Annotated in this window: 59 protein-coding genes, 1 pseudogene and 1 riboswitch (2 of these 61 cut by a window edge); of the genes and pseudogenes, 44 read left to right on the forward strand and 16 right to left on the reverse strand. The window is 44.8% G+C overall.

From position 1 onward, the window contains the following. Positions 1 to 18 carry the 3' portion of a DUF5365 family protein gene (locus tag AZ46_RS03480; protein ID WP_234703469.1) on the forward strand. The gene continues 375 nt to the left of window position 1, outside the view, so the window shows 18 of its 393 coding nt (coding positions 376–393); its start codon lies beyond the left edge, outside the window; the stop codon is at positions 16 to 18. A gap of 48 nt (positions 19 to 66) precedes the next feature. On the opposite strand, the gene AZ46_RS03485 is transcribed toward AZ46_RS03480, so the two are convergent. Then, entirely contained in the window at positions 67 to 531 is a 465-nt protein-coding gene (locus tag AZ46_RS03485; protein ID WP_029285324.1) for a thioredoxin family protein, read from the reverse strand. Position 532: 1 nt separating this feature from the next. Further along, positions 533 to 970 (reverse strand): disulfide oxidoreductase, encoded by a 438-nt coding sequence (locus AZ46_RS03490; RefSeq protein WP_029285322.1) that lies wholly within the window; start codon positions 968 to 970, stop codon positions 533 to 535. 181 nt (positions 971 to 1151) lie between these two features. Here AZ46_RS03490 and AZ46_RS03495 point away from each other — a divergent pair, with 181 nt between their 5' ends. From AZ46_RS03495 to AZ46_RS03540, 10 genes are all read left to right on the forward strand, one after another. Next, on the forward strand, positions 1152 to 1814 hold the full coding sequence (locus AZ46_RS03495; RefSeq protein WP_029285320.1) for an HAD family hydrolase: 663 nt from the start codon (positions 1152 to 1154) through the stop codon (positions 1812 to 1814). A gap of 101 nt (positions 1815 to 1915) precedes the next feature. Next, positions 1916 to 3421 (forward strand): GNAT family N-acetyltransferase, encoded by a 1506-nt coding sequence (locus AZ46_RS03500; protein WP_406818037.1) that lies wholly within the window; start codon positions 1916 to 1918, stop codon positions 3419 to 3421. Positions 3422 to 3829: 408 nt separating this feature from the next. Next, positions 3830 to 4390, forward strand: a complete 561-nt coding sequence (locus AZ46_RS03505; protein ID WP_029285315.1) for a glycerol-3-phosphate responsive antiterminator — start codon at positions 3830 to 3832, stop codon at positions 4388 to 4390. Positions 4391 to 4553: 163 nt separating this feature from the next. Next, entirely contained in the window at positions 4554 to 5369 is an 816-nt protein-coding gene (locus AZ46_RS03510) for an MIP/aquaporin family protein (RefSeq protein WP_029285313.1), read from the forward strand. A 24-nt stretch (positions 5370 to 5393) separates the two neighbouring features. Then, complete coding sequence (glpK, locus tag AZ46_RS03515) at positions 5394 to 6884, forward strand: glycerol kinase GlpK (RefSeq protein WP_029285312.1); 1491 nt, start codon at positions 5394 to 5396, stop codon at positions 6882 to 6884. Between the two features lie 147 nt (positions 6885 to 7031). Next, positions 7032 to 8702 (forward strand): glycerol-3-phosphate dehydrogenase/oxidase, encoded by a 1671-nt coding sequence (locus AZ46_RS03520; protein ID WP_029285310.1) that lies wholly within the window; start codon positions 7032 to 7034, stop codon positions 8700 to 8702. Positions 8703 to 8933: 231 nt separating this feature from the next. Then, positions 8934 to 10664 (forward strand): phospho-sugar mutase, encoded by a 1731-nt coding sequence (locus AZ46_RS03525; protein ID WP_029285308.1) that lies wholly within the window; start codon positions 8934 to 8936, stop codon positions 10662 to 10664. Between the two features lie 689 nt (positions 10665 to 11353). Then, positions 11354 to 12475, forward strand: coding sequence for a GAF domain-containing sensor histidine kinase (locus tag AZ46_RS03530; protein ID WP_029285306.1), 1122 nt, complete (start codon positions 11354 to 11356; stop codon positions 12473 to 12475). A 13-nt stretch (positions 12476 to 12488) separates the two neighbouring features. Beyond that, complete coding sequence (locus tag AZ46_RS03535) at positions 12489 to 13130, forward strand: response regulator (RefSeq protein WP_029285304.1); 642 nt, start codon at positions 12489 to 12491, stop codon at positions 13128 to 13130. Positions 13131 to 13144: 14 nt separating this feature from the next. After that, positions 13145 to 13672: an NADPH-dependent FMN reductase gene (locus tag AZ46_RS03540; RefSeq protein ID WP_029285302.1), complete on the forward strand. Its 528-nt coding sequence runs from the start codon at positions 13145 to 13147 to the stop codon at positions 13670 to 13672. A 408-nt stretch (positions 13673 to 14080) separates the two neighbouring features. Here the strand turns inward: AZ46_RS03540 and AZ46_RS03545 are convergent, their stop codons facing one another. Beyond that, complete coding sequence (locus AZ46_RS03545; RefSeq protein WP_029285300.1) at positions 14081 to 14332, reverse strand: YhdB family protein; 252 nt, start codon at positions 14330 to 14332, stop codon at positions 14081 to 14083. 181 nt (positions 14333 to 14513) lie between these two features. Here AZ46_RS03545 and AZ46_RS03550 point away from each other — a divergent pair, with 181 nt between their 5' ends. From AZ46_RS03550 to AZ46_RS03595, 10 genes are all read left to right on the forward strand, one after another. Continuing rightward, entirely contained in the window at positions 14514 to 15218 is a 705-nt protein-coding gene (locus AZ46_RS03550) for a DUF421 domain-containing protein (RefSeq protein WP_029285298.1), read from the forward strand. A 106-nt stretch (positions 15219 to 15324) separates the two neighbouring features. Beyond that, entirely contained in the window at positions 15325 to 16677 is a 1353-nt protein-coding gene (locus AZ46_RS03555) for an acyclic terpene utilization AtuA family protein (RefSeq protein ID WP_029285297.1), read from the forward strand. Then, positions 16674 to 16985, forward strand: a complete 312-nt coding sequence (locus tag AZ46_RS03560; protein WP_029285295.1) for a DUF4387 domain-containing protein — start codon at positions 16674 to 16676, stop codon at positions 16983 to 16985. The genes AZ46_RS03555 and AZ46_RS03560 overlap by 4 nt, the downstream gene beginning before the upstream one ends. An 11-nt stretch (positions 16986 to 16996) precedes the next feature. Further along, positions 16997 to 17893: a ribokinase gene (rbsK, locus tag AZ46_RS03565; RefSeq protein ID WP_029285293.1), complete on the forward strand. Its 897-nt coding sequence runs from the start codon at positions 16997 to 16999 to the stop codon at positions 17891 to 17893. Then, positions 17886 to 18785 (forward strand): ABC transporter permease, encoded by a 900-nt coding sequence (locus tag AZ46_RS03570; protein WP_029285291.1) that lies wholly within the window; start codon positions 17886 to 17888, stop codon positions 18783 to 18785. Before rbsK ends, AZ46_RS03570 begins: the two co-directional genes overlap by 8 nt. Positions 18786 to 18787: 2 nt before the next feature. Further along, entirely contained in the window at positions 18788 to 19666 is an 879-nt protein-coding gene (locus AZ46_RS03575; RefSeq protein ID WP_029285289.1) for a carbohydrate ABC transporter permease, read from the forward strand. Positions 19667 to 19691: 25 nt separating this feature from the next. Beyond that, the gene (locus AZ46_RS03580) at positions 19692 to 21149 is read left to right on the forward strand and encodes an extracellular solute-binding protein (protein WP_029285287.1); all 1458 of its coding nucleotides are present in this window, start codon (positions 19692 to 19694) and stop codon (positions 21147 to 21149) included. Between the two features lie 430 nt (positions 21150 to 21579). Continuing rightward, positions 21580 to 23043, forward strand: coding sequence for a CoA-acylating methylmalonate-semialdehyde dehydrogenase (locus tag AZ46_RS03585; RefSeq protein WP_029285285.1), 1464 nt, complete (start codon positions 21580 to 21582; stop codon positions 23041 to 23043). Between the two features lie 18 nt (positions 23044 to 23061). Beyond that, a complete protein-coding gene (locus AZ46_RS03590) occupies positions 23062 to 24426 on the forward strand; it encodes an aspartate aminotransferase family protein (protein ID WP_029285283.1) in 1365 nt (454 codons plus the stop codon). Positions 24427 to 24538: 112 nt separating this feature from the next. Beyond that, positions 24539 to 25099: a maltose acetyltransferase domain-containing protein gene (locus AZ46_RS03595; protein ID WP_029285281.1), complete on the forward strand. Its 561-nt coding sequence runs from the start codon at positions 24539 to 24541 to the stop codon at positions 25097 to 25099. A gap of 72 nt (positions 25100 to 25171) precedes the next feature. Here the strand turns inward: AZ46_RS03595 and AZ46_RS03600 are convergent, their stop codons facing one another. The 5 genes and pseudogenes from AZ46_RS03600 to AZ46_RS03620 all read right to left on the reverse strand — a co-directional run bounded on the left by AZ46_RS03600 (position 25172) and on the right by AZ46_RS03620 (position 27095). Further along, entirely contained in the window at positions 25172 to 25570 is a 399-nt protein-coding gene (locus AZ46_RS03600) for a hypothetical protein (RefSeq protein WP_051827067.1), read from the reverse strand. Positions 25571 to 25582: 12 nt separating this feature from the next. After that, positions 25583 to 26026 (reverse strand): Hsp20/alpha crystallin family protein, encoded by a 444-nt coding sequence (locus tag AZ46_RS03605; protein WP_029285277.1) that lies wholly within the window; start codon positions 26024 to 26026, stop codon positions 25583 to 25585. A gap of 24 nt (positions 26027 to 26050) precedes the next feature. Next, on the reverse strand, positions 26051 to 26293 hold the full coding sequence (locus AZ46_RS03610; RefSeq protein WP_029285275.1) for a spore germination protein: 243 nt from the start codon (positions 26291 to 26293) through the stop codon (positions 26051 to 26053). Positions 26294 to 26413: 120 nt separating this feature from the next. Next, a pseudogene (locus tag AZ46_RS22300) lies at positions 26414 to 26674 on the reverse strand (spore germination protein); the annotation flags it as partial. Between the two features lie 103 nt (positions 26675 to 26777). Beyond that, entirely contained in the window at positions 26778 to 27095 is a 318-nt protein-coding gene (locus tag AZ46_RS03620; protein WP_051865481.1) for a hypothetical protein, read from the reverse strand. A 220-nt stretch (positions 27096 to 27315) separates the two neighbouring features. On the opposite strand from AZ46_RS03620, the gene AZ46_RS03625 reads away from it, so the two are divergent. The 10 genes from AZ46_RS03625 to AZ46_RS03670 all read left to right on the forward strand — a co-directional run bounded on the left by AZ46_RS03625 (position 27316) and on the right by AZ46_RS03670 (position 37681). Then, positions 27316 to 27909 (forward strand): GrpB family protein, encoded by a 594-nt coding sequence (locus tag AZ46_RS03625; protein ID WP_161781194.1) that lies wholly within the window; start codon positions 27316 to 27318, stop codon positions 27907 to 27909. Between the two features lie 2 nt (positions 27910 to 27911). Continuing rightward, positions 27912 to 28454: a flavodoxin family protein gene (locus AZ46_RS03630; RefSeq protein ID WP_174434973.1), complete on the forward strand. Its 543-nt coding sequence runs from the start codon at positions 27912 to 27914 to the stop codon at positions 28452 to 28454. Positions 28455 to 28677: 223 nt separating this feature from the next. Next, entirely contained in the window at positions 28678 to 30432 is a 1755-nt protein-coding gene (locus AZ46_RS03635) for an ABC transporter ATP-binding protein (protein ID WP_029285266.1), read from the forward strand. Positions 30433 to 30440: 8 nt separating this feature from the next. Next, positions 30441 to 32261, forward strand: a complete 1821-nt coding sequence (locus AZ46_RS03640) for an ABC transporter ATP-binding protein (protein WP_029285264.1) — start codon at positions 30441 to 30443, stop codon at positions 32259 to 32261. Positions 32262 to 32388: 127 nt separating this feature from the next. After that, positions 32389 to 32937 carry a hypothetical protein gene (locus tag AZ46_RS03645; protein WP_029285262.1) on the forward strand — a complete coding sequence of 183 codons (549 nt, stop codon included), beginning with the start codon at positions 32389 to 32391 and terminating at the stop codon, positions 32935 to 32937. 137 nt (positions 32938 to 33074) lie between these two features. Beyond that, positions 33075 to 33782 carry a YknW family membrane protein gene (yknW, locus tag AZ46_RS20935; protein WP_051827071.1) on the forward strand — a complete coding sequence of 236 codons (708 nt, stop codon included), beginning with the start codon at positions 33075 to 33077 and terminating at the stop codon, positions 33780 to 33782. Next, on the forward strand, positions 33779 to 34903 hold the full coding sequence (locus AZ46_RS03655) for an efflux RND transporter periplasmic adaptor subunit (RefSeq protein WP_029285258.1): 1125 nt from the start codon (positions 33779 to 33781) through the stop codon (positions 34901 to 34903). Before yknW ends, AZ46_RS03655 begins: the two co-directional genes overlap by 4 nt. Further along, positions 34900 to 35586, forward strand: coding sequence for an ABC transporter ATP-binding protein (locus AZ46_RS03660; protein WP_029285256.1), 687 nt, complete (start codon positions 34900 to 34902; stop codon positions 35584 to 35586). The genes AZ46_RS03655 and AZ46_RS03660 overlap by 4 nt, the downstream gene beginning before the upstream one ends. Next, positions 35583 to 36776, forward strand: a complete 1194-nt coding sequence (locus AZ46_RS03665; protein WP_029285254.1) for an ABC transporter permease — start codon at positions 35583 to 35585, stop codon at positions 36774 to 36776. Before AZ46_RS03660 ends, AZ46_RS03665 begins: the two co-directional genes overlap by 4 nt. A gap of 281 nt (positions 36777 to 37057) precedes the next feature. Further along, positions 37058 to 37681 carry a YdcF family protein gene (locus AZ46_RS03670; protein ID WP_235728200.1) on the forward strand — a complete coding sequence of 208 codons (624 nt, stop codon included), beginning with the start codon at positions 37058 to 37060 and terminating at the stop codon, positions 37679 to 37681. A 14-nt stretch (positions 37682 to 37695) separates the two neighbouring features. Here the strand turns inward: AZ46_RS03670 and AZ46_RS03675 are convergent, their stop codons facing one another. After that, complete coding sequence (locus AZ46_RS03675) at positions 37696 to 38343, reverse strand: LysE family transporter (RefSeq protein WP_081870131.1); 648 nt, start codon at positions 38341 to 38343, stop codon at positions 37696 to 37698. Positions 38344 to 38537: 194 nt separating this feature from the next. On the opposite strand from AZ46_RS03675, the gene lepB reads away from it, so the two are divergent. From lepB to AZ46_RS03690, 3 genes are all read left to right on the forward strand, one after another. After that, positions 38538 to 39089 carry a signal peptidase I gene (lepB, locus tag AZ46_RS03680; protein ID WP_029285248.1) on the forward strand — a complete coding sequence of 184 codons (552 nt, stop codon included), beginning with the start codon at positions 38538 to 38540 and terminating at the stop codon, positions 39087 to 39089. A gap of 69 nt (positions 39090 to 39158) precedes the next feature. Then, entirely contained in the window at positions 39159 to 40082 is a 924-nt protein-coding gene (locus AZ46_RS03685) for a DUF4349 domain-containing protein (RefSeq protein ID WP_029285246.1), read from the forward strand. A gap of 80 nt (positions 40083 to 40162) precedes the next feature. Next, entirely contained in the window at positions 40163 to 40501 is a 339-nt protein-coding gene (locus tag AZ46_RS03690; RefSeq protein WP_268870717.1) for a DUF1499 domain-containing protein, read from the forward strand. Between the two features lie 26 nt (positions 40502 to 40527). On the opposite strand, the gene AZ46_RS03695 is transcribed toward AZ46_RS03690, so the two are convergent. Continuing rightward, entirely contained in the window at positions 40528 to 40788 is a 261-nt protein-coding gene (locus tag AZ46_RS03695) for a hypothetical protein (protein ID WP_029285242.1), read from the reverse strand. Between the two features lie 162 nt (positions 40789 to 40950). Here AZ46_RS03695 and AZ46_RS03700 point away from each other — a divergent pair, with 162 nt between their 5' ends. Continuing rightward, positions 40951 to 42570 (forward strand): ABC-F family ATP-binding cassette domain-containing protein, encoded by a 1620-nt coding sequence (locus AZ46_RS03700; RefSeq protein WP_029285240.1) that lies wholly within the window; start codon positions 40951 to 40953, stop codon positions 42568 to 42570. Positions 42571 to 42626: 56 nt separating this feature from the next. Here the strand turns inward: AZ46_RS03700 and AZ46_RS03705 are convergent, their stop codons facing one another. After that, complete coding sequence (locus AZ46_RS03705) at positions 42627 to 43541, reverse strand: CobW family GTP-binding protein (RefSeq protein ID WP_029285239.1); 915 nt, start codon at positions 43539 to 43541, stop codon at positions 42627 to 42629. 119 nt (positions 43542 to 43660) lie between these two features. Beyond that, a complete protein-coding gene (locus AZ46_RS03710; protein WP_029285237.1) occupies positions 43661 to 44890 on the reverse strand; it encodes an aminopeptidase in 1230 nt (409 codons plus the stop codon). Between the two features lie 162 nt (positions 44891 to 45052). On the opposite strand from AZ46_RS03710, the gene AZ46_RS03715 reads away from it, so the two are divergent. The 3 genes from AZ46_RS03715 (at position 45053) to abc-f (ending at position 49133) form a co-directional block, all read left to right on the forward strand. Beyond that, positions 45053 to 46219, forward strand: coding sequence for an acyl-CoA dehydrogenase family protein (locus tag AZ46_RS03715; protein WP_029285234.1), 1167 nt, complete (start codon positions 45053 to 45055; stop codon positions 46217 to 46219). Next, positions 46216 to 47091 carry an aminoglycoside phosphotransferase family protein gene (locus AZ46_RS20940; protein ID WP_081870132.1) on the forward strand — a complete coding sequence of 292 codons (876 nt, stop codon included), beginning with the start codon at positions 46216 to 46218 and terminating at the stop codon, positions 47089 to 47091. The genes AZ46_RS03715 and AZ46_RS20940 overlap by 4 nt, the downstream gene beginning before the upstream one ends. Before the next feature lie 281 nt (positions 47092 to 47372). Then, positions 47373 to 49133 carry a ribosomal protection-like ABC-F family protein gene (abc-f, locus tag AZ46_RS03725; protein ID WP_029285231.1) on the forward strand — a complete coding sequence of 587 codons (1761 nt, stop codon included), beginning with the start codon at positions 47373 to 47375 and terminating at the stop codon, positions 49131 to 49133. Between the two features lie 41 nt (positions 49134 to 49174). On the opposite strand, the gene AZ46_RS03730 is transcribed toward abc-f, so the two are convergent. Beyond that, on the reverse strand, positions 49175 to 50029 hold the full coding sequence (locus AZ46_RS03730) for a VanW family protein (RefSeq protein ID WP_051865208.1): 855 nt from the start codon (positions 50027 to 50029) through the stop codon (positions 49175 to 49177). A gap of 264 nt (positions 50030 to 50293) precedes the next feature. Next, positions 50294 to 51301 carry a rod-share determining protein MreBH gene (gene mreBH, locus AZ46_RS03735; protein WP_029285227.1) on the reverse strand — a complete coding sequence of 336 codons (1008 nt, stop codon included), beginning with the start codon at positions 51299 to 51301 and terminating at the stop codon, positions 50294 to 50296. A 153-nt stretch (positions 51302 to 51454) separates the two neighbouring features. On the opposite strand from mreBH, the gene AZ46_RS03740 reads away from it, so the two are divergent. The 6 genes from AZ46_RS03740 (at position 51455) to ade (ending at position 56659) form a co-directional block, all read left to right on the forward strand. Beyond that, positions 51455 to 51967, forward strand: coding sequence for an acyl-CoA thioesterase (locus tag AZ46_RS03740; protein ID WP_029285225.1), 513 nt, complete (start codon positions 51455 to 51457; stop codon positions 51965 to 51967). A gap of 170 nt (positions 51968 to 52137) precedes the next feature. Then, positions 52138 to 52593 carry a DUF6884 domain-containing protein gene (locus AZ46_RS03745; RefSeq protein ID WP_029285223.1) on the forward strand — a complete coding sequence of 152 codons (456 nt, stop codon included), beginning with the start codon at positions 52138 to 52140 and terminating at the stop codon, positions 52591 to 52593. 85 nt (positions 52594 to 52678) lie between these two features. Further along, positions 52679 to 53533 carry a gamma-glutamylcyclotransferase gene (locus AZ46_RS03750; protein WP_029285221.1) on the forward strand — a complete coding sequence of 285 codons (855 nt, stop codon included), beginning with the start codon at positions 52679 to 52681 and terminating at the stop codon, positions 53531 to 53533. Between the two features lie 109 nt (positions 53534 to 53642). Beyond that, positions 53643 to 54305, forward strand: coding sequence for a potassium channel family protein (locus tag AZ46_RS03755; RefSeq protein WP_029285219.1), 663 nt, complete (start codon positions 53643 to 53645; stop codon positions 54303 to 54305). Positions 54306 to 54472: 167 nt separating this feature from the next. Then, a complete protein-coding gene (locus AZ46_RS22555) occupies positions 54473 to 54556 on the forward strand; it encodes a putative holin-like toxin (protein ID WP_406817974.1) in 84 nt (27 codons plus the stop codon). A 214-nt stretch (positions 54557 to 54770) separates the two neighbouring features. Further along, a riboswitch (purine riboswitch) is annotated at positions 54771 to 54872 on the forward strand. Between the two features lie 65 nt (positions 54873 to 54937). Continuing rightward, positions 54938 to 56659 carry an adenine deaminase gene (gene ade / locus AZ46_RS03765; RefSeq protein ID WP_029285215.1) on the forward strand — a complete coding sequence of 574 codons (1722 nt, stop codon included), beginning with the start codon at positions 54938 to 54940 and terminating at the stop codon, positions 56657 to 56659. A 69-nt stretch (positions 56660 to 56728) separates the two neighbouring features. Here the strand turns inward: ade and AZ46_RS21855 are convergent, their stop codons facing one another. Both AZ46_RS21855 and rnjA read right to left on the reverse strand, forming a co-directional pair. Beyond that, the gene (locus tag AZ46_RS21855; protein WP_158001607.1) at positions 56729 to 56866 is read right to left on the reverse strand and encodes a hypothetical protein; all 138 of its coding nucleotides are present in this window, start codon (positions 56864 to 56866) and stop codon (positions 56729 to 56731) included. Positions 56867 to 57084: 218 nt separating this feature from the next. Continuing rightward, on the reverse strand, positions 57085 to 57671 hold the 3' end of the coding sequence (rnjA, locus tag AZ46_RS03775; protein ID WP_029285211.1) for a ribonuclease J1. The gene runs 1081 nt beyond the window's last position; 587 of the gene's 1668 nt are visible here — the last part of the coding sequence; the start codon falls outside the window, past its right edge — the gene reads right to left on this strand; it ends in the stop codon at positions 57085 to 57087.

A 57671-nucleotide genomic window follows, 5' to 3' on the forward strand; every position in this document is an offset into this window, starting at 1 on the left:
AATAAGTGGATTGTGTAAGGAATGAAAAAAGGGGACACGGTTGTGTCCCCTTTTTGCGTTGATCGTTTATTTCCATTCGCTGAACAGGTCTTTAAAGAAAGCCCCGTCATTATATCCAACTACACGGTCAACTTCTTTTCCGTTTTCGTATTTAACGAGAGTAGGCGTTGATTCGATGCCGTATTTTTGCCAGCCGTCTTCGAATTCAAGAAGGTTGAACTGTCCGATTTCAACACCTGCATCATCAGCTGCAGGCATAAGTTCAGGAGTTGTCCGTTTGCAGTGTGAGCATGTCGGGCTGAAATAATAAACGATGAAATCTTCTTTTTTGTCCATTTTTTCATCTACTTCTTCAGGAAGAATGATACTTTGATAGTTTGGATCGTCAAGCTGATCAACCGTTGCGGAGTTCAGCTCATCCTTGCCGTATGGATTGCCTTCTGATTTTTCCGATTGCTGATAGGTTGTGACAAAGGCCAAGCCTCCGAAAATGACTAAGAAAATACCTGCAAATATCAAGATTTTTTTCATATTATCGACCTGCTTTCCATTTTCTGTGTATCGTAAAGCTTGCTGCAAAAATAATTGAAAATCCGATTAATGCGAGAAACGGGATCGTAATAAATCCAAGCCAGTTAATATACTCACCAGTACATGGGACAATACCGCAAGCGGCTGAATTCTCCCCGATAAAATCAATCTTCTGGACGGCGTAGTGGTAAATGGAGATTGCTCCGCCTATGCCTGATAAAATCATCGTGTAAAAGGCAATCTGATAATCTTTTTTAATGACGGCAATCCCAAGGATCACGACCAGCGGGTACATGAGGATCCGCTGATACCAGCAGAGATTACATGGAACAAAATCGAGAATCTCTGAAAAATATAAGCTGCCGAGCATCGAAATGAAGGACGCTCCCCAGGCGGTAAACAAAGCATTTTCTATGTATTTTTTCTCTTGTTCAGACACACTATCGCCTCTCCATCAATAAGGTTACACGACATATTATAGTTGCCGGGCCCATTCTTGTAAAATGAAAGCGCCTTTTGATAGGGTGCGCCCCGGATATCACTCCCCAAACACTCCCCATTTTCTTTCTTTTTAAAATCCGTTATATAATGAACATACTACTTGATAGGAGGGGCACACAGTGATCAAAGCAATCGTTTTCGATTTTGACGGACTGATATTGGATACAGAAACGCACGAGTATGAAGTGCTCCAGGAAATTTTTCAGGAGCATGGGAGCGACCTTCCGATGCAGGTGTGGGGGAAAGTCATTGGTACATCCTCAGATTTTAACCCGTATCAGTATTTAGAAGAGCAGATTGGGAAAACGCTGGTGCATGAAGACCTGGCGGCTCTGCGAAAAGAAAAATTCGCTAAAAGAATGGAAACGGAAGGTCCGCGACCAGGCGTTGAAGCCTATTTGCTTGCTGCACAGGACCTTGGACTGAAAATCGGTCTGGCCTCAAGTTCCAGTTATCAGTGGGTTTCCACCTATCTCAAATCTCTGAACTTATTTGATTATTTTGAGTGCATCCGCACCTCTGATGATGTGGAAAAAGTAAAGCCCGACCCGGCCCTTTACATAAAAGCGGCAGAATGCCTTGGCCTGAAGCCTGAAGAGTGCCTGGCTTTTGAAGACTCAGCAAACGGGGCACTTGCAGCAAAACGTGCGGGAATGTTCTGCACCATTGTTCCAAACAGTGTGACGGCCCATATGGAATTTGCAGAGATTGACCACAGGCTGGAATCAATGGCAGAGATGGAGCTTGCAGAAGTGATCAGAAAAATTGAATTAAATCGTTAACATGTTTTAAACCGGTTTCTAGCGGGAATAAATTGCTGGTAAGAAATAAAGGAGCGATTTTTGTGACAGATACAATTGACTTATCGAAATTTGAGAAAAAGATGATTATCAGAAATATTGAAGACAAAGACATAGATGAAATTCTGGCTATGCAGGCGCTTTGTTTCCCGGGCATGGTTCCGTGGAAAAGGGAGCATCTTGAAAGCCATCTTGAACATTTTCCCGAAGGACAGTTCTGTGCTGAATTTGAAGGCAAAATCATCGGATCGTGTTCAAGTTTGATCATTAACTTTGATGAGTATGACGACAGACACACATGGGATGATATTACAGACAACGGCTATATCACCAACCACAATCCGGACGGATACAATATGTACGGCATCGAGGTCATGGTGCATCCGGATTACCGCCGGATGAAAATAGGCCACAGACTTTATGAGGCAAGAAAAGATCTTGCGAGAAGACTGAACCTGAAAAGTATTATTATCGGGGGGAGAATCCCGAACTATCATAAATTTGAAAAAGAGCTTTCGCCAAGGCAGTACGTACAGGAAGTGAAGCAGCATAAAATTTATGATCCTGTTCTGTCTTTTCAGCTGCTGAATGGCTTTACACTGATGAGGATCAACCCGAACTACCTGCCTGATGACAGAGCTTCGGGCAAATATGCCACGCTGATGGAATGGAACAACGTTGATTACCTTCCAACCTCAAAACGCTATTACAAAACAGCTTTTCCGGTTCGCATCTGCGTGGTCCAATATCAGATGAAGCAAATCAATTCGTTCGAAGAATTTGCGACACAGGTTGAGTATTATACAGACGTTGCTTCCGATGCTTCCGCTGATTTTGCGGTATTCCCGGAGCTGCTTACGACACAGTTAATGTCGTTCCTGGATGAAAAATCACCGAGCAGGGCCATCCGGAGGGTAACGGAATATACAGAGGAATACATCAGCCTGTTCACAGAGCTTGCTGTCAAATACAACGTAAACATTATCGGCGGTTCCCATTTTGTTGAAGAAGACAACGGGAAAATTTTCAACGTGGCCTATCTTTTCAGAAGAGACGGCACCATTGAAAAACAATACAAAATCCACATTACGCCGAATGAGCGCAAATGGTGGGGCATCAGCAGGGGCGACGACATTAAAGTATTTGATACTGACTGCGGGAAAATTGCCATTCAGATCTGCTATGATATCGAGTTTCCTGAACTTGCGCGGATTGCTGCTGACAAAGGGGCAAAAATTATCTTTACGCCTTTCTGTACAGAAGATCGTCAGGGATATCTCCGTGTCCGCTACTGTTCACAGGCACGCGCTGTAGAAAACCAGATTTACACGGTGATTTCCGGAACGGTCGGAAACCTGCCGCAGACAGAAAACATGGATATCCAGTATGCGCAGTCAGCCATTTTCGCGCCGTCTGACTTCGAATTTGCAAGAGACGGCATCGTCGGGGAGTGCAATCCAAATATAGAAATGGTCGTCATCGGAGATGTTGACCTCGAGATCCTCCGCAGACAGCGCCAGTCCGGCACAGTCAGACAGCTTAAAGACAGAAGACATGACGTGTATGGAATCCGTTATAAGAAGAACTGATTTGGAAAGAAACCCTTTTATGGAGACAGAGATTTTCTTTGTCTCATTTTTTATGGAAGGCTGTTAGAACACTGTTCAGATGTAAATGCTGAGACAAAGTGCTCTAATCGGGTCTTTAGGGCACTTACCAGATGCGAGAGCCAAGGCAAAGTGTTCTAACCGGGTCTTAAGAACACTTTCCAGATGTCAGAGCAAAGACAAAGTGTTCTAATCAGATCTTAAGAACACTTTCCAGATGCGGGAGCAAAGACAAAGTGTTCTAATCGGATCTTAAGAGCACTTTCCAAACTAAATTAAGTAGAGAACGTGTTCCACTAACTCCCCCCTTGAGTTGTCATCCCGTATATAGTACATTCCTTGTATGCCATTATTCATAAGAACAACTAAAAAATGGAAGGAGGACGATTTATGAGTTTTGAAGGCCAGCAGATTCTGCCTGCTATCCGCAATATGAAGCAGTTTGAGCGGTTTCTCGACAGTCCTTATACATACGGAGTGCTTCTTGATACACACCTTGGACAGGTGCGGAATATCGTCCGTCTTGCCAATTCTTCAAACAAGAAAATGCTGATACACGTGGATTTGATTCAGGGGCTGAAGCATGATGAGTATGCTGCTGAGTTCATCTGCCAAGAGGTTAAGCCTGCCGGGTTGATTTCCACAAGGTCCAATGTGATTGCCAAAGCAAAGCAGCGCGGGATTTATGCGATTCAGCGGCTGTTTTTGCTCGATTCGAGTGCCCTTGAAAAAAGTCTGGAGCTGATTGCGAGAACAAAGCCTGATTATATTGAGGTTCTTCCGGGTCTTGTTCCGGGCTTGATTGCAGAAATTAAGGAGAAAACAGGGATCCCGATTTTTGCAGGAGGCTTTGTGAAAACGTCAGAAGAGGTGCATCAGGCGCTGCAGGCAGGGGCTACGGCCGTGACCTCATCGGAAATGGATTTATGGAAAAATTATCAAAAACTATAAGAAATTTCTGTTGACACCGCTTTCATTAGCATGTACCATAAGGGCAAGTTAATAAATGTGACGGAGAAACGGAGATCCACAGCAGTTCTTTACATTTTTGTAGAGGTATTTGCTGTGGATTTTTTTCTTTCCCGCCGCATTTAAAGAATTGGAGGAATTATAAATGACTGCTTTTTGGGGAGAAGTAATCGGTACAATGATCTTGATCGTTTTTGGAGGCGGTGTCTGCGCCGGGGTCAGCTTGAAAAAATCGTTCGCCCACCAGTCAGGCTGGATCGTCATCACAATGGGCTGGGGATTTGGTGTAGCAATGGCCGTATATGCCGTTGGCGGAATAAGCGGCGCGCATTTGAATCCGGCCGTTACTTTTGCACTTGCTTTTTCGGGATCATTTGAATGGAGTCAAGTGCCATCATACATTGTTGCACAATTGCTTGGAGCATTCCTTGGGGCAGTGCTTGTGTACTTGCAATACTTGCCGCACTGGAAGGAAACAGAAGATCCAGGGGCGAAGCTCAGCGTTTTTTCAACAAGCCCTGCCATTCCGAATTATTTTGCGAACTTTATCAGTGAAGCGCTTGGAATATTTATTTTTGTCCTCACATTGCTTGCCATCGGAGCGAATACCTTTACAGAAGGCTTGAATCCGCTTATTGTAGGATTTTTGGTTGTTGCCATCGGGCTGTCGCTTGGAGGAACAACAGGCTATGCCATTAACCCGGCCCGTGATCTTGGACCGAGACTTGCACATTTTATGCTTCCGATAGCAGGAAAAGGGAGCTCGAACTGGAAATATGCATGGATACCGGTTGTAGCGCCGCTTGCAGGAGGTTCATTTGCCGCAGTCTTTTACAATTACGTTTTTAAGGGTACTATGAGTACTGCATTCTGGTATGTAGCTGCAGCATTAGTTTTCATGCTTTGCGTCGTTTATGCGATGACGAAAAAACAATCCGCACAGCGTTCAGCCGTTTATTAAAACTTTTGAGGGGGAAAATGTATCATGGAAAAATACATCTTATCTTTAGATCAGGGAACAACAAGTTCAAGAGCTATTTTATTTAACAAGCAAGGCGAAATCGTTCACATTGCTCAAAAGGAATTTAAGCAGTATTTTCCTAAGCCGGGCTGGGTTGAGCACAATGCCAATGAAATCTGGGGATCAATTCTTGCTGTTATTGCAACATGCCTCAGCGAAACAAATGTAAAGCCTGAGCAGATTGCAGGGATCGGAATTACCAACCAGCGTGAAACAGCAGTTGTATGGGATAAAAACACATCACAGCCTGTCTATAACGCAATTGTATGGCAATCACGCCAGACTGCAGGCATCTGTGAGGAACTGAAAGAAAAAGGCTACAATGATACATTCAGAGAGAAAACAGGATTATTAATTGATGCTTACTTCTCTGGAACAAAAGTGAAATGGATCCTTGACAACGTGGAAGGAGCAAGAGAAAAAGCTGAAAACGGCGATCTTTTGTTCGGTACCATTGATACGTGGCTAATTTGGAAGCTTTCGGGCGGAAAAGCGCATGTTACGGATTATTCAAATGCTTCCCGCACACTTATGTACAACATCCATGAGCTGAAGTGGGATGACGAGCTGCTTGAATACCTGACTGTGCCGAAATCCATGCTGCCTGAAGTGAAACCGTCTTCAGAAGTATATGCCAATACGATTGAATATCATTTCTTCGGCCATTCTGTACCGATTGCAGGTGCTGCAGGAGATCAGCAGTCTGCCTTATTCGGACAGGCATGTTTTGAAGAAGGAATGGCTAAAAATACGTACGGAACAGGCTGCTTTATGCTTATGAACACAGGGGAAAAAGCCATTCGCTCTGAAAATGGCCTGCTGACGACAATCGCATGGGGCGTTGACGGAAAAGTGGAGTATGCCCTGGAAGGAAGCATTTTCGTTGCAGGATCAGCTATTCAGTGGCTGCGTGACGGTCTCCGCATGTTTAAAGATGCAAAGGACAGCGAGGCGTACGCAGAACGTGTCGAGTCTACAGACGGCGTATATGTCGTTCCTGCATTTGTCGGACTTGGAACTCCTTATTGGGACAGTGACGTGAGAGGTGCAGTCTTCGGCTTAACGCGCGGTACGTCTAAAGAGCACTTTGTCCGCGCTACACTGGAATCTCTTGCTTATCAGACAAAAGACGTTCTGACTGCAATGGAAGCTGATTCAGGCATTTCCCTGAAAACACTCCGTGTAGACGGCGGTGCGGTGAAAAATAACTTCCTTATGGATTTCCAGAGCAATATGCTTGGAGTGCCGGTAGAGCGTCCTGAAGTAAATGAAACGACAGCTCTTGGCGCTGCCTATCTTGCAGGACTTGCAGTCGGCTTCTGGGAAGACAAGTCGAATATTGAAAAGCAATGGAAGCTTGATAAGCAATTCGAGCCTGATATGGAAGATGAAAAGCGTGATGAGCTTTACAGCGGCTGGAAAAAAGCAGTAAATGCAGCTCAGGCTTTTAAATAAACAAAAGCTGTGATATACTAAGGTCAAGTTAATAGAACGGTTGGAGATTTGGAGAGGCCACAACACTGGCGCATGCATGTCATGCTGCACCAGCTTGTTGTGGTCTCTTTTTTATCCCCTTCTGGAAAATAATAGGAGGTACTAATTATGACTTTTTCAAGCGATAAACGACACGATGTCTTAAATAAAATGACACAGGAAACATATGATGTATTTGTAATCGGCGGCGGTATAACAGGTTCGGGAATTGCACTGGACGCAGCTTCCAGAGGAATGAAAATTGCCCTTGCTGAAATGCAGGACTTTGCAGCAGGAACATCAAGCAGATCCACGAAGCTCGTTCATGGAGGACTGCGCTATTTAAAACAGTTCGAAGTGAAAATGGTTGCCGAAGTCGGAAAAGAAAGAGCCATCGTATACGAAAATGGACCGCACGTCACAACGCCTGAGTGGATGCTTCTGCCTATGCATAAAGGGGGAACTTTTGGACCGTTCTCAACATCCATCGGTTTGCGCGTTTACGATTTTCTTGCAGCCGTGAAACGCGGAGAAAGAAGAAAAATGCTGAGTGCTAAAGATACCCTGGCCAAAGAGCCATTAGTAAAAAAAGACGGGCTTAAGGGCGGCGGCTACTATGTTGAATACCGCACAGACGACGCAAGACTGACGATTGAAGTCATTAAAGAAGCAGCGCGTTTTGGCGCAGATGCCGTCAACTATGCAAAAGTGGAAGGCTTCATTTACGATAAAGGAAAAGTAGTAGGCGTTCATTTAGTTGATACGATTTCAGGAAAACAATATGATGTCTATGCAAAAAGAGTCATCAATGCTGCAGGCCCGTGGGTTGATACACTGAGAGAGATGGACAAATCAAAAACAGGCAAATCCCTTCAGATGACAAAAGGAATTCATCTTGTATTCGACCAGAGCAAATTTCCGCTGAAACAGGCGATCTATTTTGATACGCCGGATAAGCGCATGGTTTTCGCCATTCCGCGTGACGGCAAAACGTATGTCGGCACAACAGATACGGTGTACAAAGAAGATCCAAAAAACCCGCGCATGACAGTGAAGGACAGGGATTATGTCATTGAATCGATCAACTATATGTTCCCTGACCTGAACATTAAAGCAGAAGATGCCGAATCAAGCTGGGCAGGTATCCGTCCACTTATCCACGAAGATGGAAAAGATCCGTCGGAGATCTCCAGAAAAGATGAAATCTGGACGTCTGAAACAGGTCTCATGACAATCGCCGGCGGTAAGCTGACAGGCTACAGAAAAATGGCCGAGCACATCATCGACATGATTGTGAAGGATTTCAAAGCAGCGGGAATGAAAGATTACGGTCCGTGCAAAACGCGTAATATGCCTATTTCCGGAGGACACGTTGGAGGTTCTGGAAGCCTTGAGACGTTTGTTAAGACTAAAACGCAGCAGGGAATGTCCCTTGGCCTGACTGAAATGCAGGCAAAGCATCTTTCAAGAAGATACGGATCAAATGCAGATGCTCTATTCGAAAGAGTGGAAGCATTAAAATCTGAGGCTGATCAATATGGACTTCCGGTTTACATCCTTGCTGAAATTGATTACAGCATGTCAGAGGAAATGACTACGACTCCTTCAGATTTCTTTGTGAGACGAACAGGTGCTGTGTATTTCGACATTAACTGGGCGAAGCAATACAAAGATGGGGTCATCAACTACATGGCTGATAAACTGAAGTGGACTCCTGAACAAAAACAAAATCACACAAGCATCCTTGAAAAGCAGATTCATGATGCAGTCGTACCTGATGAAGTAAGAAAAGCGAATTAACAGTTAGAGCTGCAGCCCGGAACGGCTGCAGTTTTTCTTTGTTCTTTACTACAATTAAACTATACTGAAATTGAAAATTTTTTACAGAAATAAAAAGTCAGACACGGTCGAATTGTGTTAAAATAAGCGGAGAAATCGACGTATTTCTATTTTTTACATACGAAATCAGGCAGGATTTGTCTGAAACATGAAGAAAGAGTTACGTACAAATAAAATTACTGGAGGTACGCTATGAGTTTTGAAAAAAGCTATCAGCGCTGGAACAGCAAAACAGATTTAGATTCAGAATTAAGACTGCTTTTATCCGGTTTGGAGAACGACGACAAGGCGCGCGAGGATTGCTTTTATAAAAACTTGGAGTTTGGGACGGGCGGAATGCGCGGAGAAATCGGTGCAGGCACAAACCGCATGAATGCTTATACGGTCCGCAAAGCTTCAGAAGGGCTTGCTCTTTATATCGAATCTTTCGGTGAAGAAGCCAAAAAGCGCGGAGTGGCGATTGCCTACGATTCACGCCACAAATCACCCGAATTTGCCATGGAAGCAGCAAAAACTCTTGCAAGCCACGGCATTCAAACGTATGTTTTTGAAGAGCTTCGCCCAACACCTGAACTGTCATTTGCTGTCCGCCATTTGAATGCGTTTTCCGGCATCGTGGTAACAGCAAGCCATAATCCTCCTGAATATAACGGCTATAAAGTATACGGTGAAGACGGCGGACAGCTGCCGCCTGCAGCCGCAGATGAAGTCATTGCGAAGGTCAACTCGATTGAAGATGAACTGAGCATCGAGGTAAAGGACGAAGCAGAACTGAAAGCTGCCGGCCTTATCAAAATGATCGGTGAAGAAATTGATGCTGCCTACACAGATAAGCTCGTTACCATCTCGGTAAACCCTGACCTGTCAAAAGAAACAGACTTAAAAATCGTCTTCACTCCGCTTCACGGAACAGCAAACAAGCCTGTTCGCCGCGGACTTAAAGCGCTGGGCTATGAGAATGTAACAGTCGTTGCAGAACAGGAACAGCCAGATCCAAACTTCAGCACTGTCAAATCGCCAAATCCGGAAGAGCATGCAGCATTTGAATATGCAATTCAGTATGGCCAGAAAAACGACGCTGACTTATTAATAGCAACAGATCCTGATGCAGACCGCCTCGGCCTTGCCGTTAAAAATCTTGATGGTGAATACGTCGTTCTGACAGGAAACCAAACAGGTGCCATTCTGCTTCACTACCTGCTTTCCCAGAAAAAAGAAAAAGGCAAGCTTCCTGAAAATGGGGTTGTGCTGAAGACAATCGTAACCTCTGAAATTGGCCGTGCCGTTGCTGAGTCATTCGGTTTAGACACGATCGACACGCTTACAGGCTTTAAGTTCATTGGAGAAAAAATCAATGAATATGAAAGAACAGGTCAATACTCATTCCAATTTGGATACGAAGAAAGCTACGGCTATCTGATTGGTGACTTTGCCCGCGATAAAGATGCCGTTCAGGCTGCCATCCTCGGAGTAGAAGTTGCCGCCTACTACAAAAAACAGGGCAAAACGCTGTACGAAGGCCTGCTTGACCTTTTCGAACAGTACGGCTACTACCGCGAAGGCCTTGAGTCATTGACCCTTAAGGGAAAAGACGGAGCAGAGCAGATTCAAAGAATTCTTGCTTCCTTCCGCAGCACGCCGCCTGAAACGCTTGCAGGCTTGAAGGTAACAGTTGTTGAAGATTACAAAGCGGGAACCCGTTTAAACATTTCATCTTCTGAAACAGAAGAAATCACACTCCCATCTTCAAACGTCCTGAAATACTACCTTGAAGACGGCTCATGGTTCTGTCTCCGCCCATCAGGCACAGAGCCTAAAGCAAAATTCTATTTCGGTGTAAAAGGCAAAACCCTGTCAGAAAGCGATCAAAAACTTGAAGAAATCTCTTCAGATCTAATGAAAAAAGTGCATGCATTGATTTAAGCAGAAAGCTGAAAAGGAATTTCCTTTTCGGCTTTTTTTGCGGTTTCTTGGGTGCGAATCCGTTTTATAAGTACCATCAATTTTTGATTTTCGAGTTTTGAGGGTGCTTATCTGTCTTATAAGTGCCCTCAATTTTTAATTTTCAAGTTTTGAGGGTGCTTATCTGTCTTATAAGTGCCATCAATTTTTGAATTTCGAGTTTTGAGGGTGCTTATCCGTCTTATAAATGCCCTCAATTTTTAATTTTTAAGTTTTGGGGGTGCTTATCTGTCTTATAAGTACCCTCAATTTTTGATTTTTGAGTTTTGAGGATGCTTATCTGTCTTATAAGTGCCCTCAATTTTTAATTTTCAAGTTTTGAGGGTGCTTATCTGTCTTATAAGTGCCCTCAATTTTTGATATTCGAGTTTTGAGGGTGCTTATCTGTCTTATAAGTTCCCTCAATTTTTGATTTTCAAGTTTTGAGGGTGCTTATCTGTTTTATAAGTCCCCTCAATTTTTGATTTTTAAGTTTTGGGGATACGAATCCGGTTTTGAGGTATTTTCCTGACTCCCGGAGCTAAACGAGCGCTTCCGCTTTTCTAATCTACATCAAAAGTCGTACTCAAAATCAGTCACATTTACAAGGGAGCAGATGGGAAAAGATTGATATACTGGTTCTATAGACAACGCAGGTGAGGGTGAGGAAAATGGCTTTAGATGAAAAAAGGATTTTTGAGCTGCAGGCTTTGAAAACCATTGCTGAAACGCTTAATCAATCGAACGACCTTATTCAGATGCTGGATGATGTGCTCGGCAAGCTTTTAGATGTGACAGGTCTTGCGACTGGCTGGATTTTTCTGATTGACAGCGACAAGCAATACAGGCTTGCGTCGTATCATTGCCTTCCGCAGGCTCTTGAAGCTTCCGGGAAAAAGGCGATGTGCGAGGGCGACTGCTGGTGCATCGATAAGTTTCATGACGGCAGGCTGAATAAAGCGGCCAATATTATTAACTGCAAACGCCTCGAGGATGCAGAGGAATTTAAGTGGGGGGATACAAACGGCATTACTCATCACGCGACTGTTCCTCTTCGCACAGGCGATGAAAAAATCGGACTTTTAAATGTGGCTTCTCCCAATAAGACGCATTTTTCTTCAGAAGAGCTTGCTCTGCTTGAGGCAGTTGCTCTTCAAATTGGTACTGCCATGAAGCGCATGAAGCTTGTTGAGAATGAGCAGCGTCTGGCATTAATTGCTGAGCGCAACAGGCTTGCACAGGATCTGCACGATTCTGTTAACCAGCTGCTTTTTTCCATCATGCTTACGGCAAGAGGTGCAAAAGAAATGACCAAAGAAGAACAGATGCAGGAGATGCTTACATATGTTGGCGACCTTTCGCAGGAAGCTCTGTCAGAAATGAGAGCGCTGATCTGGCAGCTCAGGCCGCAGGGGCTTGAAAACGGCATTGCATCCGCACTTATGAATTACGCAAAAGTGCTTGGTCTTAAGCTCCAAGCAGACATCCAAGGTGTCCAGACCCTGCCTTGCTGCGCAGAAGAAGAGCTATGGCGAATTGGGCAGGAAGCTTTGAACAACTGTAAAAAGCATTCGGGGGTCAAAGAGGCGTCCATTTCCATATTCAGATGCAAAAATGAAGTAACCATGACAATTAAGGATCAAGGTGCAGGGTTTTCTTACAATGAAAAACTCCCGCTTCCTTCACTCGGTCTTCAGGGCATGAGGGACAGAGCTCATAAGGTGAAAGGGTCATTTGCGGTCCGGACGGATATCGGCAAAGGAACCGAAATAGAAATCAGACTACCAATTTAGGGGGATACGGGCAATGGGAATTCGCCTGCTGATTGCAGATGATCATAAAGTCGTCCGCAGAGGATTGCATTTTTTTCTGAAAACACAAAAAGACATTGATATTGTGGGAGAAGCCGAAAACGGGCAGGAAGCCGTGGAGCTTGTCCGTTCCTTGAACCCGGATGTCATTTTAATGGATCTCTCCATGCCGGTTATGGACGGCGTTGAGGCAACGAAGGAAATCCGCACGTTCAATCAGGAAATCAAAGTCATCATCTTAACGAGCTATGCCGATCAGGACCATGTCATTCCAGCCATTCAGGCCGGTGCATCGGGTTATCAGCTGAAGGATGTCGAACCTGATGAACTAGTCCATACGATCAGGGAAGTGCTCAATGGGGAAAGCAAGCTACATCCAAAAGTCACATCCCATGTCATGTCCCACTTGATGCAAACGAATCAAAAAGAGCAAAAGCCATTGACACCGCTTACCAATCGGGAAAATGATGTATTAAAGGAGATTGCAAAAGGCAGGAGCAACAAAGAAATTGCAGCAGCTCTCTACATTACTGAAAAAACGGTTAAAACACACGTATCCAACATCCTTTCCAAGCTGGAGCTTGCAGACCGGACACAGGCGGCACTCTATGCGGTGAAAAATGGATTAGATGAATGAAAGGAAGATGAAAAATGAAATTGCTTGTTATTAACGGAAGCCCAAGAAAAAGCGGAAGAACGCGTCTTGCGGCTGCAGCGATTGCAGAAAAATCAGGAGCAGATCTGATTGACTTAAGCGTGCTGAATCTGCCGCTTTTTAACGGAGAAGAAGAGCAGGAAACCATTGAAGCTGTACAAGAATTGAAAACGAAAGTCAAAGAAGCTGATGGAATTGTTCTTTTATCTCCTGAGTATCACAGCGGGATGAGCGGCGCTTTAAAAAATGCGCTTGATTTTCTCGGCAGTTCTCATTTTGCCCGCAAACCTGTCGGACTGATTGCAGTAGCAGGCGGCGGAAAAGGCGGAATCAACGCTTTGAATAACATGAGAACCGTCATGAGAGGCGTCTATGCAAATGCCATCCCGAAACAGCTTGCCCTTGATCCGATTTGCTTTGATTACGAAAACAGAAAGCTGCTTGAAGACTCTGAAGTCCTTGTTAATCAGCTGATTGAAGAACTGAAAATGTATGTAGACTTTTATGTGCAGAAACAAAAATAATCAGGAGGGGATTTGATCCCGCTCCTGTTTTTGTTTTGGCTTCAGAGTCCGAATCTGGCGTTGGACTGTTAGGCGCCTGATTCGGATTGTTAGGCAGGGTATTCGGCTTGTTAGATGTGCAATTTGGATTGTTAGGCACTGAGTTTGGATTGTTAGTTCGATATATGCCGCGAAATGAGCTCTTTTTTAAGATAGAGCTGCCATTTTGATTACAAGGTTTTTAAAAAAAAGGCATTTTTGTCTTTTTTTCTAGGCTCCCGGAGCTAAACGAGCGCTTCCGCTTTTCTACATTGTCCAGCTCCGCCTCCTAGTCCTTCTGTCAGAACAAAATCAATGAAAAAGTCAAACCCGGACTTTTCCATTGATTTCTTATCTGACTGCCAGGCCTGAACAGTCGGCTCCGCTTTTCTATGTCAAATAAGCATATTCCGCCTCTTCATGCTCGTGGCCGGTTTCGACGGCGTGGTCTATATAGCGCAGGAGCGAGTAGAGTTTCTTTTCGACTTCTTCGTAGTTGTTTTCAAAGTTGTAGGCGTGCAGGAACTGCTCGATTCGTTTTGAGAGCAGGTCATCTTTTGTGCGCACCATCAGGATCAGCAGGTTGTCCCACTGCGAGCGGTGCGTGTAGTATAAGGCTTTGTCATAGTCGACTGTCTCCACATTCATTCCTCCTTTGAAGGAGATATGTTTAGTGTATGTGGATTGGCCGCCTTTTTTCTGTACAAAAGTTGGAGGTCCCGCAAGTACTGGGTGGAAGTGTTTCCCCGGGATAAGTACGCGCATCATAATCTTTGTGAATCAGGGGCAATCTATAGGCAACTGAACAGAGGATGTGCGTGCTATGAGTTTTTTTGAGGGACTGGATACACTTACAGCATTTCAGTGGAGCATTCGTGCAGTCATCGCGTTCTTTTTTCTGGTGCTTGCGGCAAAGGCGATGGGTCAGCGCTCTATTTCGCAGCTGAGGCTTCTGGATTTTGTCATTGCCTTAATCATTGGAAATATTGTTGCCCATCCGCTTGCTGATCACAGGACCGGAATGGCGGGGTCGATGATTACGATGAGTGTCCTCATTTTCCTTTATGTCAGCAGCATTTTCATTAGTCTTAAGTTTCCTGTTTTCCGAAAAATGATGAATGCAGCGCCGATATCCATTATTCATGAAGGGACCATCCATTACGGCCATTTAAAAAAAGCAAGATTGACGCTGGAGGATTTGCTGCTGGAGTTAAGGAAACAGCAAGTGGAAGATCCTTCGAAAGTGGCAGAAGCTCTTTTTGAATCTGATGGACAAATTTCTCTATTTTTAAAAACTGAGCACCAGCCTGTGTCCAACAAAGCTCTCGGTATCGCTGCTGAATCGTTTGAACTGCCTGTTACGATTATCAAAGAAGGAATTCTTTTAGAGGAAAATCTTTCATTAGTCAGTAAAAATAAAGAGTGGCTGCAGACTGAACTTCAGAACGTGTTCCAGAAAAACATCAGCGACATACTCCTTGGTACGGTTACCTTCAGCGGCAAACTGAAAATTTTCCTGTATTCTTGATTATCCCTCAAAATGGCTGTTTCATCCCATCAGGCAGGTATCACTCATACAATGAAGAAGTCTACATATATTGAAAGTACCTAATAGATGGACAAGGGGGGATGAAATGGAAAGGGAGATACGAATTCTTTCGCCATGCGGCATGCTCGGGTACGGTTTTCCGCATGAGAGTTTCTTGAATGGACTGAATATGAAACCGCACGTGATTGCAGTGGATGCAGGTTCAACTGATGCCGGTCCTCATAAACTCGGGGCGGGAGTTGGAATTGTGTCAAGACGTGCTGCTAAACGCGATATGCAGCTGCTGATAATAGCAGCGATTGATCATAAGATTCCGCTGATCATCGGTTCTGCAGGCGGTGCAGGAGCAAAACCGCACGTCGAGTGGACTATGGACATTGTTCATGAGATTTTAAACGGAATTGCGGCTGAGCCGAAAATCGCCGTCATATGGGCTGATATTCAGCACCAATCTGTCATGGAGGCCTTTGAAGCAGATCGCCTGAAGAAAATGAGCCCGAATGTTCCTGATGTAACGGAGCAAACACTCAATGAAACCTATTCGATTGTTGCTCAAATGGGGCATGAACCTATAGTCGAGGCACTTGAGCAGGGGTGTGACATCATTATTTGCGGAAGGGCGTTTGATCCATCCGTCTATGCAGCAGCCGGCATCTTTTTTGGAAAAGATCCCGGCCTTTCGTATCATCTTGGGAAAATTCTTGAATGCGGAGCCCTGTGTGCAGAACCGGGAACCACGAAAGACTGCATTTTAGGCACGATAAAAGAAGATTCTTTCACGGTACAGGCACTGAATCCGTCCAGAATTTGTACTGCGGCAAGCGTGGCCGCCCACACCTTTTATGAAAAAGACCACCCATACCTCCTGCACGGTCCCGGTTTTATGCTGGATTTATCCGGGTGCACATTCCACGATGGGGGAAGCGGCATTGTAGAAGTATCAGGTAGCAGGTACATTCCGTCAAATGAATACTGGATTAAGCTGGAAGGCGCACGCAAGACGGCATACAGAACGTTTGTGATTGCCGGTGTACGCGATCCGCTGCTGATTGAAAAAGTCGAGGAAGTAGAAGAGGCTGTAAAACAGGATGTCTTGTGCCACTACAAGGAAATACCTGCTGACTCCTACCAGATCCAGTTTTACAACTACGGCAAAAATGCTGTTCTGGGCGAAAATGAGCGGGCTGATTTTTCAGGGCATGAGCTTGGCATTCTATTTGAAGTGACCGCTGTTACGCAGGAGATGGCGAGCAGCATTTGCGCGTCACTCCGCTCTACGTTTTTGCATTACGGCTATGAAGGCAGGAAGTCAACGGCAGGAAACCTGGCATTTCCCTTTGCCCCGAGTGATATTGATTTTGGACCTGTTTATGAGTTTTCCGTCTATCATCTTATGAAACTTGAAAAGGAGCTGCCTTTTCGGCTGGAGGTTTTATGACATCACTTGGAGAATATGCAAAAATCCTAAGAAGCAAAAACTCAGGGCCGTTTGAGATTACACTGGATGTTTTATTCAGCGACAAAGTGACCTACGATTATGTGAAAAAGTCCGGTAAAATCAATAAGGAAACAATCTGCCGGCTTTACCTCCTGAAAAAGGAGCAGCTGAAAAGCATTGTTTTTTATGATCAGGCACTGGGCTTTAAAGTGACGTATTATAGAAACACTTCATCGGGGGCAGTCTTTGACCGCGATGTTTACGGTGCCCAGCAGCATGCGCCGCTTATGAACCTAGAAATAGATTAGGAGATTGAAAGATGAAGAAAATTGCTGTTATCGGAAGTTTGAATATGGATTTGGTCGCCGTTACGGAAGTGTCGCCAAAGATGGGAGAAACCGTATTCGGCAAAGACTTCAGCATGTTTCCCGGCGGCAAGGGAGCGAATCAGGCAACGGCAGCAGGCAGACTTGGAGCGCAGGTCATGATGTTTGGCACTGTTGGAGACGACGATCACGGGAGGTCCCTGCTTGCCGAGCTTGAGAAAAATCATGTTGATGCCGTGCATGTAGTTGAGCGGAAGGATGCACCTACAGGCTGTGCGCTTATTGAGAGCTGCAGAGGCCAAAACCGGATTATTGTGATACCAGGTGCAAACAGCAAAACAGATAAGAGCTACCTTGAGGATAAGATGGAACCAATCCTTCAGGCGGATGTCATTCTGCTTTCCATGGAAATTCCACTGGCATCCATTGAATATGCAGCGGAAACACTCAGCCATCATGGGAAGACCGTCATCCTGAATCCGGCTCCGGCGGTTCCCATTCCGGAATCACTGATTGATAACACATCCTACATTCTGCCGAACGAGCATGAAGCCGCCATTCTTTTCAACATGCCGGAGGAAGAAGCGTTAAGGAAATATCCCAACAAGCTGCTGATTACAAAAGGAGAGCATGGCGTCGTCTATCATGACGGCGAAAAGCCGGTTCATATACCTGCCGCAGAAGTAAATCTGGTTGATTCCACAGGGGCAGGAGATACATTTGCCGGAGCGTTTGCAGCGGCGTCAGCGAAAGGGATGGTTCTAAAAGAAGCTGTACAGTTTGCGGCAGCTGCAGCTGGCCTGAGCGTGGAAAAACACGGCGCACAAAGCGGCATGCCGACGGATGAAGAACTGGAGGCATTCAGAAGCAGGGGCAAAAGCAATGAGTAGAGAAAAGCTTGCCTTTATCAAGCGGGACTGGATTTTGTACGTGATGTTTCTGCCTGCGCTGATCTATTTCAGCCTGTTTCATATTGTGCCGCTGATCGGGATGAAGCTCGCCTTTCAGGATTACCGCATTATTGGTGACAATGTGTGGGTTGGATTGAAGCATTTTCGTGTTTTGTTCGATTCGCCCGCGTTTTTCACTGTGCTGAAAAATACGATTATCATCAGCACAATGAAAATCATTTTTGTTTTTCCGATTCCCATTATTCTGTCGCTTCTTATTAATGAAATCAGGCACGCTTCTTACCGGAAGTATGTTCAGTCTGTTGTCTACCTTCCCCACTTTCTCTCATGGGTTGTCATCGCAGGCATCTGGATCAGCCTGCTGAATCCGGTTGACGGGGGAGTGAATATTATTCGGAATGTATTCCAGCTTCCTTCGCTTGATTATATGACGAGCAAAGATCAGATTCGCTGGGTCCTTGTGTTTTCGGAAATGTGGAGAAGCGCGGGATGGGATTCCATTATTTATCTGGCTGCGATTATGAAAATCAGCCCTTCTCTTTATGAAGCGGCAAAAATGGACGGGGCCTCGGGACTTCAGCAGATGAGGTATATTACGCTCCCTGAAATGAAAAGCACGGTCATTACCGTATTCATTTTAAATCTTGGATTCTTTATGAATGCAGGCTTTGATCAGGTTTTCAACTTCATGAATGATTCAGTCATCAGTGTTGTAGATATTCTGGATACATATGTATACCGAATCGGAATTCTGAACGGTCAGTATGCATATGCGACCGCCGCAAGCCTTTTCAAAGGAGCAATTGGCGTTGTGCTGATCTTTGGAACACACTTTCTCGCCAAACGCCTGACCGGGAAGGGAGTGTGGTGAGGATGAAAACGATGAAATGGCCGGTCGTGATTCTATATACAGGTTTGTTTCTTGTGACGTTGACGATGATTGTGCCGATCCTGAACCTGCTGGCACTATCGCTGACAGCACCTGAAAACGCCCATAAAATGACCGGGTTGTCGCTGTTTCCGAAAGGTTTTTCTCTCGTAAACTATGAGATTCTTCTTTCCAATCCGCTGATTGTGAAGAGCTTGTTCAACTCCCTTTTTATCACTGCTGCAGGAACGCTGCTGAACCTTCTTTTGACAGCGCTTTCATCTTATGTTCTGACAAGGAAGCGGCTGGTTGGAAGAAGACTGTTTATGCTGCTGCTCATTGTCATCATGGTGTTTGAACCCGGTCTAATTCCAGAGTACCTGGTGGTTAAAGACCTGGGACTGCTGGATTCTTACCTTTCTTTAATCCTTTATAAGGCAATTAATGTTTATTATTTGTTTATTATGATGCGGTTTTTCGAAGATGTGCCTGAAAGTATTCTGGAGGCTGCCAGGATGGACGGGGCCGGGCATTTAAATATCTTCTTCAGAATTATGCTTCCGCTCTCTAAGCCGGCACTGGCGACGCTTGGTCTTTTTTACGCCGTTTTTCACTGGAATGAGTTTTTCCGGGCTTCAATTTACTTGACGGACCCGGGGAAGTGGCCGCTGCAGCTCGTACTTAGGCAGTTTGTAGTGGAGAGGGACAATGCTTCGCTCGTCGGTGTACAGACCCTTCTTGAGTACAAAAGTGTGGCGAGCCTTGATTTTGCGTCGCTTCAGGCAGGCACCATCATCATTGCCATTGTGCCGCTTTTGATCATGTATCCCTTCATCCTCAAATTTTATGCAAAAGGTGCGCTTGAGGGCGGAGTGAAAGATTAACTTAAAAAAGAAAAGGGGAATAAACGTGAGAAAATGTCTTCAACTGCTACTTGCTGTCTTTCTTATCACGGCTGCCGGATGCTCTGAAAAAACGGAAACCTCTGAGAAAAATGAGGACGGGTCAACAACAGTCCGAATTGTCATGAAGGATGAAAACCCCTCAAATCCTGCTTCTGTCAAGTATTTTGAGGCGCTCGAAAAGGGATTGAAAGAAGATGAGAAGCTCAATGTGAAATTTGAGCTTGTTGAGATGCCGCAGGGCAATTACGCGGAAAAATTAAACCTGCTCCTTATGAGCGGGGATATACCGGATATGATTTATTTTCAGGGGGGAGACCAGCAGATAGCAGATCAGGATCTGCTTGAAGATCTGACGCCTCATATTGAAAAATCGAAGTACATTAAAGACAAACTCGAACCATGGAATAAGAAACGTCTTGAAAACTATCCGTACCTGCTCTGGATCAAGCCGCTGTCCCAAAAAACACCGGTGATCAGGGGTGACTGGTTTGACAAAATGTCTTCATCAAAAGCACTGATGGACGATCCGACGATTGACAATTACTATGCGTTCTTCAAAGAACTGAATACAAATCCTCCGGGAGGCGAGGGAAAGCCTTCGTACGCCTTTACAGCAGCAGGTGATATAGAAGAGCTGAATGCCATTTTCAACATGTCCTTCGGGCTCACTTCCTCCTGGTTGAAACAAGACGGAGGCTTTGTGTATCACAAGGTATCAGCTGAGGAAAAAGAGAAGCTGGCCTTTTATCAGAAGCTCTACAAAGAAGGTCTTTTGGATCCCGGCTATTTGACAAAAGAATGGGATACAAAAGAAAAGGCATTTTATGATGGCGAAGCAGGGGTAATTACCGGTACGGCAGGTAAAGTCATCGATATTTACAACGGGAAAATGATGCAGACGAACGGAGACGAAGCGGCAGTGAAAGTTCTTCCGCCGGCTAAAGGAAAAGGCCAGGGTTTCGGGGCTGCAGATGTGACAAAAGAAGCCCGCGGAGTTGCGATTTCCTCGCAATCAGAGAAAAAAGAACTGGCCTTTAAAATTCTTGATTACCTTGCAAGCCCGGAAGGACAGATGATTGACCGCCTCGGTTTTGAAGGGGAGCATTACACCACTGACAGCGGAGAAATTGACTTAACAGACACTTACTACGAGCAGTGGTTTGCAAGATTCTGGGAGCCGTCAGAATTCACGCCTGACATGCCGCTGAAAAAGCCGCTCCTGAGCAAAGAAGCAGAAACTTCACTGAAGCTTGTCAACGATTTCTATCAGGAGGATAACCTGTTTATTTTACCTGAAGAGTACATTGCAAACTGGGATGCCATGGAAAACCTCTATAAGGAATACTTGACTGACATCATTACAGGAAAACGCCCACTCGACGACTTCGATGCGTTCGTAAAAGAGTGGCAGGCTGCCGGGGGCAAAGAAATTACGGAATATGCGAATAAACAATTGAAATAGGTCCTTTTAATATTCGCTGCTAATTTAGTATAGATCCTCAGAACTCAGTGGAATGAAGCGGAAGGCGCTTGACTTCTTGTCCAGCTGCAGCGCCCAACTCCTCTGTCAGAACAAAATTGCCCAAAAAGGCAAACCCGGCCTTTCTGGTCAATTTCTTTTCTGCCTATCGGAGCTAAACGGCTGATTCCGCTTTTCTTGTGTCCAGCTGCGCCTCCTAGTCCTTCTGTCAGAACAAAATCCCCGAAAAAGTCAAAACCGGACTTTTCCGATGATTTCTTATCTGACTGCCAGGCCTAAACAGTCGGCTCCGCTTTTCTTGTCACTATGTAGCATTCTTCCTTTCTTTTGTTTTACAGTGTGTCTAATGAACGCGGGGGTGTTGTGGGGGATAATGAGTTTATAGAATTTTCAGTATTCAGGAGGGATGAGAATGACAGTTGCTAATGAGGCAGCGGTTATAAAGAATTTTATTAACGGGAAATGGGTGAGTGCTGCTGGAAGTGAGATGCAGGATGTCATTAATCCTGCGACAGGAAAGAAAATAGCTTCTGTGCCGATCTCAACTGAAGAGGATGTGCATGCAGCTGCGATGGCAGCCGCAGAAGCTTTTAAGACCTGGAAGCGCGTGCCTGTTCCAAAGCGGGCCAGGATTCTTTTTGCCTATCATCACTTATTGTCCAAAAACCATGAGGAGCTTGCGAAACTGATTGTTTCAGAGAATGGCAAGGCATATAAAGAAGCTTACGGGGAAGTTCAAAGGGGAATTGAGTGTGTGGAGTTTGCTGCCGGGGCTCCAAGTCTGATGATGGGCGAGTCGCTTTCTGGCATTGCTGAAGAGATGGACTCTGAAATGTTCCGTTACCCGCTTGGGGCAGTCGGAGGCATTACGCCTTTTAATTTTCCGATGATGGTGCCGCTTTGGATGTTCCCTCTTGCAGTAGCATGCGGAAATACTTTTGTGCTGAAGCCTTCAGAACGGACTCCGCTCCTGTCAAACAGACTTGCGGAGATGTTTACGGAAGCGGGGGCTCCGGCCGGTGTGCTGAACATTGTTCACGGAAGCCGCGATGTGGTTAACGGCCTGCTCGCACATCCGGAAATAAAAGCGATTTCATTTGTCGGCTCACAGCCTGTCGCCAAATATGTCTATGAAAAAGCTGCTGCTAATGGAAAGAGGGTGCAGGCGTTATCGGGAGCGAAAAATCATCATGTCGTCATGCCGGACGCTGACTTTGAAAAAGCAGCCCAGCATATTGTCAGTTCTGCATTCGGCAGCGCGGGCCAGAGGTGCATGGCATGCAGTGCTGTTGTCACGGTCGGAGACGGAACCGAGTTCATGAACATCCTTAAGCGAAAAGCGGATGAACTTGTGATGGGAAATGGCCTGGATGATGAGGTTTTACTGACGCCGGTTATTCGTGATTCTCATTTGAAAAAAGTGATCGGCTATATAGAAAAAGGCATGGAGGAGGGTGCGGCGCTTGTAAGGGATGGCCGGAGAGATATGGATGGCAACAAAGAAGGCTATTTCCTAGGTGCGACGATCTTCGATGAAGTCACACCGGACATGACCCTTGCAAAAGAAGAAATCTTTGCGCCGGTACTCAGTGTTCTTAGAGCATCAGACCTTGACGAGGCCCTTGAATATATCCGCAAATCCCGTTATGGAAACGGTGCAACCATTTATACGAAGGATGCGCAGGCTATCCGCACGTTCAGAGAAGAAGCGGATGCCGGAATGCTCGGCATCAATGTAGGGGTGCCTGCGACGATGGCCTTCTTCCCGTTTTCTGGCTGGAAGGATTCTTTTTACGGGGATCTACATGTTAACGGAAAAGACGGCGTAAACTTCTATACGCGGAAAAAAATGATTACATCCCGTTTTGATTTTTAACAGACAGGGAGGATGAGTATGCAAAAGAGTACAGATGTAAAAGATGCCCTGCAAAAAGATGAAGCGCATCTGTGGCATTCGATGAAGCCGTTTAATCCCGAGGCAACCATTATCGCACAAGAGGCTAAGGGAGCTTGGGTGACAGATGCCGGCGGAAAGAGGTACCTTGATGCCATGGCCGGATTATGGTGCGTCAATGCAGGATACGGAAGAACAGAGCTTGCAGAAGCAGCCTATGAACAGCTGAAGAAGCTTGCTTATTTTCCGCTGACACAGAGTCATCTGCCTGCCATTGAGCTTTCAGAGAAACTGAATGACATGCTTGGCGGGGACTATGTCATCTTTTTTTCAAACAGCGGATCTGAGGCGAATGAAACAGCATTTAAAATAGCCCGTCAATACCATCAGCAGACAGGAAGCAGTGAGCGGTATAAGATTATTTCAAGGTACAGAGCCTATCACGGCAACACTCTTGGTTCACTGGCTGCAACCGGGCAGGCGCAGAGGAAGTACAAATACGAACCGCTTGCTCCGGGCTTTATCCATGTGGCGCCGCCCGATCAGTACCGTTTTCCTGAAGAAGAAGGCATAAAGCCTGCCGAGCTTAAATCGGTTCAGGCGGTTGACCAGGCAATGACGTGGGAGCTCAGCGAGACAGTCGCTGCGGTTATTATGGAGCCGATCATTACCGGAGGGGGCATTCTGATGCCGCCTGAGCAGTACATGCAGGGTGTGAAGGAATCATGTGAAAAGCATGGCGCACTCCTGATTGTGGATGAAGTCATCTGCGGATTCGGCCGGACCGGGAAAGCATTCGGTTTCATGAACTATGGTGTGAAGCCGGATATCATTACCATGGCAAAGGGAATTACGAGCGCCTATCTTCCTCTGTCTGCGACGGCTGTGAAAAAAGAAATCTATGAAGCCTTTAAAGGGACGGAGGAATACGATTATTTCCGCCATGTGAATACCTTTGGAGGAAATCCTGCAGCCTGTGCCCTGGCCCTTAAAAACATTGAAATCTTTGAAAAAGAAAAGTTGTTCGAGCGGTCGGCTGAGCTTGGCGCAAAAATAAAATCTGAACTAACGTCAAGGCTGCAGAAAAATCCTCTGGTCGGCAATGTGAGAGGGAAAGGTCTTCTTATTGGAGTCGAGCTTGTCGAAAACAAAGAAACAAAAGCCCCGTTAAATGCCGGCCTTGTCAATAAAGTCATGGCTGCCTGCAAGGAAAAAGGGCTGCTGATCGGAAAGAACGGGGCAACAGTGGCAGGCTTCAACAACGTGCTGGCCATCTCGCCGCCTCTGAATATCGAGGATGAGGATGCAGCATTCATTGTAGAAACACTGATTTCTGAATTGAATGCCATCGCGGACCTGTCATAAATACATCCAGCAGTGCAGAGAAATCTGTGCTGCTTTTTATTTTGTAACACTTAACAAAACGTGAAAAAAGGAGTAAGATTTTAGGTATTAAAAATCAGAAGGAGCGACAACTATGAGAACGGAAAAAGAAATCATGCTGGCAGGAGAAATGTACGACCCTCAAGACAAAACGCTCGCAGAGGAACGAATCAGAGCAAGGAAACTTGTCCGTCATTTTAACGAAACAACTGAAACAGACCCTGAACGTGTGAGCCTTCTGAAAGAGCTCTTAGGTTCAACTGGCGACCATGTCTACATTGAGCCGACCTTCCGCTGTGATTACGGCTCGAATATCCATGTCGGTGAAAACTTTTTCGCCAACTTTGACTGTGTCATTCTGGATGTATGCGAGGTAAGATTCGGAGACAACTGCATGCTTGCACCTGGTGTTCACATCTATACGGCAACTCATCCTTTAAATGCGAAAGAACGCAACAGCGGCAGAGAGTTTGGAAAGCCGGTTACCATTGGGAACAATGTTTGGATCGGTGGAGCTGCTGTCATCAATCCCGGCGTAACGATTGGCGACAATGCCGTGATTGCTTCCGGTGCCGTCGTGACAAAGGACGTGCCTGCAAACACAGTTGTCGGAGGAAATCCGGCAAAGGTACTGAAAGTGATTGAAAATGACTAACGCCAAAAGCTGAAATCTAACGTGATTTCAGCTTTACTATTATGTAATGAATGAGGAACTTTCCGCAGGTTCCTATTCATCCCGCCTTTTTCGAATGGTTGTCTTCGGCCCTGCTTCCCCGGAATGTCCGGACAGTCTGTTCGTTTTTTCCGGAATCTTATCCGAAAGTTTTGATTGATACGTTGTGCCGATGTTCAGCTGGCCGCTCAATTCGTTGATGCCAAGCTGCCCAAAATTGCTGCTGAGATCCGCCTGATCAATGTTCAGGTTTTCAATGGTTACGTTCTCAATAATGATCGAACGGGATTCATTCTGCCAAACATCTTTCACCTGTTCTTTAGCCAAATGCTTAACAAGAATGCCGATTTCGTTTTCAAGAGATTCAATTTTTTTCACCAGCTGATCCCGTTCAATCATTGTCTGATCTTTAAGGTCTGCCAGCAGTTTCCTTTTAAAATAAGAAAATAGCATAGTATCACACACTTAAGTTAGATTGTTGTGACCTTCTATTGGCTGAATGGGTTCCGCTCTCGAAACAGGGTAGGCAGCATAAACAAGACCATGATCGAAATGGAGGCTGATTTGATTGGCGTGGGCAGGTTCAGGAAGCCGGATGACCCACTCGAAATCCCCGTAGGAACGATGTATTTCAACTTCCATTTCCTTAGGATAAAGAGCCCTTTTATGGCCTTTTACAATCAAATCGATATTGGATTTAAGTGCAAAGGTGACATCATCCCGTCCAACCCCGGGGAGCTCTATAACTGCACATACATGAGTATCGCTTTTATACAGGTCATAAAGGGGCTTATGGTCTTCCTCAAAAACCCGTTCAGGCTTTTGCTGATCAAAAATATTCTGCCAGAAATCATTTTTCTGATTGGCATTCGTAAATTCCAGCCATTTTTGAACCTTGTGAATATCCATAAAGCTCCTCCTTTAATCCCATTTTTATATCTGGCTGACGACCGGCATCGAGGGATTCGCGATTTGATCCTGATCGCTTACGTCCGGATCAATTGTACATGTGTTCATTTGTGAAAAAGTTGGAGAAAAATTGCCAAGAGAAAAATTAACGCCAAAAAATTTGCTGTTTGCGGTATGACTGTTATGGACAGTAGGACCCAAGTCAACATTCCCGTTCTGGGTAACACCGTTGACCTGAAAGTTAAACACATTTATCTGAAAGGGCATATCTTTAACTCCTTACTTTTTAGTAATCGGAACGTATACCTCAGGAGGTAAATCCATATTTGAACCTGGACCAGCCATTGCAGGCACCGGAAATGGAAACCCGTTCACAGGCGGATTTGGTATAGGAACAGGAACCGGCGCCGGAACACCTATGCTGATAGGATCAGAGTTGGCAATATCGGTTTGATCATTTACATCCGGATCAATATAAACGTTTTCCATTAATGCCTCTGCAGGGGAAGTGTCACCGTAAGAAGAGTTAAGTCCCTGAGATTTATTGTTGGATGTATGACTGTTGTGAATCGCTTCCCCAATTGTTACGGATCCGTTGCCGGAAATACTGTTAACCTTTAAGCAGTAGAGATTAACAACTGTAGGCATTGCTTCACCTTCTATTCATCTTTACGTTATCCATATGCAGAAAAGGGCTCATCGGTTCTTGCCCGGAAAAAATAAGAAACGGGAAGAGAAATTCTTCCCGTTTTCAATAATAGCCGTAATATGGGTAATAAGGATATCCGTAACCGTAATAATATGGATTGTAGAGCGAGCTCAGCGCAAGTCCTCCAAGTAATCCTCCAAAGAATGGAAAACCAAATCCAAACGGATAAAATCCAAACGGCCTGCCAAAGCCAAAGCCAAACGGGCGTCCGAATCCAAAACCGAATCCTGGTCTGCCAAAGCCAAATCCCGGTCTCCCGAAACCAAATCCCGGTCTCCCGAAACCAAATCCCGGTCTTCCAAATCCAAACCCAGGTCTTCCAAACCCGCCAAATCCAAACGGTCTTCTGACATCATTCATATCAAGCAGTTCCTGCTGATTTTCCATAGTAACATCTCCTTGAACAGGGATAAGCATTTCATCAATGCCTGCACAAAAAAAGTATATGCAGGGAAAAGCTTTGCCGGGTGGGCGTCTTTGGAGAAAATTCGTTCGCAGCGAAGTCATGCAAAATACTTTTAAAAACCTTACAGGAAATGGTACGATGGTCAAGGTTAATTTTAATGAAGGAGTCCTGCAAATGAAAATTGAGCTTGCAGCATATAATCCGGCTTGGAAAATACAGTTCCAGCAGCATAAGAGAAAGCTTGAAAACTGCTTTAAAAATGCGGATATTAAAATTGAGCATATCGGAAGCACGTCTGTTGAAGGTCTGTCTGCCAAGCCGATTATCGATATTCTGATTGGTGTACCAGATGAAGAAGACTTGCCCGATGTCGTTTCAGCTCTTTCAGGAGAGCCGTACATATACAAGAAAGTTTACGATCAGGCACTGCCATTCCGGCGGTTTTTTATTGGGGTAAGGGAGGATGTACTTGACCTCTATCCAAATCCTGTTGAAGTTGAGGGGCTGACGGTTTCCCGGGAGCACAGAATCGCTCATATTCATGCTGTGCCGGTAACTCATCAGTGGTGGGAGGATCATCTTTTGTTCCGTGACCATCTTCGGGCGAATCCAGATGATCTTAACTATTATGAAGAAACCAAAATAGTCCTCTCTGAAAAAGAGTGGGAAAGCGGCAATGATTATGCATCTGCAAAATCAGATTGTGTCATGCACATACTAAACAAAGCAAAACAGCTGAAAACAAATCAAGAGGAAGTGTCAGAATGAGTATTTTAGCCATCTACGGAAGCAGCCGGGAAAACGGCAATTCAGAAAAATTGGCAGATTGGGTGCTGGAGGGAACAGAGCATACGGCTATCCATCTCCGTAAAAAGACCATCCTGCCTATTGCAGATAAGCGTCATGAGGAAGGGGGCTTTCAGCCGGTCGAAGATGATTTTCATTCTGTGATTGACGCCTTTTTGAAGGCAGACACTGTTGTCTTCTCAACACCGCTGTACTGGTACGGAATGTCTGGTTCCATGAAAGACTTTTTCGAAAGATGGTCACAGGCATTACGGGATGAAACATTATCTTTTAAAGAATCAGTCAAAGGGAAAAAAGCCTATGTAGTCATTGCAGGCGGAGACTCCCCGAAAATAAAGGCATTGCCGCTGATCCAGCAGTTTCAATATATCTTTGATTTCGTTGGCATGGAATTTTGCGGTTACATTATTGGGGAAGCCAATGCGCCTGGCGATATGGAAAAAGACAAAAAAGCAGCTGCAGAAGCAGGAGTCATGAACGAGCAGATTAAGCATATGAATAGATAATGTTGAGAAAACATGGATGAGTGTATCCATGTTTTTTTCATGTAAGCCTTAGAACGGAGGCGTTTCAATATAAAGTTTTAAACCTGTTTCATTAATTAGCATTAATTTTTAAAAAATTGAGTAAAATGACTAGAAATATATTTCGAAACCCGATATATTAAGTAATACGTTGTAAATTTTAAACAGTTGAGGAAAACGGTTAAGGCCGGAGGAGGGATAAGAAGTGGAAACATTCAAGAAGCTTAAGGCCTTCTATATGCCTTACAAAAATGACTTTTTATGGTCAATGGCTTTTTTGCTCATTATGACGGGGATTACTGTTGTGTATCCAATGGTCCTTCAGTTTACGATTGACGATGTGGTGCTGAAAGAGCAATTTTCGCTTGTGCCGTGGATCGCCCTTGGCTTTGTCGGAATAATGGTGATCAAAGGAGTTGCTACATACTTTCATCAGTATCTTGGCGACATGTTCGGCATCAAATCTGTCTACAGATTAAGAAATGAACTTTATGAGAAGCTGCAGAGGCTGCCGTTCCGCTACTATGATAATGCGAAAACAGGCGACTTGATGTCACGGCTCACAGCAGACGTAGAAGGATTCCGGTTTTTTCTTTCATTCGGGATTGCTGAACTTATCCGCTTCATTATTCTTATTGCCATCAGTCTTTGCGTCATGTTCTATTACTCTGTGCCGCTCACATTTGTCACGATTGCGGCGCTTCCGTTTCTTGCAGTTGCCGTCTACCGTTTTGACAAACGGGTTCATCCGGCTTTCAGAAGCATCAGGAAATCGTTTGGAAAACTGAACACGAACGTGCAGGAAAACATCAGCGGCATTCATACTGTAAAATCACTATCAAGAGAAGATTTTGAAATTTCAAAGTTTAATTCCTCCAATAACGAGTATCGTCAAAAATATTTGGATACATCAGATGTCTGGGCAAAATATTTTCCGCTTATGGAGTTTATCGGAAACATCTCCGTTGTTGCTCTATTGGGTTTTGGAGGATATATGGTGATAAACGGCACTCTTAAGCCTGGGGAACTTGTAGCCTTTTACAGTCTCGTCTGGTACATCATGTGGCCGATTATGAACCTTGGCTTTGTCATCAACTTATTTTCACAGTCAAAGGCATCCGGTGAAAGACTGCTCGAAATTCTGGAAGCAGATGAAGAAATTACGGACAGGGATGAACAGCTTTCCAGAGAAAAGCTGTCAGGGCATGTTACGTTCAAGAATGTCTCCTTATCATACAATGATGAAGATGTTCCTGCCCTTACAAATGTGTCGTTTGATGCGCCTCCAGGGAAAACAATCGGGCTGATAGGCGCGACAGGATCAGGAAAGACGACGGTCACCCAGCTGATGACACGTTTTTACGAAGCCACTTCGGGACAGATCCTATTAGACGGCAAAGATATTAAAGATCATACGATTAAAACACTGCGGGGAAGCATTGGAGTTGTGCTCCAGGAATCATTCCTTTTTTCTACGACCATCAAATCTAATATAGCTTACGGGAATCCGAATGCCACGATGGATGAGATTGTGAATGCGGCAAAACGGGCACAGGCGCATGATTTTATCATGGAGCTTCCTGAAGGGTACGACACGATGCTCGGTGAGCGGGGAATGGGACTGTCAGGCGGTCAAAAACAGCGGATTTCGATAGCACGCGCTATATGTGTTGACCCGAGCATTCTGATTCTGGATGACTCAACGAGTGCTGTTGACATGGAAACAGAATTCAGGATTCAAAAGGATTTAAAAATGGTGATGAAGGACCGTACAACGATCATCATTGCCCACCGCATTTCTTCACTAAAGCATGCAGACGAAATTATCGTCCTTGAAGACGGCGGGGTCGCAGAGAGAGGGACGCATGAACAGCTCCTTCAGGCTGAAGGCCCATACAAACGAATCTATGATATTCAGTACAAAGACCAGCAAGCCGTAGTTCAGTCAAACGCAGGGTAGGTGGGAACATGAAAACGGATGAAAAACAAAACTTGATTAAACAGAGGTTCTATTATTCAACGGACCAGATTATCGAAAAACCTTTTAACTGGAAGCAGATGGGGCGGCTGATGGGCTATATCAAGCCTTATTCAAAGAATCTTCTGCCCCTGTCTTTTTTGACGGTCATTCTGACAACGATCGTCAGGCTGATTGTGCCGATTCTGATTGGCGTCTATACCCTCGACAAAGCGATCGTCCAAAAAGACCTTGATCTGCTGTGGGTGCTTGTCGGGTCGATTTTCGGACTGTATCTCGTTTCCTATGTTGCGAATACTCTCCGGATCAGATGGATGAATATGCTCGGGCAAAACGTGATCTATGATTTGCGCAAGCATTTGTTTACCCATGTACAGTCCCTTTCCCACCGTTTCTTTGACTCAAGGTCGGCGGGGTCGATTCTGGTAAGGATTATGAATGACATCAATTCTCTTCAGGAATTGTTCACTAGCGGGGTTATCAATCTATTAATGGATTTCCTGCTTCTGATCGGCGTTATCGTTATTCTCTTTACTATCAGTCCGCCGCTTGCCCTTGCAATCATGATAATACTGCCTGTGATGTTTTTTATCTCAACAAGCCTGCGGAAAAAAATCAGAAGGTCCTGGCAGACAGTAAGGCTTAAGCAGTCAATGCTGAATTCGCATTTGAACGAGAGTATTCAGGGAATTCGCGTGACGCAGGCGTATACTCAGGAAAAAGAGAACATCGAGTTCTTTGATGGAATCAACACAGAGAACTTCAGCAGCTGGCAGGATGCGACCCAGAAGAATGCCGTATTCCGTCCTTTCGTTGAAATGACTAATGCGATCGGAACAGCGATTTTGATTTGGTTTGGCGCTTCTCTCATTGCAAATGAATCGATTACAATCGGAGAATTTGTTTCCTTTGCTTTTTATCTGGGCATGTTCTGGGAGCCGATTTCAAGACTCGGTCAGGTGTACAATCAGCTGCTGATGGGGATGGCTTCCTCTGAACGGATTTTTGAATTTCTTGATGAAAAGCCGATTGTATCTGAAAAGGATGACCCGGTTGTCCTGCCGGATATGAAAGGAGACATCGAATTTGATGGAGTCGAATTTTCCTATGACGGCACCCGAAAGGCATTAAACAGCGTTTCTCTTGAAATCAAGTCCGGCCAGACTGTAGCACTTGTCGGACATACCGGCTCAGGAAAAACCACGATTGCGAGTCTGATCAGCAGGTTCTACGATGCTACCGGAGGCGAAGTGAAAATCGACGGCTATAACATCAAGGATCTTTCAATAGGAAGTCTCCGTTCGCAAATCAGTGTTGTTCTCCAGGATACGTTTATTTTTTCCGGAACGATTATGGAGAATATCAGGTTCGGCAGACCGTCCGCATCAGATGAAGAGGTCATTGCTGCAGCTGAAGCGGTTGGAGCTGATGAATTTATAAAAGATTTGGCGAACGGCTACGCGACAGAAGTGGAAGAGCGGGGAAATGTTCTATCTGTCGGTGAGCGCCAGCTTCTTTCTTTCGCAAGAGCCATTCTTGCAGATCCGAAAATTCTCATTCTTGATGAAGCAACAGCAAGCATTGACACGGAGTCTGAAATGAAAATTCAGCAGGCTCTGAAAACGCTGCTGAAGGGCAGAACCGCCATTATGATCGCCCATCGCCTGTCAACCATCCGCGAGGCAGACAACATCATCGTCCTCGATCATGGAAACATTATGGAGCAGGGCAATCATGATGCTTTAATGAAACATCAGGGGATTTATTTCGAACTGGTAAAGTCACAGTTTAAAATGCTGGATGCAGGTTAACAGCAATGAGTCAGCCATTTAGGCTGGCTCATTTTTTGCGTCCAATGGCTCATTCTGCAAGCTAATGCTGCAAAATTGAAACTATAAGTGATTTGAACCGTAATGATAAAAAAGGGGGAGTGATTATATGTTACAGAGAAAATGGGTATTGGCAGGCGTGATCATCATTTTAGCAGCACTTTTTACAGCAGCATGCAGCGGGGAAGAAGAAAGGAAGCAGGAAGAGACAGCAGTCAACGAAGTGTTGAACCGTCTTTTCACAGGTCCTGATGAGACCTTTGCAGACTTAATGCTGAATCCTGAATACAAGAAAGTTGTAAATGGAGTAGAAGTGAACAAGGAACTGGATGCATTTATAAAAAAAGAATATGGGCCTTATATGACAGAAGATTATTTCAATACGTTCCTGTCAACGATTGGTGCTCAATATACAATACTGGCATATGAAAATGAATACACGCTGAGTCTTAAAAATTTGACGGTTAAAAAGGAAGAAAACCAATCCGCGCTCTATAAGTTCAGCGCAGAGGTCGTCTATCAGCATAAGAATGGAGAAGATAAAACGGCAAAAGTAGAAGGGGAAGCGCTATTCTCAACGAAGGAGAATGGAAAGATCCAGGGGTTTCAGAACATAGACGACGATGGACTGGCAGAGGATTTAAGAGAGGCCGAATAAGAAAGCCCGGTCATGCATCAGCCATATCGAAACTCATCAGCAGAAAAATAGTTTGGGATTTTTATAGAAAAACTGAAACCTTCTTCTAATTCGCTCGTATTACTTACAGAATACATAAAAAATGGAGGTATATGGATATGGAACATCAAACGAATCCTGTTTTGGAAGGAAGCACACCGCCGCCGAAAAAACCATCATTATTCGGTATGATCATGAACCCGGGTGAACAATTCGAACGCATCCGCCAAAACCCTAAAGTACTTGCAGGTTTTCTTCTTGTTACGCTGATGATTTTAATTGGGACGGTGCTTACCGTTTTTCATACGCCGGCACTCACGGAAGATATGACAGGTGAAATCGGAATGTCATCTGAAGAAGCGGCCATGTTCACTACGGTGATGAGCGTTGTCGGCATAGTAGTAGCAGCTATAGGAAGCATTGTTGTTTTAATTATTATGGCTGCCATTACGCTGGCGATTGTGAAAATGGCCGGTTCAGCGGTTAAGTTTAAGCAAATTCTTTCTATGACAATCTATATTTCTTTTGTTACGTCAATCGGTACCCTGTTAAACGGACTTATTGCATTTTTCATTAAAGATGAGAATTATGTCAATCCTTATACAAGTGTCAACAGCATTGTCGGTGCTGAAGGCGGTCTTGGCGGTCTGTTAATGACAGTAGAAGTGTTTACAATCTGGGGTGTTGTTCTGACGGCGCTTGGACTTCAGAAAGTCGCAGGTCTTTCTAAAGCAGCTTCATGGACAATCGCCATTATCTTCTTTGCACTTGGAGCTGTGCTTGCTGTAGCCGGCGGAGTGCTGCAAGGACTTGTACCGGCAGCATGAAGAAAAAAGTCTGGATATCCATCGGAGTTGCAGCCATTATCGTATTGCTTGCAGGTGTGAATGTATACCGTGCCATGAATACAGAAGAGGTTAAAGTCAGCACAGTGAATCTATCAGACCGGGAGATCGTTTCAAATGTAATGGTTCCCGGCACACTTAAGTTTCAAAGCGAGCAATACATTTATCAGGAGCCTGAAAAAGGCCGGATTGCCGAAGTCCTGGTGAAAGAAGGGGATGCAGTTAAAGAAGGAACGCCTCTTCTTCGTTATGAAAATGAACAGGCAGCACTTGAAAAAGAACAAAATATGCTGTCTATAGAATCAAGCTATCTTAAAATCAGCCAGCTGAAAAATCAGTTGGAGGATCTTGATGAAAAAGAAAAAGAGTTAGCAAATCAGACAGGTAAAAAAGAAGCAGAAAAAACCGTTGAAGCAGAGCGTGATCAGCTGAAGATGGAGCTTAAAATGGCAGACATCGAACTGCGCCAGCTGAATCTTCAGAAAGAAACAGTCCAAAAGCAGCTTGAGAATCTTGAAGTGAAAAGCGAGATGGCCGGCACTGTTATTGCGGTTGAAGATCAGCATGCACAGTCTGCAGACGGTACGCTGAAAGCGGTCATACATATTGCCAAAACAGATTCCTATATTGTCAGCGGAGTTCTGTCGGAATATGATTCTCTTAAAGTTGCCAAAGACCAGCCTGTAACCCTTCGTTCTGATGTGGTGACAGATGCTGAATGGAAGGGGAAAGTCAGTAAAATCGGCCTTCTGCCGGAAGTTGCAGCGGGAACGATGGGAACGGAAAATACAGCCGTTCAATACCCTGTTGAAGTCATCATTGAAGGCAGTGAAATGAAGGCAAAACCCGGTTTTAAGCTGATTATGGAAATTGAAACTGAAAAGCGGAACGTACAGACAGTGCCTGTAGATGCGGTCAAACAGGACGGTGAAGATTATTACGTCTATACAGTAGAAGACGGCAAAACAAAGAAGAAAACAGTTGAAATCGGTACGGCTTCCTCTGATTATATGGAAATCAAAGAAGGGCTGACAGATAAAGATCAAGTGGTGGCAAAACCCGAAGACAATCTTCTGAGCGGGACGGAAGTGACGGTCAAATGATCAGGCTCTCAGGCATCACAAAGAGCTACAAGGTCGGAAAAGAATCCTTCGACGTTCTGAAGAACATCAACCTTTTCATTGAAGAGGGGGAATTCATCTCGATCATGGGGCCGTCCGGTTCAGGCAAGTCAACGCTGATGAACATCATCGGCTGTCTGGACCGGCCGTCAGAAGGCCAATACTTCCTCGACGGGACAGATGTGGCAGGCTATCAGGATTCAGAGCTTGCAGGCGTGCGCAATCTCTCCATCGGATTTGTCTTTCAGCAGTTTCAGCTTCTTCCGAGACTTACAGCCCTTAAAAACGTTGAATTGCCCATGGTTTATGCCGGCGTTAAAAAGAAGGAGCGGGAGGAAAGAGCAAGACTTGCGCTTGAAAAGGTCGGTCTTTCAGAGCGGATCAATCATCTACCGAATGAACTGTCAGGGGGGCAAAAACAGCGTGTTGCCATCGCCCGTTCCATCGTCAATCAGCCCCGTCTGATTCTTGCTGACGAACCGACAGGCGCTTTAGATACGAAAACGAGTGTATCGATCATGGAGCAATTTGCCGCCCTTAATCTGGAAGGCACGACTGTCATAATCGTCACCCATGAACAGGAAGTAGCCGACTATACAAAGAGGGTCATTATGGTCAGAGACGGTGAAATTACCTCTCACGGAGCAGAAAGGAGAAACGCATGAGCTTTATTGAAAACATAAGAATGGCGTTCTCCTCTGTTCTCGCTCATAAACTCCGGTCGATCTTAACAATGCTTGGCATCATTATCGGGGTTGCATCCGTTATTTTAGTTGTAGCCATCGGCCAGGGCGGCGAGCAAATGCTTAAATCACAGTTCACCGGTACCAGCAATACGATCGAAGTCTTTTACCAGCCAAGTGAAGAAGAAATGCAATCAGACCCAAACGCGTATATGAAGTCCGCTTTTGACCAGTCAGATATTAATGACATGGCCAGCATTCCGGAAGTTGAAAAGGTTGTTGCTTCAAGCTCTGAGTTCATGCCGGTGCGTCATAAAGAGGAAGCGGCCGATACGTCGATTTTCAGCATTAATCAGGCCTATATTGAAGTAAATCAGCTGAAGATCGAATCTGGAAGAAATCTGATGGAAGCTGATTTTATCGGAGGCGAAAGGGCCGGAATTATCAGCCAGGAGACGAAAAAAGAGCTCTTCAAAGACACTGACCCGATTGGGGAAATTGTCTGGATCAGCGGTCAGCCGTTTGAAATTGTCGGAGTGCTTGAAAAACCGGAGGGGCTGTTTTCGTTCGGTTCAATGGAAATCTACATCCCGTCCAATACATATCGCGCTTCTTTCGGCAAATCTGATTTTAATCAGGTGACGCTGCAGGCAAAAGACGCAGAAAGCCTGCAGGAAGCAGGAAAAAAAGCCACCTCCATGCTCAATCAAAAACATGATACGGAAGATTCCTACCAAGTGTTTAATATGGAAGAGATTGCAGAAGGAATTGGTCAGGTAACCAGAATCATGACCCTGATCATTGGTTCAATCGCAGGCATCTCACTGTTTGTCGGCGGAATTGGCGTCATGAACATCATGCTCGTATCCGTCACAGAGAGAACCCGGGAAATCGGCATAAGAAAAGCGCTTGGGGCAACAAAGCGTCAGATCCTGACCCAGTTTCTCATCGAATCCATCACACTGACCCTCATTGGAGGCATCATTGGCATCCTCCTCGGTGCAGGAGGAGCTTCACTCGTCTCCGTATTCGCCGGATGGCCGTCACTCGTATCCTGGCAAGTCGTCCTGGGAGGACTCGCATTCTCAATGGTCATAGGCATCATATTCGGCATGCTGCCCGCAAACAAAGCAGCAAGGCTTGATCCTATCGATTCCCTGCGTTATGAATAAACAAATTTTCTGGACGGATTTTGTTCAGGAATACTGAGAAAGTTTTAAGACACACCGACGAGCTCAAGCAATCGGTGTGTTTTTTTGAGTGCTTAAGCAGTCCAAATGACTGCTAGTGGACTGCAGCGGAAAGCAAGTGACTGGAGCGAAAGGGAACGGTGTTACAGCTGCTAAGCATCATCCATAAACAGGAAAATCCCAGAAAACCCTTGCTACGCGGTTGTGATGATGGTACAAAGGGAATAGAGATTTTATGTGCCACGAGATTGGAATGATGTATGATGAAACTTGCAGGAGCACTGCTAAAACTGACAATGATAGCGGTTATCGGACTGTTTCTTTATTCTTCAGCTAGTATATGGTTCTATGGAAACAAACACGATTCAGTCAAAACAGATGCAGCGGTAGTTCTTGGAGCAGCCGCCTGGGGAGAAGAACCGTCTCCTGTTTTTAAAGAACGCATCAATCATGCCATTAAACTGTACAAGGAAAAAAAGGTAGAGAAAATTATCTTTACTGGCGGCAAAGCGATTCAGACCGATCTGCCTGAATCTGTAGTCGGTAAAAACTATGCAGTCGATCAGGGTGTCCGCGAATCAGATATTTTAGTTGAGACAAGTTCCAGACTGACAGAAGACAATTTGAAATTCGCCTATGAAAAAGGGCAAAAAGCAGGCATTGAATCATATACCATCGTGAGTGATCCCTACCACATGAAGAGATCGGTGCTGCTTGCAGAAAAAATCGGGATGAACGTTTACTCATCTCCAACCACCACATCCGCATACAGAACATGGGAAACGAAACTTCCCGTTTACTCAAAGGAAGTGCTGTTCTATGCAGGATATCTTGTTACGCTTCCATTTGAAATGATAAACAAAAAAGAGGAATTGCCCAGCGGGTAATTCCTCTTTTTTGTTTAAATAAGCAGCGCGAATAAATGTGAAAGCAAATAAAAACTGTAGCCAAGGAGATAAGCTCCGGCAGCAAATGTTACAGCTTTAAGAATCCATTCTTTCAAATAGTTTCTTAGAAAATGAACCGTCATTGCCACGTTGATATTCCATAAAATGATGCCTGCAATAATCAGCATGCTGTAGAGGAAGAGATACATGAAGGAGTGGCCGGGGCCAAGAGTTGTTAAACTTGAACCGTAAACACCGAGCCAGAAAATAAAAATAAACGGATTGGCGAGAGCAATCAATAATCCTGTCCAGTATGAACTTTTTTCGCCGGAAATCTCATCAGCATGTCTCAGCAGTTTTTTTTCAGACAGCGCGCTCATCATGCTATTAATGCCTAGCCTGGCCAATAGCAGAAAACCAGCCGCGCAAAGAAGATATGAAAAAAAAGGATGGGTAAGATAAACAGCAAGTCCGAGAAAAATAAGAAACATAAGGACCAGATCAATTGTGACCGCACCGAGTCCTACAAGCATGGAAGGCCAAAACCCCCCTTTAATTCCCCTCCGGATCATCTCAAGTTTAACAGGGCCGACCGGGGCAGCCAGACTGATGCCGAGTACAAGCGGTTTAATAATGAATAAAATCATCTCCAATTTGTTCATCTGCCTTTCAAGCCTTGTCCATAAAGTGTATTCAGAAGGCCGTCTTTTTCGTCCTTCATTTTTATAAAGACAGGAATTTTTTTACTTTAGAGGAATTTCACTTGCTTTCGGCAAACTTAACTGTTAATTACTTGCTTGTGTAGAATGTGTCTATTTAGAGGGCTTTAAGAGGACTGCAGAGGAGGTTATCGGTGATGAATTCAGTGAAGAAAAGGCATTTCATGATGGAATGGGGCAAGGCACTCCTTTTTGCAGCAGGAATAGCTCTTTTAATCAGACTGTTCTTGTTTGAGCCCTACATGGTGGAGGGTTCTTCGATGGATCCGACGCTTCATGACGGGGAGAGGCTGTTTGTTAACAAAGCGGTATATGTTTCTGGAGGAATAAGGCATGGAGATATTGTCATTATCAGCGGACAAGAGAAGGGTCTGCATTATGTGAAAAGGGTGATTGGATTACCGGGTGACACAGTGGAAGTGAGAGATCACAAGGTGCGTGTTAATGGACACCCCTCAGATGAACCGTATATTAAAATGAACGAGGAGAAGGCAGCGCAGCTTGGCACATACATTATGGAGGACTTTCCGCTGGTCAAAGTTCCAAAAGACGAGGTGTTTGTCATGGGGGATAACCGCGCGAACAGCATGGATTCACGAAATGGCCTCGGCAGCATTAAAATCAGCCGCATCGAAGGAAAAGCGGCATTCATTTTTTATCCTTTTGAAAAAATAAGGTCAACAAAATAATAGAAAGAATGTAACGAAATGGAAAACACTCTCGTCTAATCGTTTAAAGAAAAAGGGGAGTGTCAATCCATGAGAAAATTCTCGGTGTCTTTATTTATGATTATTTTAATTCTGATCGTCTCAGCCTGCAGCAGTTCAGAGGAATCAAAAATGGACAGCTCAGGAAGTTCATCAAAAGAAATGTCCAATGCCGACTTTGCGGAGAAATCCGAAAATCCTGCTCCTGAAGAAAAAACGGTGCAAAATGACAGCAAAACAGCCGCACCTGTTCCGCAGAACCGCAAAGTGATCTACACGGCTGACATGGCCGTGAGGGTGAAAAGCTATCAGGAAGCTGTGTCATCCATTCAGAAAACACTTGCTTCACTGGGCGGGTATGTGATGGAATCAAATACATATTCAGGGGAAGAAGACCAGCCGCAGGAAGGCATGCTGACCGTAAAAGTCCCTCAGGAAGCCTTTCAGTCATTCCTGAATACGGTTGAAAAGGGAAGCATCAAGGTTGAAAACCAAACGGTTTCAGGGCAGGATGTAACGGAGGAATACGTGGATTTAGAATCAAGGCTGAAATCAAAAAAGACCGTTGAGGAGAGGCTGCTGAGCTTTATGAAAGAAGCTCGAAAAACGGAGGATCTTTTGAAGATTTCAAATGATTTAAGTGCTGTTCAGGAAGAAATTGAACAGTTAACAGGCAGAATCAATTACTTAAACAATCAAACATCTTTCGCCACCGTTTCCATTCATCTCTCAGAAAATAAAATCAATGTGCCGGGCCTTGAGAATGAAAACCTGAATACGTGGCAGAAAACAAAACAGCAGTTCATGGAAAGCATAAATACTCTTCTGTCAGCAGGTTCAGCCATCATCGTCTTTACAGCCGGAAATTTGCCTGTCCTTGCCGTGCTCTTCCTTGCAGGCTTTGCCATATGGCTCGCTGTTAAAAAACGCATGAACAGAAACAATCCGGCACCTCCGGCTGATATGGGCGACTGATTAGGCGTTTTCTTTTTTCTCAGATTGGGAAAAAGAAGGAAAAGGCGGGATGAATAATGACGATAAAAGCATGTTCAAAGATGTCAAAAAATTGTGTGTCAACGGTAAATGAAAAAGGCGGGCGCAGCATGAATCCCATCATGTATTCAGGAAGTGCGTCTGAAGCGATGAATCACCTGCGCAATGTTCTTTTTTCCATGAAAGGCGCTGAGATTGCAGAGCAGAGCGGTACCCGGCTGCATGCAGTGTTCACGTCAGATAAGCTGAAATTTAAAGACGATGTGCATTTTGAAATGGACGATAAAGCTAAAAACATTCATTTCAGATCCTCCTCCAGAACAGGCTACTATGACTTTGGCGTTAACCGCAAACGCATGGAGGAGATTGAAGCTAGATTTAAAAAAGAATCCGGAACGTAAAAAAATCAGACAGCTGTCTGATTTTTTTACGTATAGATGAGAGTTAAGATCAGCATGGTGATAAAAACAGAACCGATAATCCCAAGGATTGTTTTTGGAAACGATACTCTGTCATCTATTTTTCCAAGCCGGGTGAGAATCTTTTTGCTGAAAAAATGCACAAGCAGATAAATGATCACAAGACCAATGAAAAAGGTCATATTGCTTGTTTTGAATCCCGTATATGCGAGGAAGAGCCCCGTAAAGAAGATATACAGAGAATATTCCATAAGAGTCAGTAATTTCATAGCAAATACCTCCGTGATGTACTGAACATAATCCTACCATAAAAAACGGAAATTCAACATGTCAGGACTGTGAACATTGAATTCAGATTCTGTATGCATATTTTTTTCTGCCGGTTCGTGTTATAATTTTGTAGATATTGTATAGATGGAGGCTTAACTTTAATGATAACAGTAAGCAATGTAGGATTGCGCTATGGTGACCGCAAACTTTTTGAAGATGTTAATATAAAATTCACACCGGGAAACTGCTACGGATTAATTGGGGCAAACGGTGCAGGCAAATCAACATTTATTAAAATTCTCTCCGGAGAAATTGAAGCACAGTCAGGGAACGTAAGCATGGGACCTGGAGAGCGTCTTGCTGTCCTGAAACAGAACCACTTCGAATATGAGGAAATTGAAGTGATGCAGGTCGTCATTATGGGCCATGCACGTCTGTATGAAGTGATGCAGGAGAAGGATGCAATCTACATGAAAGCTGATTTCTCAGATGAAGACGGCATGCGTGCGGCTGAGCTGGAAGGCGAATTTGCCGAGCTTAACGGATGGGAAGCAGAAAGTGAAGCTGCCATTCTTTTAAAAGGACTTGGCATCACTGAAGATCTTCATACGAAGAAAATGGCAGATCTTGCTGGCGGAGACAAAGTGAAGGTTCTTCTTGCACAGGCTCTGTTCGGCAAACCGGATGTTCTACTTCTGGATGAGCCTACTAACCACCTTGACATCAAGGCGATTCAATGGCTTGAAGAATTCCTGATCAACTTTGAGAATACGGTCATCGTTGTATCCCATGACCGTCATTTCCTAAACAAAGTATGTACTCATATCGCTGACCTTGACTACGGAAAAATCCAGCTGTATGTCGGAAACTATGACTTCTGGTACGAATCAAGCCAGCTGGCTTCCCGCATGGCTTCGGATGCGAACAAGAAAAAAGAAGAAAAAATCAAAGAACTTCAGGCGTTCATTGCACGCTTCAGTGCGAATGCATCAAAGTCCAAGCAGGCTACTTCAAGAAAGAAACTGCTTGATAAAATTTCTCTTGATGACATCAGACCTTCATCAAGACGCTATCCGTATGTCGGATTTTCACCTGAGCGCGAAATCGGGAATGATGTTCTTCGCGTAGACGGCATTTCTAAAACGATTGACGGCGTGAAAGTACTTGATAATGTCAGCTTTATCATGAACAAAGAGGACAAAATTGCGTTAGTCGGCCGCGACGAAATCGCGATTACAACGCTCTTCAAAATTCTGATGGGTGAAATGGAGCCGGACAGCGGAACGTTTAAATGGGGTATTACAACGTCCCAGGCCTATTTCCCGAAAGACAACAGCGAGTTCTTTGAAGGTGTCGACATGAACCTTGTTGACTGGCTCCGCCAATATTCGCCGAATGATCAAAGCGAGAGCTTCCTTCGAGGTTTCCTCGGCAGAATGCTGTTCTCAGGGGAAGAAGTGCTTAAAAAAGCAAGCGTTCTGTCCGGAGGAGAAAAAGTACGCTGCATGCTTTCAAAAATGATGCTAAGCAGCTCAAATATCCTGCTTCTTGACGAACCTACGAACCACTTGGATCTTGAGTCGATTACAGCACTGAACAACGGTCTTATTGCCTTCAAAGGCGCTATGATCTTTACGTCCCATGACCATCAGTTTGTACAGACGATTGCCAACCGCATCATTGAGGTTACTCCAAACGGCGTTGTCGACAAGCAAATGACGTATGATGAGTACCTTGAAAATGAAGATGTTCAAAAACAAGTACAAGGGATGTACGCATAATTTTGCGGCGCCAGAAATAGAAAAAATCGTCCTGCAGCTCGTGCAGGACGATTTTTTTATTGCTGAAGTCTGTCCAGTTCCTGTTTCAGCCAGTGGTGATCCAGGTTTTCTCCAATAAAGACAAGGGTTTTTTTCATTTTGACAGGTTCTTTCATGTAAAGCGGCATCCCGTAGGAATACTGAAAAAGATACGTTTCCGCCGAGCGGGTGAAAGCGACATAGCCTTTTACCCGGTAGATCGTATCAGGCATCGTTCGAAGGAAGTTCTCAAATGAGTCAAAATCAATCGGACCCGTAAAGGTATGAACATACGTCTTTAAATGCAGATGATGCTCGACATGAGTCTCTTCGTGCTCACGTCTCTTCATGCGTGTCACTTGCTGAAAATCACTCAGGCGGACGGATGCAAACTGGGTAAGCAGTACCTTCGATGCAGGAGCTATGTTCTGAATATCCATTACAAGGGAGGCCTGCTCAGAATCTGATAAGGCATCGATTTTATTAAGTAGCACAACATCTGCATGGTGAATTTGCTCCTGAAGCAGTTTCTGAAGCTGAATGCTGAGACCGGTACGGTCGTGATAGCGGGGGCCGTCAACAAGGGTGACAATGGCACCGATGGCAAGTTTGTCTGCAAAAACAGGAGACAAACAGGCGTCAAGGACTTCTATAGGGTGCGCTGCACCTGTCGTCTCAATATAGATGGCATCAAGCTCATACTGGGAAAGCATGCCTTGAAGCTGTGCTTCAAGCTGTCCCTGCATCGTGCAGCAGACGCACCCGTTGAGCAGTTCTTTCAGCGGAATATCATCAGAAACAGCATCCGAATCTATGGATATTTTACCGAGCTCATTCATCACGACGGCAATTTTTCTTCCGTTTTCTTGTTCCTGTTTCAGAATGTTTTTTAATAGAGTGGTTTTCCCTGCCCCTAAAAATCCGGACAGAATGTAGACTTCTACAGATTTCATATCATGTACGCTCCGTTCTTTAAGCTATTTTTCTATGGTACATGAAGGCTGCATGCAGCGTCAATTCCATTAAAAGAAACCTGCACGGATGCCATGCAGGTTTGGTGAATCCGGTTGAATTAAATAGACCATGTTCCTTTTCTGAAAATCGGTTCGCTTGTGCCGTCTTCAAGAATGCCGTCAATATCCATCTCTTCAGAGCCAATCATAAAGTCAACATGAGTGATGCTCGAGTTGACGCCGTTCTTCTCAAGCTCTTCGCGGGACATTTTTTTTCCGCCCTCAATGCAGAAAGCATACGCATTGCCGATTGCCAGATGGTTCGACGCGTTTTCATCAAACAGCGTATTATAGAAAAGTACATTCGACATTGAGATCGGGGAGTCATGAGGCACGAGAGCAACTTCGCCAAGGTAGTGAGATCCCTCATCAGTAGCGACAAGCTCCTTCAAAATCTCTTCGCCCTCTTCTGCTTTCACATCGGTAATTCTCCCGTTTTCAAACGTGATGGAGAAGTTGTCGATCAAGTTGCCGCCATAGCTTAACGGCTTTGTACTCGCCACTGTACCGTTTACGCCTTCTTTTGCAGGGACCGTAAACACTTCCTCTGTCGGCATATTGGCCATAAAGTCATGACCTTGTTCATTTGTGCTGCCTGCGCCGATCCAAAGATGTTTTTCAGGAAGCTCAATCGTTAAATCGGTTCCTTCTGCACGGTAGTGAAGTTTTTTATATTTTTTGCCGTTTAAATATTCGACTTTGCTGTTCAGTGAGCGGTCATGTTCTTTCCATGCGGAAACAGGATCTTCAAGATCAGTGCGTGTTGCTTTAAAAATAGCATCCCACAGGAGGTCAACTGCCTGGTCTCCTGCATCAGGGAAAACCTTTGCCGCCCACTTTTCAGAAGGAACAGCAATGACAGACCAGCTCACTTTGTCTGCCTGTATGTAATTTCTGTAGGTTGAAAGCGCCGTTCCAGCAGCTTTTGAATTCGCCGCGATGCGTTTTGAATCAATGCCTTTCAGCAAATCCGGTGATGATGAAACGATGGACATGAACGCAGCACCGCCTTCAGCCAGAGCTTCAAGCCCTTTCGCACGCCACTCAGGGAATTCGCTGAACGCTTCCATTGGAGCAAGCTCAAAACGGGCGCGCGTCACTTCATCGTCCGCCCAGTCAACCTGAACGTGCTTTGCTCCTGTCTCATATGCTTTTCTGACGACAAGGCGGACGAATTCCGCTGCATCAAGCGAAGCGTTAATGACAAGCGTCTGTCCTTTTTGAATATTTACGCCGACTTTAACAGCAAGCTCGGCATACTTTTCTAAGTTTGTTTGAAAAGAAGTCATTTGTTTAGCTCCTTATATTTAAGATTGGTTCTATTTTATCAGAACTGGCGGTTTTAGGAAATAAAAAAGACTGAGTATTCTATTTTCTGAAGCTGCTCAGACCGGAATTCTTTTCAACCATGTTTGAAAGAGATAAAATATAGTCAGAAAGCGGGTGAGTGTATGCAGAATTCATCTTTTATCAAGACCGATAAACAAAAACAGCTTGCCGCAAAGGCGGAGAAGCTTGCTGAAACCTTTTCTGAGCGTGCGGAATATTATGACCGCCATGCGCTCTTTCCATTTGAAAACTTTGATGACTTGAAAAAAGCCGGTTTTTTGACATTGTCCATTCCGGATGCATACGGAGGATCCGGACTGTCACTTTATGACTTTGTCATGGTCCAGGAAACCCTGGCGCAGGGAGACGGACCGACAGCGCTTTCGCTTGGCTGGCATCTCGGCATTTTAATGAATATAAGAGAAACCAATAGATGGCCTGAAGAATTGTACGCTCAGATTTCCCGAGAAATCATACAGTTCGACAAAATCATCAACAGCGCTGCTTCCGAGCCGAACAGCGGCAGTCCTGCAAGAGGGGGAAAACCGGAAACAACGGCTGTCCGCAGGGGGGATAAGTGGGTCATCAACGGGAAGAAGATCTTTACATCGCTTGCCCCTGCCCTTGATTATTTTTTAATTACAGCAACAATAGAAGAATCCGGTGAAGTGGGAGAATTTATTATTCCGAAGAAATCAAAAGGACTTTCCATTATGGAGACGTGGGATACGCTTGGCATGAGAGGGACCAGGAGCGATGATCTCATTCTGGATGATGTCGTGCTCGAAAATCAGGCGCTTGCTTCTTACCGTTCAAAACCTGCCAAAAAACCGATGCCGCAGGGCTGGCTCCTTCACATTCCGGCCTGTTATCTTGGAATCGCGATTGCCGCAAGAAATTTCGCCGTGGAGTTTGCGAAGAAACATCAGCCAAACAGTTTGGACCATCCGATTTCTGAGCTTCCTGAAGTCAGAAGAAAGACAGCAGAAATGGATTTAAAGCTTATGACGGCAAGGCACCTTTTGTACGGCACGGCAGAAAAGTGGGATGAGAGTCCTGATACGCGTCACACACTTTCAGCAGAACTGGCGGCTTCCAAAACGGTTGCAACAAACACGGCCGTAGAAGTCGTTGATCTTGCAATGAGAATTGTCGGCGGACAAAGTATATTCCGTTCTCATCCAATTGAACGTTATTACAGGGATGTAAGAGCCGGACTTCATAACCCCCCGGCAGATGACATTACCTATAAGCTTCTGGCCGACCAGGCATTCAGTGAAGGATCATGATGCTTCCTGAAACGTTCAAGCAGACAATCCGCGGCGTTCATGGTGAGAATGGAGATGTCTGGCTTCGGGAACTTCCTGCCAGGCTGGCTGGGTGGGAGCAGAAATACGGCATCAGGATAGGCAAATTCTATCCAATGACCTTTCATTTTGTTGCTGAAGTGACGCTTAATGGCGGCGTGGAAGCGGTTATTAAAGCGGGATTGCCTGCTGATAAAGAGCTTATTAACGAAAAAAACGCCCTTACTGTTTTTGGAAGGGGCGCCGGAGTGATCAAGCTGCTTGAGGTTCATACTGATGAAGGGTTTTTGCTGCTTGAAAAGGCAGTTCCGGGGACGGTCCTCTCAGACAGCATGGAGGATGAAAAAGCAGTCGCTGCTGCAGCGGCTGTGATGGGGCAAATTCGTGCGGATGACTGGGGCAGCATGCACTTTCCTCATTTAGCATACTGGTTTAAAGGTCTGGACCGTGCAGAAGATATTCCCGAAAGATACCTCAAAAAGGCATCTGCGATCGTAAAAGAGCTGCTGTCTGAAATGAATCATCCCACTCTTTTGCATGGAGACCTGCATCAGAATAATATACTCAGCCATTACGGGGAATGGAAAGCGATTGACCCCAAAGGCGTGATCGGCGAGAAGGAGTTTGAGGTGACCAGTTTTTGCAGAAACAATCTTTTTAGTAAGCAAAAGCCATTTGATATCCTTCAAACCAGGTTGTCTATATTTGAGAAAGAGACTGGACTTAACCTCAATAAAATGATCCGGTGGGGATACTGCGGAGCCGTTTTAAGCGCCTGCTGGTGCAAGGAAGATCATATGCCGTGCGCTGATGAAAATCTGAAACTCGCTGATTTGTATGAAAAACTGCTTTAAACATTCCATTTTTTGTTGACTTCTGATCAGAATACTGAATATACTAAAGTATAGTCTATTTTTGGAAAGGAAAAGGTGCTTGAAACAATGTGGAACTAATCTTATTTTCTAAACGTTTTTTGAATAAAGAAAAAACGGGACCTAGAGAATAGGATGAGTGCGCTCATTTTTCATACCATTTCCGAATTGAAAGGATTTTTCTGTGCATCTTTATGCCAGGTTCTTTCGGTTTCTTACATATGGTTGAAAATCCTCTCTAGGGCAAACTGGGAGGTTTTTTTATGGCTAAAAATAAACGGAACGAAAAATTAATCGTGAAAATAAACGGACTGACAAAGCATTATGGAGATAAAGCGGTTTTCGAGAATGTCAGTTTTGACATCAGAGCAGGTGATCGTGCCGGTCTGGCAGGCTATAACGGTACGGGGAAAACAACACTTGCGAATTTGCTGTTTGGTGCACTCGAGCCTGACAAAGGCAGCATTACAAGGAAAGCCGATCTTAAAATTGGCTATTTGCTGCAGTCAGTAGACTATTCGGTGCAGCATTTTAAAGACGCATTGAACAGCCAAGGGGATCAAGCGATGCTTGAAGCAGCAGGCAGGCTTGGACTTCAAAAGGTGGCTGACTGGGAAGAGGAGCGGCTCCTGCATTTGAGCGGGGGAGAAAAGCTGAAGCTTGCTCTTGCTCAGGTCATTTCATCAAATCCGGACCTGCTGATTCTGGATGAACCGACCAATCATCTTGATTATCATGGCATTGAATGGCTGGCAGACTGGCTCCAAACATTCAAGGGAGCAGTACTGATCATATCCCACGACAGGCATTTTCTGGACCGGACCGTTTCACACATTTTTGAACTCCACAACAAAAAGCTAAAGGAGTTTAAAGGAAATTATACGGCGTACAGACAGGAAAAAAAGCGGCAGCTTGAGGAGCAAAAGCACGATTATGAAGAGCAGCAGCGTCATAAGGCGAAAATTGAGGGGCAAATGGAGAACCTGCGCAGCTGGTCTGAAAAGGCACACCGGAACTCAACAAAACAGGGAAGTCTGTCTGAGCGCAGGCAAATGGGCTACAAAGAATATCACCGGGCAAAAGCAAAAAAAATGGATGTGCAGGTGCGTTCTAAAATGAAAAGGCTGGAAGCCGAGCTTGTAAAAAATAAAGTTGAAAAGCCTCTTGAGGAAGCTGTTGTACAGTTTGAATTTGACGCTGCCGGAAAGAGGGGAAAACGGATTTTTGAAGCAAAAGGACTTCAAAAATCATTCGACGGCCGCACTCTGATTGAAAGCAGCCATTTTTACGTCAAACATGGAGAAAGAATAGGGGTCATCGGGAGGAACGGTGCAGGAAAGACGACTCTCATACGAATACTTCAAGGAATTGAAGTGTTGTCCGGTGGAGAATTATGGAAGAGCCCCACATTGAAAATCGCCTGTCTGAGCCAGGATGTGGGCGACTTAAATGCGGATGAAAGTGTCCTGGATGCCATGCATGCAGTCGGCAGGGATAAGTTGCTAGAAGCGAGAACACTTCTTGCCAATATGGGGCTTAAAGAAGAGAAAATCAATCAGAAGATTGACTGCTTGAGTCTTGGTGAGAGAACCAGAGTCAAACTGGCCGGGCTCATCTTACACGAATACGATTGTCTGATCCTGGATGAACCGACGAACCATCTCGATCTGCCAAGCAGGGAGCAGCTGGAGGAAACGCTGAGTCAGTTTGAAGGAACCCTCATCATCATCTCCCACGACAGATATTTTGTTGAAAAACTGTGCGATAAACTGCTGGTTTTTGAGAACGGCAGCATTAGAAGAGCTGATATGAGAATCGGTGAGTATTATTCAGCATTAAAGAATGGAAATACAGTAACTAATGACGATGAGGAAGAACTGCTGAAAGTGAATAACCGTCTGACAGCAGTCATAGGCAAGCTTAGCCTTATAAACAGGGATCATCCTGAATTCCAGGAATATGATAATGAATTTGCAAGGCTTATCCGCGAGAAAAATCTTCTTGAGAAACGCAAAAAAAGCTGAGACGGAATTCCGTCTCAGCTTTTTTGGCTCCAGCGAGTTGTTTATTTTACTGCTTCAATGATCTGTACTTGAAGACTGCCGCTTGTGAGGTCTGTCATAGTCTTAATAATGACTGGATGGTCTTTGCTGTTCATAAACTTAAAATCATATCCGCCCCATGAAACGGTAGCATCCTTATTTATAGGAACATAGCCGACTTCTTTGGAATGGTGGTGAAGTTCAATGATTTCAAGTCCTGCCTGAGCCACTGCGTTGTACAGAGTGCTGGAAGTCTGGCATATTCCTCCGCCGATGCCCTCGACAAATTCTTTATTGACGATCTCCATTGCTTTTTGGTATCCGCGTGCAGGAGTCCGTTCGCCGACTGTCTGATTAAAAGCAAATCTGTCTCCGGGGCCAAGTACAATCTGGTCGATCGCATTTGCAGACAAAGCGATATTCATGCTCCTGCCCTTTACTGTAGAATTAAATGTCGTTCTGTAGGTTCCAATCACTTTCTGAGAAGCACCGGTCAATGATTCTGCCGTAACGTTTGGTGATGTTTCTGTGATCGGAAGGATAATATCCCTGTCAAAAGCAGGCAGCGACATCAGCTGCTGGAGCAATGCTTTTTCATCCAGAATTACTCTGCTTTGACCAGGTTCTAGCTTGCCGTTTCTTATCTTTGAAGGTGTCATTGGCCTGTCATACTGTCCGGCAAGCTCTTTCACAAGCTTTTGCATATTTTCTGCGTGGGCTGCTTTATCTGACAGAGGAGCAGCTTCAATGGTTTTGACCGCTTTGCCGTCTCTTGGATCGATTAAGGCAAACTCCCGGCTGATTTCAGCAGCTTTTGCCGAGACCGCTTTGGCGCTGACGGCATTTTTAGCTGTCAGCAGCACCTCTTTTTCTCCCAATCCGCATCCGCTTAAACCTGCAACAATACATACAGCAATTAAAAAGCGTTTAATGGTGTTCTCCCCCAGTTATCTATCATTTATTGTGAATCATACAATAGATAAGACGAAAAGGAAAGAGATAAAGTTTCAAAAATTTGGAGAAAAAAAGAATATTTTGCTAAGGTTGAATTTCATAGTATTAGCTGATAAAATAAAAAAGAAGGAACGTATGTTCTGTTTTTAACGAGAAAAAGAACCGCTCAGGGAGCGGTCCATTTCCGGTTATTTAGAGACTTTTTGAAGTTTATGAATAACCTGCAGAGATCTTCCTGTTCCAATCGCCACAGATTCCAGAGGGTTTGGTGCAAGGTGAACAGGAACGACAATCTCTTCGCTCAGCCACTCCTGCATGCCTTTCATTAAAGCCCCTCCTCCTGTCAGAATCACACCGCGGTCTACGATATCACCGCTCAGCTCAGGCGGGCAGTCTTCAAGAGTAGCGCGTATCGCTTCAAGAATGTGAAGCAGGGATTCTCTCATCGCGTTTTGCATTTCTGCAGATGACAGTGTAATCGTTTTTGGAAGTCCTGTCACAAGATCACGGCCTCTGACATCCATATGAAGCTCTTCATGTTTGACCAGGGCATAGCCGATTTCCATTTTAATGTTCTCTGCTGTGCGTTCGCCAATCAGCAGGTTGTAATTTTTGCGGACGTAGCCGATAATATCTTCATCAAGCTGATCGCCTCCGATTCTGATAGAGTGGCACGATACGACACCGCCGAATGAAATAATGGCAACTTCAGTCGTACCGCCGCCGATATCAACAATCACATTTGCGATCGGTTCATCAACAGGCAGATCAGCGCCAATTGCAGCAGCAACCGGCTCTTCAATTAAATGAACAATTTTTGCGCCTGAATTCTTAACAGCATCGTGGATGGCGCGGCGCTCAACGCTTGTAGCGCCAGAAGGCGTGCACACGACAACAGTTGGTTTTCTGATTGAAAATCCAAGTTTCTTCGACGCTTTTTTCATGATCTGCTTAAGCATTTCGGTGGTTACATCATAATCGGCAATGACACCGTCTTTAAGAGGGCGTACAGCCACTATTTTACCAGGCGTTTTGCCGATCATGCTTTTTGCTTCCGTGCCGACGGCGAGTACATTTTTTGTAACAGTATCAATCGCCACTACGGACGGTTCATTTAGAGCAATTCCTTTATCCTTGCTGTAGACAAGAATGTTTGCTGTGCCTAAATCAATTCCAATTTCAGAAGTAGAAAACATTTATCTTCACCCAATCCTCATAGATTTCGAGTCTTTCATAAGTATTCTGCAAAGAGTGTCGATTTATGGGGGCAGGATCAACTATTTCCTCATGAATTTTTTCGGTTTTTAAGGGCATACAAAGGAAAGGACCGAAAAAGGAAGTGAATGTAAGTGGAAATAAAGTTCTGCCGACACTCTTTTGTTGTGAAAACAAGCATTGTCCTTCCGTCAGATACAAATAACTACGGGACGTTATTTGGAGGAAGGCTGATGTCGTATATCGACGATGTTGCAGCAATAGCAGCAATCAGGCATGCTAGGACGCCGGTCGTCACAGCGTCCACAGATTCTGTTGATTTTCTTCATCCTATTTATGAAGGGAATTCAGTCTGTCTTGAAGCATTTGTGACGTATACAGGAAGAACGTCAATGGAAGTATTTGTGAAAGTCATTTCCGAAGATCTCCTGAACGGCAACAGAAACCTTTGCGCCATGTCGTTTTTAACGATGGTTGCCGTAGACAAACATAACAAGCCCACACCTGTCCCGCAGGTGGTGCCTGAATCAGAAACAGAAAAAATGCTGCATGACTCCGCACTGAAGCGGGCAGCAATCAGAAAAAAACGCAAAGAAGAAGCTGCTGGCATGGCAGCTGCATTTGGAACGGACTATCCGTGGTGCTGAAGCGAAAGCTGCAGGACCACGCGGTTTTTTTCAGGAAATCAACAATATGTTCCCTGAGATAGATTTTAAGTAAACTTGCTTTATATATTGTTTGTTCCAATACTTAGAGTTTAGCATGCATGCACCGCTTAAATGAACAAGAACAAACTTCCAGGAGGATGGATTCAGAGATGAAAGAGCTTTGTATCATACCGTGCGGAAACAGGAAAATATGGGATAAGGAGCCGGATATTGGCGAAGTGGAGGCAAAATACGCCTATACAGGAACGTTTCATTTGCTTTGCAGACAGTATGCAGATCTTTTCTATCATGATCAATGGGTGATTCTGTCGGCTAAACACGGTTTCCTGCTGCCGGAGGATCCAGTGCATGGTCCATATAACCTTTCTTTCAGCATGAAATCAGACGAGATTATGAAACTGGAAGACTTAAAGAAGCAGGCAGCCGAAAAAAATCTGATGCAGTATGAGCGCCAAGTAGTCCTTGGCGGAAAAAAATTCAGACCTATAGCAGATTCGGTGTTTGAAGGGGAAGCTGTTTTTCCTTTAAGCGGGTGCAAGGGGATCGGCTATATGCAGCAAAAACTGAAAAAAGCCATTGCTGAAAAAAGAAGGATTCACTGCTGAACTGCCGGTTCAGTCAGAATATACCGGCAATTGAGAAAATGGTATACTGAAGAAAATCAGCCGTGAAAGGAGAAAAAGGAACATAATGAAAGTAAGCTTGTTTGTTTATGGAACACTCCGGCACGGAGAAAGCAATTTTACATATATGAAAGAGGCCTCGTGCAAAGCTGAACAGGCTCGGACGTCAGGAAAGCTTTATGACACGGGGGAAGGATATCCTGCAATGACAGCTGAATCCGGAGCTGTTTATGGGGAGCTGTATGTACTGGACAAAGAAAATCTGGAACGCATCCATGAGTTGGAGGGGTACTTTGCCGAAAACCACCAGAATAACTTATTTGACCTTAAAGAAGTCACTGTTATGACGGATACTGGAGAATTCCACGCTCTTACCTATGTAATGAACGAAAGCAGAACAAACGGGATGAAACAGATTGAGAGCGGCGACTGGAAAGAATATTTGTTTGCTTCCGAATTGCCAGAAGAAACGCTGTACTTTGCTTATGGGTCCTGCATGGATACAGAACGCTTCAAACTTGCAGGAGTCGATCATCACTTTTCTGAAGTGATAGGGGCAGGGAAAACAGAGCGATATTCGGTGAAATTCACTATTTCCGTAAATGACGGCGGACGTGCAGATCTTGTTGAGGAACACGGGGGAGCGGAAGGAATTCTGTACAGAGTTTCCAAAGAAGCTGTCGAGTATCTTTATGTGAGAGAAGGCGTAGGAACAGGCATGTACCGCCCTGCATTTATCGGAGTAAAGGTAAATGGCCGTGAATACAAGCAGTGTCTGACTTTTACAGTCATCGACAAGAAAGAAGAGTTTCGGCCGCCTGGTCATTATTCGTCAGAGATATTAAAAGGTGCTGAGGGACGACTAAGTCCAGAATATGTGAAGCAAATAAAACGCTATATGGATGAGCTACCCGAAATGTAGGATTTCATTCTGCGGATAAGGCCGCCTGGATGGCGCTTGCCATTTTGATTTTTTGGGTTTAAAGTTATGGTAACATTTATTTGCAAAATGATAGCTGGAGGAAGTACATATGAAAAAAGATTTTGCAGTTATCGGCCTTGGACGCTTTGGCGGCAGCATTTGCCGTGAGCTCAGTGAAGAAGGCATGGAAGTAATGGCGATTGATCTTGATGAAGATAAAGTGAACGAATTTGCCAACATCGCGTCACATGCTGTTGTAGGGGATACAACAGATGAGGCAGTACTTAAAAGCCTTGGTATCCGAAACTTTGATCATGTCATTGTTGCGATTGGGGATAATATCCAGTCGAGCATCCTCACCACTCTGATGCTTAAGGAGCTGGGAGTAAAGTTCATTACGGTCAAAGCCCAGAATGATTATCACGAAAAGGTGCTTTCAAAAATAGGCGCCGATCAGATTGTCCATCCAGAGCGGGATATGGGTAGACGGATTGCCCATAATCTTATTTCAAACAATGTGCTTGATTATCTTGAGCTTTCAGATGAACACAGCATCGTTGAGATTGTGGCTAACAGCAAGCTTGATGGAAACACGCTGATTGATCTTGATATTCGTGCAAAATACGGGATTAACATTGTTGCCATTAAAAGAGATAAAGAAATTTTCGTATCTCCCCAGGCCGATGAAATTATCCAAAAAGGCGATATTCTGATTGTCATAGGTGCAGATACAGATATAGACCGGTTTGAAAAGCGGGTTTTGGAAGCTTAAAAAAGACACATTGCGTGTCTTTTTTTCATATGACATGCCTCGTCTGTCCGTTTGTACTTTTGGAAAAGTGGCATACTTGATAATGTATACATGCTGGATTCCAGCTGGGCGGTCGGCTGAGCCCCTGTCTCTTTTCTTTTGAAGCAAAGGAAGGGGGTGATGCCCGGATGACAGTCTTTGAAAGCTTGACGTTAGCTATCTCTTTCGCCACGCTTATCATTGCCATCCTGTCATTTGACCATAAAAAATAGACCCCCGGCTGTTCGGCTGCAGGCGAGGTCTGGAATGTTCTTTGACTGTTTCTTTCAGGCCGGCCCCAGATTCGGGACCCTTGTATGCAGGCCGCAGGCTGTCAAGCACCTGCGGCTTTATTTATTGCCTTCCTTTTATAGCCTTCCTCAGAAAGAGCTTTTCTATAAGCAGAAAAAAAGATTGACTGCAAGGCTGATGTGCCTTAGTATATGAAACTAATTAAACATCTTTTCTCGTATAATTTTGGAAATAAGGTCCAAAAGTTTCTACCGAACTGCCGTAAAAAGTTTGACTGCGGGGATTATATTAGAACAGGCGCAAACACATGCGTCTTTCTTTTGCATCCTCTTCGCAAGCCTATAAAAGCGAGGGGTTTTTTTATGACTGAAAAAGAAGAATTGAAATACAAGATCCGGGCTGCATCAAAAAAAGAAAAAGCAGAGCTTGTTTTTAAAAATGCCCGTATCGTGGATGTGTTTAATTTGGACATCATCCAGGGCGATGTCGCCGTTTCAGCGGGGAAAATAGTCGGCATCGGCGATTATGAGGGGCATGATGAGATCGATGCATCAGACAAATTTATCTGTCCCGGCCTGATTGACGGTCATGTCCACATTGAATCCTCCATGGTTCCTCCTCACGAATTTGCTGAAGCTGTGCTTCCGCACGGAGTAACTGCCGTGATAGCAGATCCTCATGAAATTGCCAATGTTTCGGGGGTGAATGGCATTCAGTACATGCTTGACAGCTCAGAGGGCATACCGCTTGATGTTTTCATTATGCTTCCATCCTGTGTTCCGGCAACAAGCTTTGAGCATTCAGGTGCAAGACTTGAAGCAGAGGACCTCCAGCCTTTTTTTCTGCATGAACGTGTCATTGGCCTTGCGGAAGTGATGGACTATGTAGCTGTAAGTAACACGTCAGACAGTATGATGGATAAGCTTGAAATGGCGCTGAAGCATTCCAGCTTGCTTGACGGCCATATGGCGGGGCTCCCTTCGGATATGGCCAATGTTTACAGATCGGCCGGAATAAGTACGGATCACGAAGTGACGACTGCCCAAGAGGCAATACAACGCGTGCAGCGGGGAATGTATGTGCAGATCAGGCAAGGGTCTGCGGCTAAAGACTTTAACCGGGTTATTAGGGCGGTCAATCAGAAGAATGCCCGCAGATTTTTATTCTGCACAGATGATAAACACCTTGATGATCTTGTAAAAGAGGGAAGTGTGGACCATCATATCAGACTTGCAGTTAAACATGGTATACATCCTGTAACAGCCATTGGGATGGCGACTTTGAATGCTGCAGAATGTTACGGGCTTAAAAGCAAGGGTGCTGTAGCGCCAGGATATGATGCAGATCTTGTACTCGTAGATGATTTAAGCAGTTTTAAAGTTGATTCAGTTTATAAGCGAGGGGTGCTAACCGCAGCCAATGGAAAAACGGTGAAAACCGCAGATCGAAGAAAGGTTCCCGGCATGCTGCTGGATTCTGTTGTTCTTCCTGAAATCGATTCCTCCATGCTTGCTGTCCGTGCAGACGAAAATCAGCTGATGACTATAATTGAAGCTGTGCCCAATCAGCTCATCACGCGAAGGGCTGAGGAGTGCGTCAATACGGAAGGAGGATTTTTTGTTCCATCCGCAGATCTTGGGCACGTAAAGCTGATCATGGCTGAACGTCATAAAGGAACCGGGCTGATCGGCAAAGGAATTCTGAAAGGGTTCCCGATGAAGCGCGGCGCCATAGCAACGACGATTGCACATGACTCTCACAACCTCATTGCTGCCGGCATGAGTGATGAGGATCTCATCCACGCTGCAGCAGCAATCAAGGAAATGGGGGGAGGACTTGCCGTTGCGGCTGACGGGAAAATCCTCGCAAAGCTTCCTCTTCCTGTATCCGGTCTGCTGTCAGATCAGCCTTATGAAAAAGTTCTTGATGGCCTGCAAAAGATTCATGATGCTCTTGCTGTAACCGGCCTTCCGGACAGCTTTAATCCGTTTCTGACATTGTCGTTTCTCGGCCTTCCGGTTATTCCGGAGCTGAAAATAACGTGCGAAGGCATATTTGATGTTGCTGAATTCAGACATATATAACAGAAAAAACCGGTCCCAGAAATTTCTGGGACCGGTTTTTTAAAATGTATGTAAGAATGCAATGCTGCTCTAATTTTCAAACTGAGTCTTTCTGTCGATCTGCAAAAGAGTGACCGCCTTTTTAGTGGCAGGGCTGATCACGTCCGCCTTTACACCTTTTTCTTTTAAACGCTGTACAAATTTTTCAAGAGAGGATGGCTTTTTCATCGCTTAGGCACTACCTTTCTGAATCTAAAAGTACTTGACTGAACGGTCAGTTCATTATACCCCAAATGACACTCAGCTTCAAGATGGTTTAAGGAGGAGAATGTGCCGGTAAAAGCATAACTTCGGAGAATGAAAAAGACTGCCGTTAGCAGGGCAGTCTTCTTCAAAAAATATAAGATGGTGCGTCCGGGAAGAATCCCGGCTTGCAGCATTCTAGATTAAACCTCCATGATAATCGGCAGGATCATCGGGCGGCGTTTTGTTTTTTCATACAGGAACGGTGCAAGTGTGTCTGTAATTTCATTTTTGATTTCAGACCACTGGCTTGTGCGGCGTTCCATCACTTTATTCAAGTGTTTTGTAATCAGAACCTGGGCGTCATTGATCAGGTCGCCGGATTCTCTCATATAGACAAATCCGCGTGAAATGATGTCTGGACCGGCTGAAATTTTAAATTCTTTCATATTAATGCTTACGACTACAATGACAAGTCCTTCTTCTGAAAGAATGCGGCGGTCTCTGAGAACGATGTTTCCGATGTCGCCAATTCCGCTGCCGTCAATGTAAACAGATCCTGAAGGGATTTTGCCTGCTACGGACACTTCGCGGTCGCTTAATGCAAGCACTTCGCCGTTATCCATGATAAAGCAGTTTTCTGCAGCTACTCCGCAATCCTTTGCGAGCTTGGAGTGCATAATCTGCATGCGGTATTCACCGTGAATTGGCATAAAGTATTCAGGTTTCATAAGGCGCAGCATCAGCTTTTGTTCTTCCTGGCCGCCGTGGCCTGAAGTATGAACGTCGC

This window comes from Metabacillus indicus LMG 22858 (assembly GCF_000708755.2).
Taxonomy (GTDB): Bacteria; Bacillota; Bacilli; order Bacillales; family Bacillaceae; genus Bacillus_P; species Bacillus_P indicus.

Coding starts and splice junctions, on each gene's coding strand:
- AZ46_RS03530 (WP_029285306.1), top strand. CDS start 11,354: ATGGCTTTAGATGAAAAAAGGATTTTTGAGCTGCAGGCTTTGAAAACC.
- AZ46_RS03710 (WP_029285237.1), bottom strand. CDS start 44,890: ATGACTTCTTTTCAAACAAACTTAGAAAAGTATGCCGAGCTTGCTGTT.
- abc-f (WP_029285231.1), top strand. CDS start 47,373: ATGGCTAAAAATAAACGGAACGAAAAATTAATCGTGAAAATAAACGGA.
- AZ46_RS03620 (WP_051865481.1), bottom strand. CDS start 27,095: ATGAATGATGTCAGAAGACCGTTTGGATTTGGCGGGTTTGGAAGACCT.
- AZ46_RS03600 (WP_051827067.1), bottom strand. CDS start 25,570: ATGCTATTTTCTTATTTTAAAAGGAAACTGCTGGCAGACCTTAAAGAT.
- AZ46_RS03590 (WP_029285283.1), top strand. CDS start 23,062: ATGCAAAAGAGTACAGATGTAAAAGATGCCCTGCAAAAAGATGAAGCG.
- AZ46_RS03535 (WP_029285304.1), top strand. CDS start 12,489: ATGGGAATTCGCCTGCTGATTGCAGATGATCATAAAGTCGTCCGCAGA.
- AZ46_RS03675 (WP_081870131.1), bottom strand. CDS start 38,343: ATGAACAAATTGGAGATGATTTTATTCATTATTAAACCGCTTGTACTC.
- AZ46_RS03640 (WP_029285264.1), top strand. CDS start 30,441: ATGAAAACGGATGAAAAACAAAACTTGATTAAACAGAGGTTCTATTAT.
- rbsK (WP_029285293.1), top strand. CDS start 16,997: ATGAAGAAAATTGCTGTTATCGGAAGTTTGAATATGGATTTGGTCGCC.
- mreBH (WP_029285227.1), bottom strand. CDS start 51,301: ATGTTTTCTACTTCTGAAATTGGAATTGATTTAGGCACAGCAAACATT.
- AZ46_RS03665 (WP_029285254.1), top strand. CDS start 35,583: ATGAGCTTTATTGAAAACATAAGAATGGCGTTCTCCTCTGTTCTCGCT.
- AZ46_RS03610 (WP_029285275.1), bottom strand. CDS start 26,293: ATGCCCTTTCAGATAAATGTGTTTAACTTTCAGGTCAACGGTGTTACC.
- AZ46_RS03570 (WP_029285291.1), top strand. CDS start 17,886: ATGAGTAGAGAAAAGCTTGCCTTTATCAAGCGGGACTGGATTTTGTAC.
- AZ46_RS20940 (WP_081870132.1), top strand. CDS start 46,216: ATGATGCTTCCTGAAACGTTCAAGCAGACAATCCGCGGCGTTCATGGT.
- AZ46_RS03550 (WP_029285298.1), top strand. CDS start 14,514: ATGAGTTTTTTTGAGGGACTGGATACACTTACAGCATTTCAGTGGAGC.
- yknW (WP_051827071.1), top strand. CDS start 33,075: ATGGAACATCAAACGAATCCTGTTTTGGAAGGAAGCACACCGCCGCCG.
- AZ46_RS03525 (WP_029285308.1), top strand. CDS start 8,934: ATGAGTTTTGAAAAAAGCTATCAGCGCTGGAACAGCAAAACAGATTTA.
- AZ46_RS03700 (WP_029285240.1), top strand. CDS start 40,951: ATGATAACAGTAAGCAATGTAGGATTGCGCTATGGTGACCGCAAACTT.
- AZ46_RS03500 (WP_406818037.1), top strand. CDS start 1,916: ATGATTATCAGAAATATTGAAGACAAAGACATAGATGAAATTCTGGCT.
- ade (WP_029285215.1), top strand. CDS start 54,938: ATGACTGAAAAAGAAGAATTGAAATACAAGATCCGGGCTGCATCAAAA.
- AZ46_RS03510 (WP_029285313.1), top strand. CDS start 4,554: ATGACTGCTTTTTGGGGAGAAGTAATCGGTACAATGATCTTGATCGTT.
- AZ46_RS03585 (WP_029285285.1), top strand. CDS start 21,580: ATGACAGTTGCTAATGAGGCAGCGGTTATAAAGAATTTTATTAACGGG.
- AZ46_RS03705 (WP_029285239.1), bottom strand. CDS start 43,541: ATGAAATCTGTAGAAGTCTACATTCTGTCCGGATTTTTAGGGGCAGGG.
- AZ46_RS22555 (WP_406817974.1), top strand. CDS start 54,473: ATGACAGTCTTTGAAAGCTTGACGTTAGCTATCTCTTTCGCCACGCTT.
- AZ46_RS03605 (WP_029285277.1), bottom strand. CDS start 26,026: ATGGATATTCACAAGGTTCAAAAATGGCTGGAATTTACGAATGCCAAT.
- AZ46_RS03575 (WP_029285289.1), top strand. CDS start 18,788: ATGAAAACGATGAAATGGCCGGTCGTGATTCTATATACAGGTTTGTTT.
- AZ46_RS03645 (WP_029285262.1), top strand. CDS start 32,389: ATGTTACAGAGAAAATGGGTATTGGCAGGCGTGATCATCATTTTAGCA.
- AZ46_RS03520 (WP_029285310.1), top strand. CDS start 7,032: ATGACTTTTTCAAGCGATAAACGACACGATGTCTTAAATAAAATGACA.
- AZ46_RS21855 (WP_158001607.1), bottom strand. CDS start 56,866: ATGAAAAAGCCATCCTCTCTTGAAAAATTTGTACAGCGTTTAAAAGAA.
- AZ46_RS03745 (WP_029285223.1), top strand. CDS start 52,138: ATGAAAGAGCTTTGTATCATACCGTGCGGAAACAGGAAAATATGGGAT.
- AZ46_RS03670 (WP_235728200.1), top strand. CDS start 37,058: ATGAAACTTGCAGGAGCACTGCTAAAACTGACAATGATAGCGGTTATC.
- AZ46_RS03625 (WP_161781194.1), top strand. CDS start 27,316: ATGAAAATTGAGCTTGCAGCATATAATCCGGCTTGGAAAATACAGTTC.
- AZ46_RS03750 (WP_029285221.1), top strand. CDS start 52,679: ATGAAAGTAAGCTTGTTTGTTTATGGAACACTCCGGCACGGAGAAAGC.
- glpK (WP_029285312.1), top strand. CDS start 5,394: ATGGAAAAATACATCTTATCTTTAGATCAGGGAACAACAAGTTCAAGA.
- AZ46_RS03695 (WP_029285242.1), bottom strand. CDS start 40,788: ATGAAATTACTGACTCTTATGGAATATTCTCTGTATATCTTCTTTACG.
- AZ46_RS03595 (WP_029285281.1), top strand. CDS start 24,539: ATGAGAACGGAAAAAGAAATCATGCTGGCAGGAGAAATGTACGACCCT.
- AZ46_RS03555 (WP_029285297.1), top strand. CDS start 15,325: ATGGAAAGGGAGATACGAATTCTTTCGCCATGCGGCATGCTCGGGTAC.
- lepB (WP_029285248.1), top strand. CDS start 38,538: ATGAATTCAGTGAAGAAAAGGCATTTCATGATGGAATGGGGCAAGGCA.
- AZ46_RS03755 (WP_029285219.1), top strand. CDS start 53,643: ATGAAAAAAGATTTTGCAGTTATCGGCCTTGGACGCTTTGGCGGCAGC.
- AZ46_RS03685 (WP_029285246.1), top strand. CDS start 39,159: ATGAGAAAATTCTCGGTGTCTTTATTTATGATTATTTTAATTCTGATC.
- AZ46_RS03690 (WP_268870717.1), top strand. CDS start 40,163: ATGTCAAAAAATTGTGTGTCAACGGTAAATGAAAAAGGCGGGCGCAGC.
- AZ46_RS03540 (WP_029285302.1), top strand. CDS start 13,145: ATGAAATTGCTTGTTATTAACGGAAGCCCAAGAAAAAGCGGAAGAACG.
- AZ46_RS03560 (WP_029285295.1), top strand. CDS start 16,674: ATGACATCACTTGGAGAATATGCAAAAATCCTAAGAAGCAAAAACTCA.
- AZ46_RS03715 (WP_029285234.1), top strand. CDS start 45,053: ATGCAGAATTCATCTTTTATCAAGACCGATAAACAAAAACAGCTTGCC.
- AZ46_RS03660 (WP_029285256.1), top strand. CDS start 34,900: ATGATCAGGCTCTCAGGCATCACAAAGAGCTACAAGGTCGGAAAAGAA.
- AZ46_RS03655 (WP_029285258.1), top strand. CDS start 33,779: ATGAAGAAAAAAGTCTGGATATCCATCGGAGTTGCAGCCATTATCGTA.
- AZ46_RS03485 (WP_029285324.1), bottom strand. CDS start 531: ATGAAAAAAATCTTGATATTTGCAGGTATTTTCTTAGTCATTTTCGGA.
- AZ46_RS03505 (WP_029285315.1), top strand. CDS start 3,830: ATGAGTTTTGAAGGCCAGCAGATTCTGCCTGCTATCCGCAATATGAAG.